Here is a 57,671-nt window from a genome sequence, read left to right on the forward strand (position 1 = left end):
AAGCAGGCCTGGTGGTATCGCACGACCTTCGATGCGCCCGCCGCCGTCGCCGGCAAGCGCCCGCGCCTGACCTTCAAGGGCGTGAACTACGCCGCCGAGGTTTGGCTGAACGGCGAGAAGCTGGGCGACATGAAAGGCGCCTTCGTGCGGGGCCGCTTCGAGGTGGCGGGCAAGCTGAAGCCGACCGGCAACGTGCTGGCCGTCAGGGTCTCGCCGCCGCCGCATCCAGGGCTGGCGCACGAGGAGTCGCTGACCGCCGGCGTTGGCGAGAACGGCGGCATGATGGCCCTGGACGGCCCGACCTTCATCGCCAGCGAGGGCTGGGACTGGATCCCCAGCGTCCGCGACCGCAACACCGGCCTCTGGCAGGACGTGGTGCTGGAGGCTTCGGGCGATGCGCGCCTGGGCGACCCGCAGGTGGTCACGACGCTTCCCCCAATGGCCGGCAAGCCCGACAACAGCCTGGCCGAGATCGAGATCTTGGCCCCGGTCGAGAACCTGTCGGACCGTCCGGTCCAGGCGACGGTGACGGCCGCGTTCGACGGCGTCCGGGTCAGCAAGACGGTCGCCGTCCAGCCCGGCGCCTCGACCGTGCGCCTGACGCCGGCCGAGTTTCCGCAACTGGCCGTTGCCAATCCCAGGCTCTGGTGGCCCAACGGCTATGGCGAGCAGGCCCTGCACGACCTGATCCTGACCGCCTCGGTCGACGGCCAGGCCTCGGACGAGAAGCGCCTGCGGTTCGGCATCCGCCAGGTGACCTACGAGCTTTCCGTGATGAACCCGGCCGGCCACCTGCGGCGGGTCGAGGTCGACTTCAGCAAGGCCCGACAACTGGGCCAGGACGTCACCGACGGCAGCCACGCGGGCATCCGAAAGGTGGTCGACGGCTGGGCGACTTCGCTGACGGCGCAGGGCGACAACTCGCCGGCCGTGCGCGACGTGCCCGAGACGGGCCTCGCGCCGCACCTGGTGCTGAAGGTCAACGGCGTGAAGATCGCCGCGCGCGGCGGCAACTGGGGCACGGACGACTGGCGCAAGCGCATCGAGCGCGAGCGCCTGGAACCCTATTTCCGCCTGCACAAGGAGGCCGGCCTCAACACCATCCGCAACTGGGTGGGCCAGAACACCGAGGAACCGTTCTACGACCTGGCCGACGAGTACGGCCTCTTGGTGCTCAACGACTTCTGGGCCTCGACCCAGGACTACCAGCTTGAGCCCCAGGACGTGCCGCTGTTCCTGGCCAACGCCGCCGACGTCATCAAGCGCTACCGCAACCACCCCTCGATCGTGCTGTGGTTCGGGCGCAACGAAGGGGTGCCGCACCCGATCCTCAACGTGGGCCTCGAAGCTCTGGTCCACGACCTTGACGGCACGCGCTGGTACACCGGCAGCTCCAACCGCGTGAACCTGCAAAACAGCGGGCCCTACAATTATCGTGAGCCCGAGACCTATTTCACCGAGCACGCCAAGGGCTTCTCGGTCGAGGTCGGCACGCCGTCGTTCCCCACGCTGGAGGCGTTCTCGGCCGCCGTGCCCGCGCCCGATCGCTGGCCGATCAGCGACACGTGGGCCTATCACGACTGGCATCCCACCGGTAACGGTGCGACCAAGAGCTTTACCGACGCCATGGCCGCCAAGCTGGGCGCGCCGACCAGCCTCGAGGACTTCGAGCGCAAGGCCCAGCTGATGAACTACGAGACGCACCGGGCGATCTTCGAGGGCATGAACCAGGAGCTCTGGACCAGGTCGTCGGGGCGTCTGCTGTGGATGACCCAGCCGGCCTGGCCCTCGACCATGTGGCAGATCCTCAGCCACGACTACGACACCCACGGCGCTTTCTACGGGACCAAGGCCGCCGCCGAGCCCGTCCACGCGCAGATGAGCCTCGCCGATCACACGCTGGCGGTGGTCAACAACACGACCACGCCGATCGCCGGCTCCCGGCTGCGGACGCGGGTGCTCGACCTTTCGGGCAAGGTGCTGTCCGACCAGACCGACGTGGTGGAGGCCGCCGCCAACGCCGTCGCGCCCGGCCGCACGCTGGATCTTGGCTTCAAGAGCGGGGAAGCGGCCGTGGTCCGTCTCGATCTTACCGCCGCGAGCGGCGCTGTGCTGTCGCGCAACCTCTACTGGGTCGGGGCCGACGATGCGGGCGAGCGGCGGCTGTCGCAGATGGCGGCCCAGCCCGTGACGCTGTCGGCCAAGTCCGGCAAGGCCGCGAAGGATGAGGCCGTGGTCGCCGTCACCCTGGTCAATACGGGCGCCGCGCCGGCCCTGAACGCCAAGCTGACGTTAGTCGACGCCAAGGGAGATCGGATCCTGCCGGCCTACTATTCGGACAACTACGTCTCGCTGCTGCCGGGCGAGACGCGGACGGTGGAGATCCGCTACCCGGCCGGGGCGGGGAAAGGCGCGAAGGTCGCCCTGCGCGGCTGGAACGTGACGCCGCGCACCGAGGCGGTGCGCTAGTCGCGCTCGCTCCGCAGCTGCTTGTTCAGCGCCACGCTGGCCTCCATCCGCGCAAGCTGCTCGGGGGAGGCCGGCGCCTGGTGACGGGCCTTCCACTCGGACTGGGGCATGCCGTAGATCGCCTCGCGGGCCGCGTTCTTGTCGAGCGCGCCGTCCGAGGCCTCCTCGACCCAGTCGGCCAGGCAGTTGCGACAGAAGCCGGCCAGGCCCATCAGGTCGACGTTCTGGGCGTCGGTGCGCATGCGCAGGTGCTCGACCAGGCGGCGGAAGGCGGCGGCGGCGAGGCGGTCGTCGATCTCGACAGTCATGGTCTTCAGGTCTTCTGCAGGGCCGCCCGCGAGGGCAGCAGGCGTTCGATGATCGGCAGGATGGCCGCGCCCATGGCGGGCGCGTCGGCGGCCAGGGCCGCGCGCTGCACCGGGGCCAGGGCGGGCACGCCCGAAACGCCGGCCAGCTTGGTTTCGAGGGCGGCGGCCAGACGGTCGACCAGGCTCTCGGGCAGGCGGCCGCCGATATAGACCGCCTGCGGATTGATCAGGCAGCTGACCGCCACCATCGGCCCGGCCAGCAGGTCGGCGGCCAGGTCGACCCAGGCCTCGACGGCGTCCAGGCCCTTTTGGGGCAAGGTCTCCAGGTCGCCGGGCGCGGCGATGGAGAAGCCGTTGTTCTCGAGGAACTGCGCGAGGGCCGACAGCGAGACGGCCTCCTGCAGGGTGGCCACGTCGATGCGCGGCGAGGTCACCGGCAGGAAGCCCAGCTCGCCGCTGCGGCCCTGGGCCCCTCGGAAATACTCGCCCTCGACCACCAGGCCGCCGCCCAGGCCCGAAGTGACCAGCACGTAGAAGAAGCTGGGCGCATTCATGCCGTGGCCGAAGTGCAGTTCGCCCAGCGCCGCTGCGGCGGCGTCGTTTTCGACGGTCACCGGCAGGTCGTGGCGGCGCGACAGCAGTTCGCGCACGTCGGTGGTGTTCCAGGCGCCGTACTCGGCCGGGCGATGGGGCAGGTCGACCCGGGCCATGTCGTCGGGCATGGCCACGCCCACGCCGATGATCCGCTCGGCCTCGACGCCCTTGGTCTTGAGGAAGGCCTTCCAGTTGGTCTCGAAGAACTCGGCCACCGCGTCGGGGCCGGCGAAGGCCACTTCCCAGGTCGAACGCGCCCGCACCTGGCCGGCGAAGTCCAGCAGCAGGATGGTGACGTGGTCGCGGTCGATGTTGAGGCCGATCGAGAAGCAGCCGTCGGGATTGACCGCCAGGGTCATGGCCGGCTGGCCGCGACCGCCGTGCAGCTTGCCGGCCTCGACGATCAGGCCGTCGTCCAGCAGGCGCTTGGTGATGTTGGTGATGGCCGGCACGGTCAGGCCGGTCAGGGCCGCGATCTCGGGCTTGGTCTTGGCGCCGCCGATGCGGATCGACTGCAGCGTGACCCGCTGGTTGTAGTCGCCGGCCCGCTCCAGATTCGTACCGGATAGGCTGGGACCGGATTGCGAGGTCTTGCGGGCGGGGCTTTTGGGAGGCTGGCTCATCTGCGCCCTGGCTTAGCACCTGCGGCGTGGCGCGCGATAGGTCGGCGACCGACGCGGCGCTGCGCGAAATAAAGAAAATTGCTTTCTTTTATGCCTTGCGCGCGGCGAACGCCATCGTCACGGTCCGGTCCCTGCGTTGGGAGGCGGTAATGGGGATGCACGCGGTGCGGACATGGGCCGGGAGCCTTGCGCTGGCGTCCGTATTGCTCGCCACGCCCGCCTTCGCCGGTTTCTCGGTGCAGGACGGCCGCCTGATCGACGCCTGCGGCGATGGTTTCGTCATGCGCGGGGTCAACCTGCCTCACGCCTGGAAGCCGCGCGCGACGGGCAGGGCTATCCGCGACTCGGCGGGGCTGGGATCCAACACCGCCCGCATCGTGCTGAGCGATGGGACGCGCTGGCGGCGCACCTCGCCGCGCGCCGTCCGCAAGATCATCGCCCAGGCCCGTCGCGCCGGGCAGGTGGTGATCCTGGAAGTGCACGACACCACCGGCTACGGCCTGGAGCCGAAGGCGGCGCACATCGGCGCGGCGCTGGCTTACTGGACGCGGCTCGCTCCGGTCCTGCGCGGCCAGGAGGACTACGTCCTCGTCAACATCGGCAACGAGCCCACGGCCGGGACGACCACGCCGGAGCAGTGGCTCGAGGCCCATCGTACCGCCATCGTCGCCCTGCGCGCCCTTGGGCTGCGCCACACCCTGGTGATCGACGCCCATGACTACGGCCAGGACAGCTCCGGAACCATGCGGGATCGGGCCGCAGAGCTGCTGGCCGCCGATCCGCAGCATAACCTCGTCTTCGACGTCCACATGTACGAGGCCTATGGCCAGGCGCAGGCGGTCGAGCGCTACCTGCGCGCCTTCCAGGTCGCGCGCCTGCCGCTGATCGTCGGCGAGTTCGGACCCGACCATCGCGGCCAGCCGGTCGACGAGGAGGCGATATTCCGGCTCTCCGGCGCAATGGGCGTGGGCTATCTGGGCTGGTCGTGGTCGGGCAACGCGCCCGAGGTCGCCGACCTCGATCTCGTCGAGCGCTTCGACGGCCGGCGGCTGACGCCGTGGGGCAGGCGCTTCTTCCATGGGGCGGGCGGGGTGCGCGAGACCAGCCGGCGCTCGCGCGTCTTCACCGGCTGCCGCTAGCTGCGCTTGGCGGCCGCGGACTCGGCCAGCACGCGCGACAGGATGGTCAGCAGTTCCCTGGCCGCGCCTTCGTCCAGATCGCCCAGGATGCCGCGCGCCTGCGCAGGCAGATGCTCGTTGGCGTCGCCGTCGGTGCGGAAGACGTAGTGGTCGAACATCGCCTTCCAGGCCTGGCGGTGGGCCGGGGGCAGGGCGCGCAGGGTCAGCATGGCGTGCATGAAGGCGTCGCGGGCCAGGCCGCGTCCCTGGTTGGGCGGGTTCCACCAATAGTTCACCAGCATGTTGACCGTCTCCAGCGAGCGGACGTGGTGCCACCACAGGTACGGGACGTAGATCGCATCGCCCGGTTCCAGCTCCGCGGTCTGGGCGACCTCCAGGGCCTGGGCGAAACGGGGGAAGGTCTCCAGGTCGGGATCCTCCAGCGAGACCAGGCTGATGGTCGCCCCGGCCGGCGTGCGCTCGAACGGGCCCATGTAGAGGTTCTCGACCTGGTCGGGCGGGAACAGGGTGAAGCGGCGGCGGCCGGCGACCACGCAGGCGATGTTCTCGAACGGGTCGTGGTGGGCGGCGACGATGACGCGATTGCCGATCCAGGCGCGCGGCTCGACCTCGGGGCCGAGCAGGGGCAGGGGGTTTTCCTCGGCGAAGCCGGGCAGGGCGTGCCAGGTCGGCACGGACTGGGCGGCCAGCGCCGTCTGCTCGGCGTCGCCGGCGTGCTCGGTCAGGAAATCGAAGGTCTTCCGCAGCCGGGCCCGTCCGCCACGGAAGTTCATGTTCGCCAGGTCGTCGGCGTAGAAGAACCGCCCCCCGGCCTGCGCCGGCGCGAAGACGGTGGCCACCGATTGGCCGGCGTCGAAACGCGACAGATAGTCGAACAGCGAAGCATGGCCGGCGCGGCCTGCCGCAACCACCGGCCAGTGGGATACCAGGCCCCGGATCACCACGGGTTCGGCGGCGGTCGTCAGGGCGCTCAGCGCCTCTGGCGAGGTCGCCGTGGATTCGAAGATTGCCTTCACCGGCTTGCCTCCCCTCGAAGGTCGTCACCCTTCGAACGGGGCGTACTGGAGGGTGATTGTGTCCGCCAGGCAACAGGGGTTGGCAAGGCTCAAAGATTAAACAAAATATTTTTATAAAATGCTGGCGTACCGACGTTTGCTACGGTTATGAAACATCAAGCGCCCGCGTCGAGACGGGTGCGACGGGAGGAAGCGCGACGCCAGGACGCCTGGCCAAGGCTTCCCGTACAATCGGCGGCACGACCGCTCATCTCCGGGCGAAAGCTCCGGACACTTGAAGGGGCCCGCGTGAGCGAGCGCGGCCTTGGGAGGGGACGACCTATGAGAACCACGCGAATCCGCATGGCCGGATGGATGGGCTGCGCTTCAGTCGCCGCCCTGCTGAGCGCGGCGCCGGCCCTGGCGCAGGAGACGGTGTCGACCGCTCCGGCCGCCTCGCAGGCTTCGCCGTCGGACGTGATCGCCGACAACCAGGTGGAGACGGTGATCGTCACCGGCCAGCGCGCGGCGCTGAAGTCGGCCCAGCAGATCAAGCGCGGCGCCGACACCATCGTCGACTCTATCACCGCCAGCGACATCGGCTCGTTCCCCGACAAGTCGGTGGCCGAGGCCCTGCAACGCGTGCCGGGCGTCACCGTCAACCGCTACGCCTCGACCAGCGACACCACCCACTTCTCGGCCGAACCTTCGGGCGTCATCGTCCGCGGCCTGTCGCAGGTGCGCTCTGAGTTCAACGGCCGCGACACCTTCAGCGCCAACTCCTCGCGCGGCCTGTCGTGGGGCGATGTCTCGCCCGAACTGATGGGCGGGGTCGACACCTACAAGAACCAGACCGCCGAACTGATCGAGGGCGGCATCGCCGGCACGGTCGACCTGAAGACTCGCCTGCCGTTCGACAGCGCTGGCAGGGTGATCGGCATCACCACCTCGCTGAACTACGGCACCCTGTCCGAACAGGTGACGCCCGAGGTCTCCGCGATCTACGCCAACCGCTGGGCGACCGAGATCGGCGAGTTCGGCCTGATGGTGAACGGCGCCCATTCGGAGCTGAACACCATCTCGGAAAGCTCGCAGTTCGGCCGCATGGGCATCTTCAAGGATGTCACCATGTTCGGCGGCGGCACCAAGTACATCCCGGCCTGGTACCGCCTGGCCCACACCGAGTTCGACCGCACCCGCAACGGCGTCGCCGCCGCCGGCCAATGGCGCGACAACGACCAGAAGTTCCTGGCCACGGTGCAGTTCAACAAGTCGAGCTACGAGAACATCTGGCACGAGCGCTCGGTGCAGGGCAGCGCCTTCAGCCTCTACAACCGCGGTCCGCACTTCGAGATCACCAACGCCGACGCCAACACCTATGTGCTGCCGGCGCCGGGCACGACCTTCAAGTTCGACGACGAAGGAAACTTCGAGAGCGGGATCATGACCTCGCCGCTCGGCTGGGTCGGCAACACCACCTCGGCCAGCAATGACTGGGCCGGCTACCTGATCGGCCAGACCTCGACGGGCGAGCCGGTCATCGAGCCCTGCTACGGCTGGACCGGCCGGACCGACTGCGCGCCCGAGCAGCGCGGCGGCGAGCTGTCGGCCACCACGCGCTACAACTACAACAAGCAGACCACCCAGGACCTGGGCTTCAATCTGAAGTGGGATCCGACCGACCGCCTGCGCTTCAACTTCGACGTCCAGAAGGTGAAGGCCAAGCTGTCGAACTACGACGCCGACGTCGGTCTGGTTTCCTACGCCAACCTCAACATCGATGCGACGGGCGACCATCCGGTCATGACGGTGCTTCCGGGCACCAACATCAACTATGCCCCGGGGGGGCTCGCCAACCCGAACGCCTGGCGCTTCAACAACGTCAACAACCACCTGGAACGCAGCGAGGGCGACCAGTTCGCCGCGCGGATCGACGTGCAGTACGACCTGGGCGATGGCTGGCTGGACTCGCTGAAGGTGGGCGCGCGCCATGCCGACCGCGAGCAGACGGTGCGCTGGAGCGTCTATAACTGGGGCGGCATCGCCAACGCCTGGGGCTGCGACCAGGGCGGCGGCGGCGTCAACAGCACCGACTATCTCTGGTACAATGTCGACCGCACCGCGCCGGCCGCCAACGTCAACGGCGACTGCGCCGCCGGCAATCCCACCACCACCTTCAGCGGCTGGGACCGCAACCTGCCGGACGTGCGCTCGTTCAACGACATCTTCGGCGGCGACGTGCTGAAGACCGGCATGCTGACCTTCGCCAGCATGGACTTCGTCAAGGACCTGGAGAAGTTCCAGAAGGCCTTCGGCTACTCCAACACCGGCGTCGGCTCCTCGCGCTGGGAGGCGGTCTGCTATCGCGCCGGCGAGACCAACTGCTTCCTGCCGCAGGAAATCACCGACGTCTCGGAGAAGACCAACGCCGCCTACTTCATGCTGAAGTTCGGCGGACGCGATCACACGATCGGCGGCTTCGGGATCAGCGGCAACATCGGCCTGCGCTATGTCGAGACGCAGAACGAAAGCAGCGGCTCGCTGGTCCATGCCGACTTCGGCAAGAACGACGTGCGGGTCTGCCAGCCGCGCGGCCGCCCGATGGGACCCGACGGCCTGCCGATCAGCGGCGCCTACGTGCCCCAGAGCCTGTGGTGCTACCTGTCGGCCGACGACAAGGCGTTCACCGACGGCCTGGCCTCGGCCAGCACGGTTCGCCAGAAGCACCACAACGTACTGCCGAGCTTCAACCTGAAGATCGACCTCAATGACGAGTGGCAACTGCGCCTGGCCGCGTCGCGCGCCATGTCGCGTCCCGACATCGGCTACCTGAAGAACTATGTTCAGGTGAACATGGCCGGGCCCGACATGAACAACGTCAATGACCCGCTGTGGGTCAAGGACAGCGCGGGCAACATCACCGGGGCCAACCTCCGCTACACGGCGGAGTCCTACAATCCGTACCTGAAGCCGATGACGGCCGACCAGATCGACATCAGCCTCGAGCACTACTTCGCCGAGGTCGGCTCGTTCTCGCTGGCGGTCTTCTACAAGAAGTTCAACGACTACATTCAGTACGGCGGCTTCAACCAAGATGTCACGGTCAACGGCGTCACCCGCACGGTGTTCACCCGCGGACCGGTGAACGGCGACGGCGCCAAGATCCGCGGCGCGGAAGCGGCCTATCAGCGCTACTTCGACTTCCTGCCCGCGCCGTTCGACGGCTTCGGGATCCAGGCCAACTTCACCTATGTCGAGAACAAGGGGATCACGAACTCCAACCTGAGCAACGCCTCGGGCGGCGGCGGCTCCAACACCAGCGGCGGCGGCCTCAGCCAGGCCGACGGGGCGGTGCAGGTCGACTCGCTCGAAGGTCTCTCGAAGTACGCCTACAACCTCGTGGGCATGTACGAGAAAGGCCGCTGGGCGGTTCGGGCGGCCTACAACTGGCGTTCGAAGTACCTGCTGACCGCCATGGACTGCTGCCTGGCCTTCCCGATCTGGCAGGACGACGCCGGCTATCTCGACGCATCGGTCCGCTATCGGGCCAGCGACAACCTCGAGATCAGCCTGCAAGGCAGCAACCTGCTGAACACCGAGTCCGTGCTCAAGCAGCAGGTCAACGACGCGTCGGCCGGCGGCCTCCTGAAGGACAACGCCTGGAACCGCACCGACAAGCGTTACCTGTTGACGTTCCGGTTCAAGTACTGATCGATCTGAGGAGGGGCGGGCCATCGGTCCGTCCCTTCGTCACAAGAATACGGGCCCGCTCGACCGGCGCCCGAAAATGGGTGGGAACGGCGGCATGGAAACAAGCGCGCCCCTGGATATCGTCATCGTCGGCGGGGGAACGGCCGGCTGGATGGTGGGAACCGCGCTGGTCAGCGGCCTGCGCCCGCATCAGGCGCGGGTGCGGCTGGTGGAGTCCGACGAGATCGCCACCGTCGGCGTCGGCGAGGCCACGATACCGGCCATGCGCGACTACAACCGCTTCGTCGGCATCGACGAGGTCGAGATGATGCGCGAGACGAACGGCACGTTCAAACTCGGCATCGAATTCCTCGACTGGGGCTTCAAGGGCTCGTCTTACCACCACCCGTTCGGGGTGCACGGTGCGGCCATCGGCGGCGCGGGCTTCCACCACCAGTGGAACCGGGCGCGCCTGGCGGGCCACGACCTCGACATCGAGCAGTTCTCCTACGCCATCGCCGCGGCGCGGGACGACCGCTTCGAGTTCCCCAATCCCGATCCCGACAAGATCGATTCCACCTACAGCTACGCCTACCATTTCGACGCCAGCCTCTATGCCAAGTACCTGCGCAAGGTGGCCGAGGGGCGGGGCCTCAAGCGCACCGAGGGCAAGGTCGTCGACGTTGCGCGCGATCCGCTGTCGGGCGACGTGGCCTCGATCACCCTGGCGTCCGGCGAGGTGGTCAGGGGCGATTTCTTCGTCGACTGCACGGGCTTTCGCGGCCTGCTGATCGGCCAGGCCCTCAACAGCCCGTTCGAGGAGTGGACCGACTGGCTGCCCTGCGACCGGGCCTGGGCGGTGCCGTGCGCCCGCGCCGGCCGCTTCACGCCCTTCACCCGCTCGACCGCCCGCGAGGCCGGCTGGCAGTGGCGCATCCCGCTGCAACACCGCACCGGCAACGGTTACGTCTATTCCAGCCGCTACATCAGCGATGACGAGGCGGCCGCCACCCTGATGGCCAATCTCGACGGCGAAGCCCTGGCCGAGCCGCGCCAGATCCGCTTCAAGGCCGGTCGGCGGACCGCCTCCTGGACGCGCAACGTCATGGCCGCGGGCCTGGCCAGCGGCTTCCTGGAGCCGCTGGAGTCGACCAGCATCTACCTGGTCCAGATCGCGGTCATGAACCTGCTCAAGCTGTTTCCGGGCAAGCGTGTCGAGCCGGCCCTGGTCGAAGAGTTCAACCGTCGGGTCGACATGGAATACGACCGCGTGCGCGACTTCCTGATCCTGCACTACCACGCCAATACCCGCACCGACGGCGAGCTCTGGAAGCATTGCCGGGAAATGGAAATTCCCGAGAGCCTCAAGCACAAGCTGGAGCTGTTCCGGCATCGCGGCGTGGCGCCCAACTACCATGACGGCCTGTTCGCCCTGCCGAGCTGGATCTCCGTGCTGCTTGGGCAGGGCGTCCTGCCGGGCGGCTATGACCGGATGGTCGACAATGTGCCGTTGCCGCAGGCCCTGGCCGAGATGGAGCGCCAGCGCTCGGCGATCGCCAGGCGGGTTCCGGCCATGCCAATGCACGCCGACTTCGTCGCCAGCCATTGCGCAATTCCTCGTCCGATCGCGGAGGCCGTGGCATGAGCCGGCCGGTGCGAACCGTCGTGGTGGTGGGCGCCGGCGCGCCGCTGTGGCTGACGGCCCTGGCCCTGCGGAAGGCCTTCGGGGCCGGGGGCCTTGCGGTGCGAGCCATCGAGACCGGGCCGCCAACGCCAGGTCTTTCTCATTCGGGTCTGCCGGCCGTCGGCAATCTGCATCAGCTGCTGGGCCTGTCGGATGTCGAGCTGGCGCGGCGTTGCGGCGCCGTTCCATCCCTGGGCCAGCGGTTCGCCGGCTTTGCGGGCGATGGCTCGGCCTTCCTGCACCCCTACGACACCCATGGGCATTCGGTGGACTATGTCGATTTCGTCCACCACTGGGTGCTGGCGCGTCGGCGCGGGCTGAAGACCGCGCTGGAGGATTTCTCGCTGGGCGCGGCGGCCGCCAAACAGGGGCGGATCGTCGAGGGCGATGATCCGGGCCGGCTGTCCTCGCCGGGCGTTGGCCTGCATGTCGACGCGGTCGCCTACGCCGCACTGCTGCGGCAGCGGGCCTTGGCGGACGGCGTCAGCGTCGAGCAGGGCGCGGTGGCTGATGTTCAGCGTTCGGGCGAACGGATCGAGGCCGTGGTCGTCGAGGGCGGAGCGGTGGCGGTCGGCGACCTGTTCGTCGATGTCGGCGACGGCGCGCTGATCGGCCAGATGCCGGGTGCGGGTTTCGAGCCCTGGAACGCCTGGCTGCCGTTCGACCGGGTGCTGCCGCTGTCCGGCCAACGCCTGAACACCTTGCCGGCCTACGCCCACATCGAGGCCGTCGACGGCGGCTGGGTGGGGCTCTATCCGTTGCAGGACCGTACGGCGGGTCTGGCGGTCTACGACTCCAAGGTCGCCGACGCGCAAGGCATGGTCCGCCGGGCGGAGGGCGTCTCGCCCCTGGGCTGGCGGCAGGGCGGGGCGCTTGTTCTGAAGCCGGGCATGCAGACGAGGCCCTGGATCGGCAACTGCGTGGCGCTGGGCGCCGCCGCGATCACGCTGGACCCCTCCGACGCCGCGCCGATGCACGCCTTGCAGGCGGGGCTGTCGCACCTGGTGACGCTGTTCCCGGCCGACATCGACGGCGGACCGGAGGCGCGGGCCTACGGCGCGGCGACGGCGGCGCATGGCCGGAGCCTGCGGGACTTCCAGGCCATGCACTATCACCTGAACCGCCGCAGCGGCGCGCCGTGGGAAGCCGCCCGAGGCGCCGAGCCGCCGGCCGACCTGGCCTACAAGCTGCAACTGTTCGGCGCGCGGGGCGTCGTGCCGACCCGCGAGGACGAGGCCTTCCAGCCCGCCAACTGGGCGGCCTGCCTGATCGGCCATGGGGTCATTCCGCAGGCCCATGACCCGCTGGCCGAGGGCGTCAGCGAGGGCGAGCAGATCCAGATCTTCCAAAAGATCCTGGGCGGCATCGCCGCCGATGTCGGGCGGATGCGTCCGCTGGAGGCCAGGCTGGCGGCGATGGCCCAGCGGCCCGCCGTGCAGGCTCCCGCGCCCCTACGCTTCACGTGAGCGAGGCGATCCGCAACATCGTTGTCGTCGGGGGCGGCACGGCCGGCTGGATGACCGCCGCGGCCCTGGCCCAGACGGTCGGGACGCAGCGCTATTCGATCACGCTGGTCGAGTCCGAGCAGATCGGAACCGTGGGGGTGGGCGAGGCCACCATCCCGATGATCCTGCTGTTCAACAAGGTGCTGGGGCTGGACGAAGACGTCTTCATCCGCGAGACCAACGCCACCTTCAAGCTGGGCATCGAGTTCGTCGACTGGCGGCGGCTTGGGCACAGCTACTTCCATCCCTTCGGCCTCTACGGCGCGGACATGGACGGCGTCGGCTTCCAGCACTTCTGGCTGCGTTGGGCGCGCGAGAGCGGCGACCGCAACCACGACGGCTTCAACGCCGAGACCCTGGCTGCAGCGACCGGGCGGTTCATGCGCACGCCGCCGGCCCCGAACCTGCCCAAGATCAACTACGCCTTCCAGTTCGACGCTGCGCTCTACGCGGCCTTCCTGCGCCGCTATGCCGAGGCCAGGGGCGTGGTTCGCGTCGAGGGCAAGATCGCCGGCGTCGAGCGGGACGGCGAAAGCGGCCATGTCTCGCGGCTGGTGCTGGACGACGGCCGGACGATCGACGGCGACTTCTTTGTCGACTGCTCGGGCTTTCGCGGCCTGCTCATCGAGGAGACGATGGGCGCCGGCTATGACGACTGGAGCCGCTGGCTGCCCTGCAACCGCGCCGCCGCCATGCCCTGCGAACGGGCCGGCCAGCTGACCCCCTATACGCGGGCCACGGCGCGCGAGGCCGGCTGGCAATGGCGGATCCCGCTGCAGCATCGCAGCGGCAACGGCTATGTGTTCTGCGACGCCTTCATCGGCGAGGAGGAGGCCGTGCGCCTGCTGGGCGAGCGGCTGGACGGCGCGGCCCTCGCTGAGGCCAAGGTCCTGAAGTTCACCGCCGGTCGCCGTCGCAAGAGCTGGATCGGCAACGTGCTGGCCATCGGCCTGTCGAGCGGCTTCCTGGAGCCGCTGGAGTCGACCAGCATCCACCTGATCCAGGCCGCGATCGCCAAGCTGCTGACGCTGTTTCCGAAAACGGGCTTCGATCCCTTCGTGGTCGACAAGTTCAATCGCGAGATGGCGCTGGAATACGAGAAGGTCCGCGACTTCATCATCGCCCACTACAAGGTCGGCGAGCGCGACGACACGGAGTTCTGGCGCTGGTGCCGCGACATGGTCCCGCCCGACAGCTTGGCCCAGCGGCTGGAGGTATTCCGCACGCGCGGCGAGGTGCTGATCGACCAGAAGGAACTGTTCAAGGAGACCAACTGGTTCGCCATCCTGGTGGGGCAGGGGCTTGTGCCCGACGACCATCACGCCGTCGCCGACGCCATCTCGTCCGAGGAGCTGCGTTCGCGCATGGGGCGCATCCGGGCGGCGATCAACGAGCGGGTGGCGGGCATGCCGCCGCACGACCTCTATCTCGAAAAGGCCGGCCTTCTGGGCGCCGCCGCTCGCGCGGGCAGGCGCGCACCGGCCTGATTGGTCCGACCATTTGTCGAATTGGTATGACTTCCAGTTTGACAAATCGCCCCCGGTTCCGCGAATGCTAGCGGTAACAAGCGCGCAGGCGCGGGGCTCGGGAGGTTATTCGATGAGAGGTTTCGGCGCCTGGCTCGGTGCGAGCGTCGCGGCGGTCGCCCTGCTCACCGCAAGCGTGGCTGTGGCGGAGATCCCGCGTCTCGAAAAGCACGGAACCTCGGCCCGGCTGGTCGTCGACGGCAAGCCGATGCTGATCCTGAGTGGTGAGCTGGGCAATTCCAGCGCCTCCAGCCGCGCCTACATGGCCAGGCACTGGCCGCGCCTGAAGGCGATGAACCTCAACACCGTGCTGGCGCCGGTTTCCTGGGAGCTGATCGAACCGAAGGAGGGCGTCTACGACTTCTCCAGCGTCGACGACCTCTTGGCCGACGCCCGCGCCCAGGACATGAAGCTGGTCCTGCTGTGGTTCGGGGCCTGGAAGAACAGCATGTCGACCTACGCCCCGGCGTGGGTGAAGCGCGACCAGATCCGCTTCCCGCGCGTGAGGGCGCAGGACGGCTCGACGGTCGAGATACTGTCGGCCTTCTCCGACAACACCCGCGCCGCCGACGCCAGGGCCTATGCCGCGCTGTTGGCCCACCTGAAGAAGGTCGATGGCGAGCGCAGCACCGTACTGATGGTCCAGGTCGAGAACGAGATCGGCATGCTGCCGTCGGCCCGCGAACATGGCGCCGCCGCCGATGCGGCCTATGCCGGCCAGGTTCCGCCGGCCCTGATCCAGGCGCTGAAGACCGGCGGCGAGGTCATCGAGCCGGAACTGCGCGATCTCTGGAAGCGCAACGGAAGCAAGGACAAGGGAACTTGGGCCGCCGTGTTCGGCGCCGACGAGGCGGGGCAGGAGGTGTTCACCGCCTGGTCCTACGCCCGCTATGCCGAGGCCGTGACCGCAGCCGGCAAGGCGGCCTATCCGTTGCCGATGTACGTCAACGCCGCACTGAACCGCACAGGCAAGAAGCCCGGCGAGTATCCCAGCGGCGGACCGCTGCCGCACCTGCTCGATGTCTGGAAAGCCGGCGCGCCCAGCCTCGACCTGCTGTCGCCCGACATCTACTTCCCGAACTTCAACGACCTGGCCGCGCGGTTCGTGCGGCCCGACAACGCGCTGTTCGTGCCCGAGGCCAACAACGCCAACGCGCCCGAGACCCCGGCCAACGCCTTCTACGCCTTCGGCAAGCTGGACGCCCTGGGCTTCTCGCCCTTCGCCATCGAGAGCGTCAACGCCGAGGAGCACAAGGCGATCGCCGACGCCTACGACGTCCTGCGCCAGCTGACGCCCGTGCTGCTGGACGCCCAGGGCAAGGGGAAGATGGCCGGTTTCAAGCCGCGGGTGCTGGAGGACGGGAGCGTGCAGGACGCTCCGGTCAGCCAGGTGATGGGCGACTATCGCTTCGAGGTCGGGTTCATCGATCTCTGGACGCCGAAGGCTGCGCAGAAGCCGGCCACCCATGGCGGGCTGATCATCCAGACCGGTCCCGAAGAGTACCTGATCGCCGGACGCGGGATCGTCGTCACCTTCGCCAGCGCCGGCAAGGGACCGCCGCTGGCCGGTATCGACAAGGCCGAGGAGGGGGTGTTTGACGCGCAGGAGCGCTGGGTTCCCGGCCGCCTGCTCAACGGAGACCAGACCCACCAGGGACGGCACATCCGCCTGTCGCCCGATCAGTTCCAGATCCAGCGGGTGAAGTTCTATCGCTATCGCTGATCAGGACGGGACCTCCGGATCGTTCCGGAGGTCCCGCACCGTCAGAAGCTGTATGTCACGCGGGCGTAGTAGTAGCCGCCGTTGATCCCGAACGGCGAGAAGCTGGGATAGAGGGCCACGCCCGGATTGCCGGCCGCGATCGAGGCGGCCGTGCCCGCCGGGTTCAGGTTTTCCGGATAGATGTCGAACAGGTTGTTGGCCCCGATCGAGGTCTTCACCGCGTCGGTCACCGCATAGGACAGTTCCAGGTCGGTGATCAGGTGCGACTTGATGCGGTCCTTGAAGTAGGTCCCGTTGACGTTGGTATAGGCCCAGGCGGGGCCATAGAGCGTGTTGGTCAGGCTCACCGTCCAGCGGTCCTTGGCGTAGACCCCGGTCAGGTTGGCCTTGTAGCGCGGCGAGGCGTGCTCGAGGAACGCGATCGCCGCCCGGTCGTAGAGCACCGCGCTGCCCAGGCCCGAGGGCGGTGTGGCGATGCGGGTGACCTTGGTCTGGTTGACGTTGACGCCCAGGGTCCAGTCGATCTTCCCGAGATCGCCAAGATCGGTCCAGGTCGTGGCCAGGATTTCGACGCCGCGCGTGCGGGTGTCCAGGCCGTTGGAGAACAGGTTGATGCCGGTGGTGCCCACGGTGGGGTCCAGCACGTTGCCGTTGGCGGTGATGGCGTTGGTGATCGCCGCATTGACCACCGCGCCGCCGATCTTGCCGTAGAGCGCGCCGCTGCCGACGATGCGGTCTTCGATCTTGATCTGGTAGGCGTCGATGGTCAGCGACACGCGCGGCAGGGGCGTAGCGACGATCCCGACGCTGAGATTGGTCGACTTCTCGGGGTCCAGCCCGTCCAGGCCCAGCAGCCTGGCGCCGGCCGAGCCCGGCGGCAGTTGCACGAAGGCGGTGGTCGGCGAGACGTTGGTGGCCGAATAGTAGAGCTCGGCCAGGGTCGGCGCGCGGAAGCCGCTGCTGACCGTGCCGCGCACCGCGAAGGCCGGCGTGAAGTCGTAGCGGCCGGTCAGCTTGGCGATGTCGGCCGAGCCGAAGTCGCTGAAGTCCTCGTGGCGGACGGCGAAGTCGAGCTTCAGGTTCTCGACCGGCGAGGCGGCGAGGTCGGCATAGACCGCCCAGCTGTCGCGCTTGTGCTTGCCGGCGTCGGTGAGCGCGAAGCCCGGATAGGACTGCGAGCCGGACTTGTAGCGGGCGGCCGCGTCACCGGCCTGAATCTCGTAGCTTTCGTTGCGCTGCTCGGCGCCCAGGGCGAGCGTGAGCGGCGAGGCCCAGCCGACCTCGAATTCGCGGCTGAGGTCGAGATTGTTGGTCCACTGGGTCGAGACGAAGTCGCCGGCGTGAAACTCGGTCGGGGTGGCGCCGGTGTCGGCATAGAGTTGCAGGTTGGCCGACTTGCGCACCCGCACCTCGTGGTCGTCGCGGCCGTAGGTGCTGGAGAGGTCGTAACGCCAGCCGCCGAGGGCCTGGCCCTTGATCCCGCCGGTCAGGGCGTAGTCGGTCTCCAGCGTCTCCAGCATCGGGCTGAAGCCCTTGGGGTAGATCGCCGGCAGGCGGTTGGGCAGGCGATAGTTCTCGTAGGCCGTGGCCTTCTTCACGCCGTAGGTGCCGAAGCCGTAGACCTCCAGCTGGTCGCTGGCCTTCCAGCCGGCCGAGACCGTGCCGGCGGTGATCTGGTAGCGGGCGTCGCCGGCGATGCGGTTCACGTACGGATAGCCGGGAAGGGCCGTCGGCCAGCTCGGATTGGCGGCGACGGCGGCGGGGGCGATGATCCGTGCGTCCGGCGCGCCGCGGAAGCTGAAGTCGTGGAAGCGGTTTTCCAGCGTGACGTTGACATAGGCGCCGGGGGCCGGCGCGAAGCCGGCGTTGGCCGACAGGCTGTAGGTCTCGCCGTCGCTTTCGTAATAGGCGCCGCCGGTCGCCGAGGCGCTGCCGCCGTGGTCGTCGTCCTTGAGGATGATGTTGATGACGCCGGCGATGGCGTCGGTGCCGTACTGGGCGGCCGCGCCGTCGGTCAGCACCTCGATGCGGGCGATCGATGCGGTCGGGATGAAGTTGAGATCAGCCGCCGCAGAGCCCTGATAGGCTCCCGCCAACACGGCGAGGTTGGCGGTGCCGTGGCGGCGCTTGCCGTTGATCAGCACCAGGGTCTGGTTGGCGCTGACCCCGCGCAGGCGGGCCGACAGGGTGAGGTTGGCCGCGTCGCCGCCGAAGGCCTGGGCGGTGAACGACGGCACGAGGTTGCTGATCGCCAGGCGCAGGTCGGACTGGCCGGTGCGGGCCAGGGCCTCGTCGCCGATCACCTGCACCGGCGCTGCGCTGTCGACGGCCCGGACGCCGCTCTGGCGGGTGCCGGTGACGATCACCGCCTCGACCGAGGCGACATCCGGCGCGGCCGGTTCCGGCGCCGGATCGGCGAGCGCGGCCCCGCCCCACAGGGCCGTCGTCAAGGCGAGCGCCGACGCGCCCAGAATTTGGGTTTTCATCCTATCCCCCGATGAAAGCTTCAGATTGTTGGGATGCGCGATCGGCCGGGGAAGCGGCCCCGTCGCGCGGCGGGTCTGGTGGTCGCGCGGCCCGTCAGCGGGTCTTGGCGGCGACGAATTCGATCTCGACCAGGGCGCCGGGCAGGACGAGGCCCGCCACCTTCACCGTGCTGCGCGCCGGCTTGTTGGGCTGGGCGGTCGTGCCGAAGGCTTCGGCCCAGGCCTTGTTCAGGCCCGCGAAGTCGATCTCGCCGCCCTTGGCCGGATCGCCGACCAGGAAGACGGTGGCCTTGACCACGTCGCCATGACCAAGACCCTCGGCCTTCAGCGCGGCCTCCAGCTTGGCCAGCACCGAGCGGGTCTGTTCCTCGGTCGTGCCGGGTTTGGCCCTGTCGGCGATGGTCGGCAGCGCGCCGCTGAGGAAGACGAGTTCGGTCCCGGCCGGGACCGCCACCGACGGAGTGATGGCGATCGCACCCGAGGACGGCGCGCGGCGGATCTCGGCCGCGCTTGCCGAGCCCGCCGCGAAGACGGCGGTCAGAACAAGGGCGAAGGCGAGTTTGCGGATCATGGACGGGTCTCCGTTCGGGAAAGGGTCAGGCGGTCGGCGCGGACGCGCTGGGCGATCAGGCCGACCGTGCGGCGGGCGGCGGCGACGCCGCCCTCCTGCCAGCTGGGCAGTTGCGAGAGATGGGCGCCGGACAGGAAGATCCGGCCCTGGGGCTGGTTCAGCAGGCGGTAGGCGGCGGGGTCGTTGCCGTCGCCCTCCCAGTGGATCCAGGGGCCGAGGTTGAAGGCCTGGCGGTTCCAGTCGATCACCAGCGGGGCCGAAAGTTCGCGGCCCTTGCCGGGGTGCAGCTTGTCGATCGCGGCGCGGGTGAGGGCGACCTGGTCGTCGAAGCTTCGCGCCTGGAAGGTCCGCGCCGCCGCCCCGACGGTGTAGGCGCCGACAAGCAGGCCGCGCGGCTGGTGGAAGCCGCCGCTCGGGTACCAGACCAGCGTCGTCTCGCCGCCGACGAACGACAGGCCGCCGTAGATCTGTTCGGCCTCCCAGAAGCGTGGCGCGTCGAACGCCACCTTGGTGGCGTTGTCATAGCGGGCGCCGGCGATGGCGGCCTGGACCTCGCCCGGCAGGTCGTTGGCGACCTTGGCCAGAATCGGCAGGGGAACGGTCACCACCAGATAGTCGGCGGTCAGCTTACGCGAGGCCCCGCTCTTGCGGTCGCGGATCGCCACCTCGGCGACTTGCGGCGTCTGGCGGAAGGCGCTGACCTCGGCGCCGAGCAGCACCGGTCCCTTCAGCGCCTTGGCCAGGGCCTTGGGGATGGCGTCCATGCCGCCGGTCGGCTCCAGCATGGTGGCCTGCATGAGGATGTTCTCCTCGAACAGGGCGTAGGGCAGGGTGTCGTCGGACAGCAGCTCGCGCAGGGCCAGCGGCGGTCGCGCGACGCCCTTCTGGTCGGCCGCGCCGGGCGCGGTCAAATAGCCGGACCGTTCCGAGCCCCTGTAGGCGCCGCCGGCGTCGAGGTCGCCGTAGGTCTTGAGGAAGGCCAGCAGCCGTTCCTTGTCGGCGGGGCTCAGTTCCTGGTCCAGGCCGCCGCCGCGCGTGGCCTTGGCCAGCAGCTCCGACAGCCCGCCGCGCAGGTCGTTGATCGCTTGGCGCTGCTGGATCGGCTTGCCGCCGAATGTCGTGTCGGACTGGAGGAGGCTGCTGCGGCTGGAATTGACCTCGACCTCCAGCGGTACGCCCAGCGCCTTGGCGTAGGACAGCACGCCCTGATGGTGGCTGGGCAGGCGGGCGGGACCGGCGTTGAAATAGAGACCGGGCGAGAAGGCGGCTGTCTGGCCGGGACGGTCCAGCGTCCCGACGCGGTCGCCGCCGCGGATGGTCCAGTTGCGGCCGCCGACCCGGTCGCGGGCCTCGACCACGGTGACGGAAAAGCCGGCGCGCTCAAGCTCGTAGGCGGCGACCAGGCCGGCGATCCCGGCGCCCAGGACGATCACCGAGCGACCCTTGCCGAAGTCGCGCGGCAGGTCAGGCGCTTCCTGGGCGAAGGCGGTGGATGCGAGGCCAAGGCCCTGAAGGGCGGCGTAGCCTGCGGCGAAGCCTCCGAGAGCGAAGGCGCGGGTGATGAAAGATCGACGGCTGACCAAGACTTGAGAACGCCCCCGTACCAGGACCTCCCCAAGAAGCGGCCGCCGCCGAAGCGGCGGCCCTAAGTGAACGCGGGGAAGTCGCCAAAGAAGGAGAGCGGCGTGTCACGTCGCCTCCGAGCGGTATTCGGCTGCCGCTCCGGCGGTTCTGGTATTCAGAAAAACTGCGTTCGCTTGCGGTTCGGCTTTCAGCGCTTCTGGCTGAATACCTTGTGCATTGAATTTGATGGGTATTCAGATCGTCTGCGGGTGCGGCGTCGCGGCTGCGCAAGCTTATGAGTAATTCTGCATGTTCTGATGAGGCTCATGTCGTTGAGCGGGCGTCATCATCACTGATCAGCGCGGCGACTACATCGCCCAGCGCAGGCCCAGCCGGAACTCTCGGCCGGTGTGGTGGCGATAGGTCGGGATCAGCGTACGGTCGCTGAACTGTCGCTGGTAGGCGTCGGTCAGGTTGGCGGCCTCGGCCGTCAGGGTCAGGCGCGGCGACAGGGTCAGCCTGGCGGCGGCGTCCAGAGTGGTCAGCGGATCCACGCCGTCGACGTCGCCGCCGTTGGGAGCGGGGATGGTGGCGAGATATCGGCTGCGGTGGCTGAGCGCGGCGCGCGCCTCCAGGCCGTGTCTTTGGTAGGCCAGACCGATGTTGGCCGCGACGCGAGGCGCGCCGAGAGCGTCCTGCATGTCGACCCAGGAGCCGTTCTGGTCGAGCAGCCGCACAACGGTGCGGGTATAGGCGGCCGCGCCCTGGACGCTCCAGCTTTCGCCGAGTGGCGTGCGGAACGAGACCTCTACGCCGGTGAGCCGGCCTGGGCCTGAATTGATCGGGCGCGAGAACTGCCAGATCGGCAGGCCGGCCGAGCAATCCGGCGCCCCGCCGCAGGCCTCGGCCGCGACGCTGTCGGGCAGGCCGAACGGATTGGCCGAGAACGGAGCTGGGCGGGTGCTCGTGCCCTGCACGGTGGTGGCGATGGTCTTGCGATAGACGGCGGCCGAGACTTGCACGCCCTGGCGGGGCCGCCAGTCCAGCGACAGGTCGAAGGCGTCGGCGCGCGTGGGGCGCAGGTCCGGATTGCCCGACGAGACCGATTTGGCGCCGGTGGTCGAGACGCTGACACCGGGCCGCAGGCTGATCAGGTCGGGCCGCACCATCACTCTCGCCGCGCCCAGCCGCATGACGATGTCGGGAGACAGGCTCCAGGCCAGGTTCAGCGACGGCAGGGTGGACCAGTAGTCATTGGCGGCGCTGGTCCACCGCGCGATGGCGTCGGCTCCGACATCAAGGCCGGCCGCGTCGACCCTTGTGTGGATCACGCGCACGCCCGCTTCGCCCCAGAAGCGGCGCGAGGGGGAGCGGGGCAGGGCCAGTTGCAGGAAGGCCGCGTCGGAACGTTCGGTCACGTCGTAGTTCAGGCCGGCGACGGCGCCGGGGCCCAGTTCGAAGCCCGGACATCGGCCTGTCGCACAGGCCGCCGACAGGGCGGCCTGGGTGTCGATCGCCAGCCATTGCGCGGGGGCGCCGACGACGCCGAAGTCGACGCCCTGGCCCACGAGGCGGACGTAGTCGACCAGGGAGAGCGCGCGCAGGCTCGCCGGAAGCTCGACGTTGATGTTGCCGATCCCGCCGTCCGAGCGCATCCGGGCCGAACCGACGTTGCGATAGGTCTTGGCCAGCAGGCCGACGCGCCAGTCCACCGGGCCCGAGCGGTTTTCTAGGTCCAGCGCCAGGGAACGATAGCTGTTGTCGACCCAGTTGGGATCGGAGCGGAACTCGCTGATCGTCCAGGCGTCGGGCGCGGCGAGGGCGGCGTCGCCGAAGCTCAGCGCCGGACGGCTCCTGTCGGAGAAGTCGTAGGCGAAACCGTCGACGTCGAACTGCTCCAGATAGAGCGTCTGCTGGACGGGATTGCTGAAGTCCGATCGGCTGAAGCCGGCCAGCAGCCGGCCTTCCAGGCCCTCGCGAAACCGGTGGGTCGCCGCCAGGGTTGTCTGGCGAAAGATGGTGTTCAGTTCGTCGCGGCGGGCCTCGGAGCGCACGTCGACATTGTCGAACCGGCCGGCGATCAGCACCGGCTTGCGGCCGCCGAACAGGGCGATGTCGGCCGCCGTGACCGCCACGGCGTTTATGCCGCAGCGCGGATCGGGCGATGCGGCGCAGGCGCCGGGCGTGCGGAAGGTGAAGCTTTCCAACAGGTTCTCGCGCCGGCTGGAGCGCAGTTCGGCATAGATCGTGTCCAGCGCGATGCGGGTGGCGTCGTCCGGCCGCCATTCCAGCGCGCCGGTCAGGCCCACGCGATCCTGGTCGATCTGCATCAGTTCCAGCCGGGGGATACGGGCGTGCAGGGCGGCGTTGACGGCGGCGAGGTCCAGCGGCGCGGCGGCCGACCCGAAGCCGGGCGCGATGGCGACGCCGGTCTCCCACTGGCCGGCGCTGGCCCCGGCCTCGACCGCCGAGCGGCCCGAATAGGCGGCCGAGACGAGGAAGCCCAGCCGGCCCGCGGCGTCGCGCCGGGACAGCACCGCAGAGACCCGTGGCTGGGCCTCGCCCGACAGGGTTTGGTAGCCGGCCTCGACGATGAACACCGCGTGGCGGCGCGGCAGCTCCAGCGGCGAGCGGGTGCGCATGTCGATCGTCGCGCCCAGCGAGCCCTCGTCGACGTCGGCCGAGGCGGTCTTTTGCAGCCGCACCTGCTTGAACAGGTCGGCGGCGAAGATGTTGTAGTCGAAGGCCCGGCCGCGATTGGTGCCGCCGACCGCGTTGCTGGCGCCGAAGGTGGCGAGGGTCTCCATGCCGTTGACCCGCACGCGGGTGAAGCGGCCGCCCACGCCACGGACGGCGATCTGGCGCGCCTCGCCGGCTTCGGGGCCGGCGGCCACTCCCGGCATCTGCCTCAGGGCGTCGCCCAGGCCCAGCGCGCCGGCGCCGCGAAGCTGCTCCTCCAGCAGGACGTCGACCTGGGCCGGCGCGTCCCTTGCCTGTTCGGTCGCGGGCTCGGCCAGGGGGCGGGCCAGTACGCTGATCGGCGTGACCAGGGTCGGTTCATCGCCTTGGGGCGTCGAGGGGCGCGCCGGCGAGGGCGGCGCGGTCGCGATGGCCTGGGTGTGGCGTTTCAGGGTCACGACGCCGGAGGGCGAGATCGAGAAATCCAGGTCCGAACCCGCCAGCAACATCCGCAAGGCCTGGTTCAACGACATCGATCCCGACAGGCCCGGCGCGCGACGGCCGGCGGTCAGGGCGGACGGGGCCGCGATCACCGCGCCGGTGCGCGCCGACACCGACAGCAGGGCCGTGGCCAGGGGCTGGGCCGGCTGGTCGAAGGCGAAGGATCGTTCGGGCGCCGCCGCCAGTGCGGGGGCCGCCATGAGCCAGGCCGCCGCCATCGCCCCGATCGCGGGAGCGGCCTTCATCACGGCGCCGAGGCGGTTCCGGGACGGACGTCGATGGTCCGCTGGGCGCCGGAGGCGCGAATGCTGACCGGCAGGATCTCGGGCAGGCTGGCGATGAACCGGTCGGCCTGGTCGAGCTGGAAGCTGGCGGTGATCCGAAGGGCGGCGGCGCGTGGCGTGACCCGCAGTCCGGCATGGCCCCTGGCCACGAGGTCGGCGACCACGTCGCCCAGGGGCGCGTCGGCATAGGCCAGGCGTCCGGCGCGCCAGGCGGCGGCTTCGGTCGGGGCCGGCAGCCGGCCGCCCTGAGCGCGGCCGTTCTCGACCAGCACATAATCGCCGGCGCCCAGACGCGCGACCTCCCTGCGCGCCGTGCCCTGATAGACGGCGACCCGGCCTTCCTCGACCGCCACGCGGACCTGGCCGCTGGCGCTGGTCCGGGCGTCGAAGCGCGTGCCCAGCACCTCGACTTGCGTCTCCCCGACCTCGACCTGGAAGCGGCGACCGTCGGCCTTGCGCACCGAGAAGAAAGCCTCACCGCGTTCCAGGACATAGCGGCGGTCGTTCCAGCGCGAAGCGGGCGCCAGGCGGCTGCCCGGCGCAAGGATGGCTGTGCTGCCGTCCTTGAGGGCGACTTGGCGCGATTGAGCGCCGGTCTCAAGCACGGCGGGCGGCAAGGCTATGAACACGGCGGTGACCAGACAGGCGGCCAGCGCTGTCACTCCGCCGATCCAGGCAGATGGACGGGCCAGGGGCTTGCGGTGCGATTGGGGAGCGGGGCGCGCCAGGGACGGCAGTTCGCTCAGCGCCAGCAGAACCGCTTCGGCCTCTTCATAGGCGCGCGCATGCGCCGGATCGGCGTCGAGCCAGTGGCGCAGGTCGGCCGACCGCTCCGGCGGGAACGGCTCGCCCGACACCGCCAGGGCCCAGGCCCGGGCTTCCCGCCCGATCGGCGAGTCAGGATCGACGGTTGCGTTCACGCGACAGGCCCCTGTAGTCGGCTTTGTAGTCGATGACGCCGCGCGCCAGGGCGCGCTGGCAGACGGCGGTGGTTTCGTCGATGGTCTTGCGGACCAGGGCTTCGGAGACGCCCTCGCGGCGGCCGATCTCGGCGAAGCTGAGACCCTCGATCCGGTTGGCCGCCAGATAGCGGCGGTGTCTATCCGGCAGGCCCGCCACCACCTTTTCCAGCAGCTTCAGGTCGTCGCGCGCGATCAGGGCCCTTTCCACGTCCGGCGCATCGTCCGGCTCCAGCGCCGGCGCGGAGGCGTCCAGCAGGCGGGCGGTCCGCTGGCGACGCCGCCGGCCGTCGAGCGTCAGGTTGATGGCGACGCGGAAGACGAAGGCGCGCGGGCTTTCCAGCGAACGATCCGAAGGCCGCTGCCCGAGCTTGAGGAAGGCCTGTTGGGCGACGTCCTCGGGATCGGGCGGGCCCGCCCCGAACCGCGCGCGCAGGAAGGCGCACAGGTCGCCCCAGTCCTGGGCATAGGCGCGCCGATAAGCCGATCGGTCTTTCCACAGCTCGTCGTTGCGAGCTTCTGGCCGCTCCGCCGTCGACACGAGGTCTCCCCAAACATCCGGTCTCGCCGGTTGGCGCGACGATGCTGGCGAAAGTCCGCCCGATCAATGGACGACGAAAAATTATGGGACAGCGGTCGTTTTCTTGTGCGGATCGGCGCCCGCCAGGCGTCGTTCAATGTCGGGAAGAAAGGCGGAGAAAATCTCCGCATTTATTTAAGTTACCGGTACCTTTTTCTCTTTTCGTGTCGATTGCGACATGCTTATTTCAATCATGACACCGGTGGCTAACCGGGCGAGACGGTCGACAAGACCGCAACATGGGAAGGGGAGGCGGTTCGATGAACAGCTCTGCGCGCGACTCGGGCGCTGCGCCGCGTGGCCTGTCCTCAGGCGACGAGCGGCCCGCCGAAGAGCCCGTCTTCGATATCGCCCGGGCCTTTCAAACCGACGTCGGCGACATGCTGACACGTTCTCTCTGCCGCCAGATCCGTGAAGCCCTGCTCGAAGGAAAGGTCGTCGACCTGCCGGGCGTCGGGCGTTTCGAAATTCGCGACAAGCGCCGCTACGGCCTGGTCAATCCCAAGAGCGGCGCTCGCGCCGACCTCGGCGGCGAGCGCGCCGTCGTCTACCGGCCCGACCGCAAGCTGCTGCGCGATCTGAATTCTTCCCGAGGCGATGTTTGATGAGCGTATCCGTCCGCAGCCGTCGCTTCGGCGTGGTTTCTCTTCTGGTGCTGGCCATGGCGACTGCGCCGGCCGTGGCGATGGCGCGGGTCGACGCCTTCCACGACGTGAGCCTCTCGCCCGAGGCCCGCGCCGCCGATCTCGTCTCGCGCATGACGCTGGAGGAGAAGGCCGGCCAGTTGAAGCATGCCGCACCGGGTGTTCCGCGCCTTGGCGTGCCCGCCTTCAACTGGTGGAGCGAGGGACTGCACGGCGTGGCCCGCGCCGGCGAGGCCACCGTGTTCCCGCAGGCCGTCGGCATGGCGGCGACCTGGGATGTCCCGCTGATCCAGGACGTCGCCGACACCATCGCCACCGAGTTCCGCGCCAAGTATGTCGAGAAGCGCGGCGCTGACGGAAGCTCCGGCCAGTATCGCGGCCTCACCGTCTGGTCGCCCAATATCAACATCTTCCGCGATCCGCGCTGGGGCCGGGGCCAGGAGACCTGGGGCGAGGATCCGCACTTGACCGCCGAGTTCGGCGTGGCCTTCGTTCACGGCCTGCAGGGCAGCGACCCCCGGCACTACAAGACCGCCGCCACCGCCAAGCACTTCGCCGTGCACAGCGGCCCGGAAGCCGATCGCCACCACGACGACATCCATCCCAGCAAGCACGACCTGGCCGATACCTACCTGCCGGCCTTCGAGGCGCTGGTTAAGCGCGGCAAGGTCGAGTCCGTGATGTGCGCCTACAACGCCGTCGACGGCGTGCCGGCCTGCGCCAGCGACTTCCTGCTCAAGGACACCCTGCGCGGCAAGTGGGGCTTCAAGGGCCACGTGGTATCGGATTGCGCGGCCATCGCCGACGTCTTCCTGCCGACCTCGCACAACTACGCCAAGACGCCGGCCGAGGGCGTGGCCGTCAGCCTGAAGGCCGGCACCGACCTGATCTGCGCCGAGTTCGGCGCCAACAAGAGCTCTGAGATCGGCCCGATCGTCGACGCGGTGAAGAGCGGCCTGATGAGCGAGGCCGAGCTCGACCAGGCCGTGCGACGGCTGTTCGTCGCCCGCATCAAGCTGGGTCTCTTCGATCCGCCCGCCAATGTCGCCTATTCGAAGATCACGCCGGCCGACAACGACACGCCCGCCAACCGGGCGCTGTCGCTGAAGACGGCCCAGGCCTCGATGGTGCTGCTGAAGAACGACGGCCTGCTGCCGCTGAAGGCCGCGCCGAAGCGCATCGCAGTGATCGGGCCGAACGCCGACAGCCTTGACGCCCTGGTCGGCAACTACAACGGCACGCCCTCCAAGCCGGTGACGGTGCTGGCCGGGGTCCGCGCACGCTATCCGAACGCGGAGGTGACCTTCGTCGAGGGAACAGGCCTGGTCGGCGCGCCGATGAACACCCTGCCCAATGCCGTGCTCTGCGCCGACGCGGCCTGCGCCGCGAAGGGTGTGAAGCTCGAGACCTTCCAGGGTCTGGAGCTGGCCGGCGAGGCCAAGGCCGAGACCGCGGCCAACGTGCAGGTCAGCTGGGGGAGGCCGACCCGCGAGAAGCGCCAGGCCTCCACGCGCTGGACGGGCTTCCTAAAGCCGACCGAGACCGGCGTCCATCGCTTCACGCTGCGCGGCGAGGGTGGTTATCGGGTGATCGTCGACGGCAGGGTCGTGGTCGACGCCTGGAAGCGTCCGGCCGACGCCACGCCGGAGGGCGCCGTCGCCCTCACTGCCGGTCAGGCGCACGCCATCACCGTGGAGGCCTGGCAGGACGGCGACCGGGGCGATCAGCGCCTGACCTGGAGCAAGCCCAGCCAGGGCGCCGAGGCTGCGATCGCAGCGGCCAAGGATGCGGATCTGGTGCTGTTCGTCGGCGGCCTGACCGCCAAGCTGGAGGGCGAGGAGATGTCGGTCCGCGCCCCGGGCTTCGCCGGCGGCGACCGCACCCGCATCGACCTGCCCGCGCCGCAGCAGAGCCTGCTGGAGGGCCTGCACGCCACGGGCAAACCCGTGGTGCTGGTGCTGATGAACGGCTCGGCCATGGCCGTGAACTGGGCTGACGAGAAGCTGCCGGCCATTGTCGAGGCCTGGTATCCGGGCGGAGAGGGCGGCCATGCCGTGGCCGGCCTGATCGCCGGCGACTACAGCCCCTCGGGCCGCCTGCCGCTGACCTTCTACCGCTCGGTCGACCAACTGCCGCCGTTCAAGGACTACGGTATCGCCGGGCGCACCTATCGCTACTTCGGCGGCGAGGCGCTCTATCCGTTCGGCCATGGCCTGAGCTTCACCAGCTTCAAGTACGGCCAGCCGAAGGTGGCAAAGTCGGTGAAGGCCGGCGAAGCCGTGAAGGTCAGCATCGACGTCTCCAACATCGGCGCTCGTGATGGGGACGAGGTCGCGCAGCTCTATGTCTCGCGCGGTGCGGCCGGCGCGCCGATCCGCTCGCTGAAGGGCTTCCAGCGCGTGGCCCTCAAGGCCGGCGAGACCAGGACCCTGACCTTCGAGCTCGATCCGTCGGCGCTCAGCGTTGTCGACGCGGCCGGCGTGCGCGCCGTCGAGGCGGGGCCGGTCGACCTCTGGGTCGGCGGCGGCCAGCCGGTGTCGCGTCCGGGCCTGGCCAAGCCCGCTGGTGTTTTCGCCCGTTTCGCCGTCACCGGCCGGAAGGTGCTGCCGTGAAGCTGGATCGCCGTTCCTTCCTGGCCGTCGGCGGCGCCGGCCTCGCCGCGACCGGGACGAGCGCGCCCGCGTCGGCCGCCGACCTGCTGGCCGTGCCCGACGAAGGCTGGAGCCTCTGGATCGACCAGGCCGCGGCCTGGAAGGACGATACGCTGCACTTGCCCAGCGCCGTCGACCTGAAGGCGCTGCCCGTCAATCCGCCGACTGGCGGCTGGGGCGCGCTTGGCTCTTCCGAGGCCATAACCGTCAGCCTGCCGACCACGGTCGAAGAGCACTTCTGGGGCAGGTTCGCCTCGCGGCCCTACGGCGCTGACGAGTACCGCTACGCCGAGGATGACGACGTGCCGCGCTACGGCGCCTACAAGGGCGTCTCCTGGTGGTCGCGGACGATCGATATTCCTGCGTCGGCCAAGGGCAAGCGGGTGCTGCTGAACCTGCGCGGCGCGCGGTTGCGGGCCGAGGTGTTCCTGAACGAGCAGCTGGTCGGCTACTCGATCATGTCGGAGCTGCCGTTCGCCTGCGACCTGACGGCGGCGATGAGGCCGGGGCAGGGCAATCGCCTGTCGATCCGCATCACCAATCCCGGCGGCCGGTTCGACTGGCGCGACAGCACCACCATGGCCTGGGGCAAGGTGAAGCTGTTCGCCTCGCACGGCTTCGGGGGGCTCGATCGTGGCATGACGCTGAGCGTCCATCCACAGGCCGCCCGCATCGACGACGCCTGGGTGCTGAACACGCCGCAGTCGCGCACCGTCACGGCCTTCATGGACGTGGTGCTGGAAAAGCCCGTCGCCGATCCGCAGGCGCTGCGCGGCAAGGCCTCCGCTACGCTGGTCGATGACAGGGGCGCGCCGGTCGCCGCCGACATCAAGCTCGAAACTCTCGAAGCCGTCGAAGGCGGTCGCCGCCTGCGGGCCCGGTTCTCGGTGACCGCGTCCAAGGCCGAGCTGTGGGACCTCGATACGCCGCGCCTGCATCGCCTGCGCCTGTCGTGGGCGGAGGCCAGGCGCGATGTCGATACGCGCGAGGTGCGCTTCGGCTTTCGCTGGTTCGGCGTCGAGGGCGTGGGAACCGACGCCGTGCTGCGCCTCAACGGCCGTCGCATCCGGCTCTATTCGGCGATCTCCTGGGGCTATTGGGGCTTCAACGGCCTGTGGCCGACCACGGAACTGGCGCGCCGCGAAGTCACCGCCGCCCACACGCTGGGTCTCAACGCGCTGCACTTCCACCGTAATGTCGGCAAGCCGGAGGTTTTCCAGGCCATGGACGAGATGGGGCTGCTGCGGGTGATGGAGCCCGGCGGCGGCCGTCACGCCATCGGCCGCGACCTCAAGCCGGGCGAGAGCCTGAACCCCGCCGACGCCTTCAGCCGCCAGTTCATGGTCGAGAAGTGCCAGGCCATGGTGCGGGCCTTCCGCTCGCATCCGTCTCTGGCCCACTACACGCTGCAGAACGAGATCGGCGCGAACCTCTCTAATCCCGACGTGCAGTTCGTGCTGAAGGCCATGCACGACCTGGATCCCAGCCGGGCGGTCATCCTCAATGACGGCTTCGTCAAGCGCGGCGCGGCCCAGGCGATGTACCTGCCGTACAACGACCACTACTTCCGCTCGGACGTGGAAGCGTGGGGCGGTTGGTGGGTCGAGCACCAGGGCGCCGGCGACCAGTGGTACGACAAGTTCTACGCGTCCAGGGACGACTACATCCACATGCAGAAGGGCAAGCCCTTCATCGTCGAGTTCGGCGAGATGCAGGGATGCGCCGTGGCCGACAACCACGTGGCCATGGTCGCCGAGATCCTGGCCAAGGGCGGCAAGAGCTACGACCTGGAAGACCACAAGGTCATCGTCGAGGCCACCAACGCCTATCTGGATCGCTGGGGTTTCCGAAAGGCGTTCCCGACCACCGAGGCGCTGTTCCTGTCGGTGGGGCGCAAGGCCTACGAGGCATGGCGCAACTACCTCGAGAACATCCGGCTGGGCGAGACTGTGGATGTCGCCGCCATCTCGGGCTGGGAAAGCACCTCGATCGAGAACCACTCGGGCATCGTCGACGCGTTGCGCGGCTTCAAGGCCGATCCGAGCCTCATGAGCCAGAGCCTGCGGCCGGCCTTGGCCGTGGCCAAGCCCCGCAAGCTGGCCTATGCCCCAGGCGAGGCGGCCGAGCTTGATCTCTGGCTGTTCAACGACACCGGCAAGCCGATGACCGGCGAACTGGCGCTGAGCGTCGTCGGGCCGGATGGCGTCGCGCGGGCGGCGGGGCGCTGGCCGGTGCCGCCGCACGAGGCCGACCGCATGTCGTGGCTGGTCGCCGAGAGCGTCCGCACGCCCGCCTTCGAGCTGGAAGGGCGGCATGTGATCCGCGTGGTCTTGTCGGGCTCGGGTCAGGTGGTCTCCGACCGCGAGGTCTGGGTCGCCGCGCCGCAGGGCGAGCCGCGGCGCAAGTTGAAGGTCGCCGTCTCGGGCGTCGCCAGGAGCTTGCGCAGCCAACTGGAGAAGCAGGCCGGGATGACGATCGAGGACTTCAAGGCCGGCGCTCGCTACGACGCCATCGTCGCCTCGGGCCTCAAGGCCGACGAGATCGTCCGCCGCCAGGTCGGCGAGCAGACCGGTCTCGAGGCCCAGCCGAAGAAGGGCGAGAAGGTCGAGCTGGTGCTCGGCGAGCTGCCGCCCGAGGTGCTGGCGGCCGTCTCGGCCGGAACGCCGCTGCTGGCCATGGTGCAGGAAGACGGCCTGGCCGAGGGCGTGGCCAAGCAACTGGCTGGTCTTGGCCTCTTCTCCTACGCCGGTCAGGTCGGCGGCCTGCGGGCGCCGTGGATGGGCAACTGGAACTATGTCCGGTCCCATCCGACCTTCGCCGGAATCCCGTCCGACATGGCCATGAGCGTGCTGCATCAGGTCGAGGGCCAGCCCTCGAACGGCCTGCTGGTCGACGGGCTGGGCGTCGAGGTGATCGCCGCCTACAGCCGCGACCACGACCGCCACAACGGCGCGGCCAGCTTCATCGCGCGCAAGGGCGCTGTGCGGGTGCTGGTCCACCGCCTTCCCGACATGGTCGCCCCGCTCCAGACGCGCTGGCTGAGCAACGCGCTGGACTGGATGGCGGCCGATCCGATCACGAGCCCAGGAGGGTGAGCGACGATGTCTAGCGCCTAGAGCCGAGACTAAGGCGGCGGCCTGCCGCCGTCCGTGAAGACCAAGAGATCAGTGCGGGCTTTCTCGCCGCCGCGCCCCTGGCGCGGCGAACGGGAGCGCTTGCGCCAAAGCCGACGCGTCCGAAGCGACGCGATCAACAATTGGGAGGGAAATAGGGATGACCAATCACAAGACGGGCAAGGCGCCGCCGCGCACGCGGCTGATGGCCGGGATTTCGAGCCTGACGGTGGCCGCGCTGCTGACGCCGGCCGTGGCCCTGGCGCAAGCGGCCTCGCCGCCGCCGGCCGACAAGCCGATCACCGACAACGCGGTCAGCGAGGTGGTCGTCACCGGCTATCGCGCCGCCCTGCGCAGCGCCATCGACACCAAGAAGAACTCGGACGTGATGCTCGACGCCATCAACGCCGAGGACATCGCCGACTTCCCCGACTCCAACCTGGCGGAGTCGCTGCAACGCCTGCCGGGCATCTCGATCGACCGCGACAATGGCGAGGGCCGCACCATCAGCGTGCGGGGCCTGTCGGGCGACTTCAGCCGGGTGCGGATCAACAACATGGAGGCCCTGTCGACCGGCGCTTCCAACGACTCCGGCTCCAGCCCCAACCGCTCGCGCGCCTTCGACTTCAACGCCTTCGCCTCGGAGCTGTTCAGCTCGGTGCGGGTGCGCAAGTCCTCGTCGGCCGAGGCCGATGAAGGCTCGCTGGGCGCCACGGTCGATCTGATCACCGGCCGGCCCTTCGACTACAAGAAGAGCGCCTTCGCCCTGTCGGCCGAGGACAGCTATTACGAGAACGGCAAGAAGCACAGCCCGCGCATCACCGGCCTCGTCTCCAACCGCTGGTTCGACGGCCGCCTTGGTGTGCTCATGTCGGCCGCCTACGCCAAGCGCACCTCCGAGGACGACACCTACGCCCGCGGCGGCGGCTCGTCGGACTATGTCTATCGCGGCTCGACCTGGACCGGCGACGAACTGCCCGGCCGCGCGGGCTTCGCGGCCCCGACCGGCACAGTGTTCACCGCCCTGATCCCGACCACGCTGACGGGCGCGGCGCTGGACGCCTACAAGGCCAATCCGGCCAACTATTACAACCCGATCGCCAATCCGCTGGCCTATGCCGAGATGACGGGCTCGGACCCGGCGGCCTACGCCAAACTCTATCCGAACTGCGCGGCGACCAGCGGCCAGCCGGTGGCGGGCCTGACCCCGACCTCGCCGGGCTGCAACGACAGCCAGATCCGCTTTCCGGCCCTACCGTCGATCGCCCAGCGCGACGTCGAGACCGAACGCCTGGGCCTGACCGGCTCGTTCCAGTTCGAGATCACCCCGCGCACCAAGCTGACAGTCGATGGCCTCTATTCGCGGTTCGAGAGCGTCAGCACCAACTACCAGCTCTCGCCCGTCGGCCTGAACCGCAACAACACCAACGCCAGCTACCAGTACGGGGCCAACGTGCCGACGGCCACGGCCCGCAACGGCAGCGCCATGACCGACGCTCAGCGCCGCGCGCTCTATCCGGGCGGCTGCACCTTCACCGCCGAGACCGACCTGAACCCCGGCCAGGACTGCGGCCAGCAACTCTATGGGCAGGCCCCGGTCAGCGGCTACACCTACAGCTTCAATCCCTACAACCTGGATCCGTACGAGTACTACAGCAACCCGTCCTCGCCCGGTTACGCCGGCCCGGCCTCCAGCCTGCCGTTCCGCGGCGACCTGATCGGGCGCCCGTCGGTGAAGCTGCTCGACGCCGAAGTGGTGGGGCAGAACGCCGAATACCTGAAGCTGGGCAATGTCGACTGGCGCTCGGGCGCCGACCGCGGGGCCTACACCACCGACTTCCGCCAGGTGTCGGCCGAACTGACCCACGAGTTCAGCGACAAGCTGAAGGCTACCGCCGCCTACGGCGCTTCGCGGTCGGAGAACAAGAACACCGGCACCCTGGTCGAGTTCAACTACATGGACGCCCAGGAGCCGTTCATCTTCGACGAGCGGGGCGCGTCGGGCATGCCGCGCTTCGACGCCGGCTTCGATGCGGCCGACGCCGGCAAGTGGGGCATCGTCAAGGGCTTCTCGGGCATGCGCCACTACAAGCGCAGCACCCTGAACACCTACAACGGCGCCAAGATCGACGTCGCCTACGAACTGGACGACAACTGGACGATCAAGTTCGGGATCACCGGCCGCAAGTACGAGTTCTCGACCGACCAGTACGAGCGCAACAACGACCTCCTGAATCCGACCGAGAAGGAAGCCGGCGTGACCAGCGCCTCGCTGGGCCAGATCATCGAGTTCGGCCAGGGGCTGGACGTGCCGCAGGGCTCGACCACGCGCTTTTATGCGCCCAACCTCGAGGCCTTCAGCAGCGTCTTCGGTTTCGACTGCGACTGCATCAACAAGTACGGCGACTTCCGCATCACCCGGAAGCGCAACCGCTCGGCCTCGTTCGAGGTGGCCGAGAAGAACCTCGCCTACTACGCCCAGTTCGGATTCAACTACGAGGTCTGGGGCGGTCGTCGCCTGTTCGGCAACTTCGGCGTCCGCCAGGCCGAGACCGAGGTCGAGTCGCTCGGCGAGACCACGGCCGGTCGTCCGATCCGCGGCGAGAACAAGTACAGCGACACCCTGCCGTCGGGTAACCTGACCTGGGAGGCGATGGACAACCTCTACATCCGCTTCGCCGCGGCCAAGGTCATGGCCCGTCCGCTGCTGGGCAACCTGTCGCCCGCCGTCACCGGCGTCAGCATCCCGGGCGACGGCTCGGTGACCGGCGGCACCCTGACCGTCGGCAACCCGAAGCTCTCGCCGTTCCGCGGCAAGGCCTTCGACGTGGCCGCCGAGTGGTACTTCGCCAAGGGCGGCCTGATCAGTCTGGGCTACTTCCGCAAGGACATCGACTCATACCCGCAGACGGTGTTCTACGAGGCCCCGCTGTCGGAGTTCCTCGACGCCGACGCCATCGCCCAACTGCGCCTGCAGTTCCCGGGCGAGACCGGCGGCGACATCTTCCGCCGCGCCTATATCGACGCCGACAACGTGATGCTGGCTCGCCAGGTCCGCGACGCGCCCGGCGGCGTGTTGCAAGGCTGGGAGTTCAGCTACCAGCAGGACTTCACCTTCCTGCCCTGGTACTTCAAGAACCTGGGCGTCCAGTTCAACATGACCAAGCTGGACACCGAGCTGAAGTACATCCTCGACCCTGGCGCGGTGAACGCCACCACGGGCGCGGTGACCAAGGCGCCGGTCTACGGCACGGGCCCCTGGCTGGGCGCCTCGCCCAAGGGGATCAACTTCACGGTCTATTACGAGACCAAGAAGTTCAACGCCCGCGTCTCGATGGCCCAGCGCGACGAGTACTACACCAAGTACCCCATCGCCTCGGGCAACTGCGACCCGGGCCTGCAGGCCAACGGCTCGGCCTGCGACGGCCCGCTGATCAACGAGTTCGAAGGGGCCAAGTCGACGATGAACGTCGACTTCTCGATGCGCTACCAGCCGATGAAGCAGGTCAGCATCACCTTCGAGGCCCTGAACATCACCGACGAGAAGTCCGAGCGGTTCGTCTACAACGACCCGGTCATCCTCTCGTACGGCGGCAGCGGCCCCAACTATCGGATCGGCGTCCGCTACAAGTACTAGCGGACGGTTCGAAGACTGGTCGTCGCGCCCCTCCGCGCGGCGGCCACCCCCTTCGGCTTTCCCCAGGGCTCGAAGGCGGCCTCGGCGGAGGATCGACGCGGTCCTCCGCCGCTTCTTTTTTCAGTTCGGCCAGGAGTTGGCGATGAAGACGGGTGACCTGGTGGTGGGACGTCGGACGGTGCTTGCGGGCGCCGGCGCGGCCATGCTGGCGCCGACGGCGACCTGGGCCAAGGCGCCCGACTTCGCAGCGCTTGGCTGGGCCAGCGCCAGAGGCGGGGAGGACGGCCGCACCCTGCGGGTCACGACCCTGGCGGCCGAAGGACCAGGTTCGTTCCGCGCCGCCGTCGAGGCCTCGGGGCCGCGCAAGGTGGTGTTCGACGTCGCCGGCGTCATCGACCTTGGCCGCAAGAGCATCAGGATCCGCGAGCCGTTCCTGACCGTGGCCGGCGAGACCGCGCCATCGCCGGGGATCACCTTCATCCGGGGCGGAATCCAGATCGAAAGCCACGACGTCGTACTGCGCCACCTGCGGGTGCGGGCCGGCCGCGACGGCGCCGCCGACCGCAGCGGCTGGGAGGTGGACGGCATCACCTGCTGGAAAGCCCAGGACGTCATCGTCGACCACTGCTCGATCGCCTGGGCCACCGACGAGAACCTGTCGGCCTCGGGGCCCCGTTTCGACGGCGGTGATACGGTCGAAGCCTGGCGCAAGGGGACCTCGCACCGGATCACCTTCAGCAACAACATCGTCTCCGAAGGGCTGTCGCACGCCAGCCACGTGAAGGGCGAGCACTCCAAGGGCACGCTGATCCACGACAATGCGACCCAGGTGCTGATCGCCGGCAACCTCTATGCCCACAACCTGGAGCGCAACCAGCTGTTCAAGGGCGCGGTGCATGCGGTGTCGGTCAACAACCTGGTCTACGACCCCGGCGCGCGGGCCATGCACTACGCGCTGAACGCGCCGGAGTGGGAGGGGCGGGCCTGGCAGGTCGGCCAGTTGGCGCTGGTGGGCAATGTCGTGCGCGGCGGCGCGTCCACCCGGCCGGACCTGCCGTTCCTGATCGTGGAGGGGCAGGGGGACCTGGATCTCTACGCCCATGACAACCGCGCGACCTATGCCGGCGGGGCTGCGATGCCGGAGCTTCGGGTGCTGCCGACCACGCCCCTGCCGCAGGTCCGGCGCCTGGCGGCCGCGCCGCTGTGGCCCAAGGAGCTGAGGGCCCTGCCAGCCTCGGGCGTGGAGGCCAGCGTGCTGACCAATGCCGGCGCGCGGCCCTGGGACCGCGACGCCGTCGACGGGCGAATCCTTCGCCAGGTGAAGGATGGAACAGGCCGGGTGATCGACGACGAAGCCGAGGTCGGCGGCTACGCGGCGGCCGGCCGAACGAAGGTCTGACGCCTCGAGTTGACGTTTTTCGGCCACGTTTAGAAAAACATCGGCCACTTGTAGGAGTTTTTAAGGCTGCCTCAGGTGGCCATACCGCTCGCCCGGGCCGACGCGCCTTGGCGAGCGTTGTTCGTTGTTTCGTCGAAGGTTTTGAGCTTTCAGGCCTAATTTGCACTGCAATATGTCAGCGTTGTCATTGCCCGATATGCAGCGGCAGGCTTATCGCATTGATCATAACAATAACTTGTCTGAGTATCTCGGTTATGCAACAGAGTGGTCAGGCCAAATATGGCGAGGCCTGACGGCGCCGACCGTCAGCGAGGGCGGGAGGAAACAATGATCAAGACAGCACCGGCCGGCGCATAGCGACGGCCCGGCCAGATCCCTGGGGGGATGGCCGGGCGACGTCGCCAATTGCAGCCATGAGCCTGGCGGGCGGCCAAAGATTCCGCCCGCGAGAAATAAGAAGACTTTGGGAGAGGAAGTAATGAAGCGCTTCAGCGCGCGCGGCCGCACGGCCGCGGCTGTGTCGATCATCGCCTTGAGCGCGGCCGTCTGGCCCGTTCAGCAAGCCGCCGCACAATCCGAAACCGTCAAGACCAACGGGTCCGTCGAGTCTCCGACCGAGGTCGAGGCCATCGTCGTCGGGGCCCGCGCCTCGCAGCAGTCGTCGATCGCGCGCAAGAAGCGCAGCGCGACGGCTCAGGACTCGATCGTCGCCGACGACGTCGGCTCGTTCCCCGACAGCAACGTCAACGAAGCCATGTCGCGCATCGCCGGCGTGGCCATCGAGCGCAACGGCTTCGGCGAAGGCGACGGCGTCTCGATCCGCGGCAACGGCGCGGACCTGACCCGCGTCGAGCTGGACGGCATGGGCGTGGCCGCCTCGGGCTTCAGCCTCGCCGTCGGCGACGGCGGCGGTCGCTCCGCCGACCTGCGTGAATTCCCCGCCGAAATGATCAAGAGCCTGGACGTCATCAAGGGCCAGACGGCCGACATGACGCCGGGCGGGCTGGGCGCCACCGTCCAGATCCAGACCCGCACGGGCCTGGACTTCAAGAAGCCGTACCTGTCGATGCGCGGCGCGGCGGCGGGCAACACCCTGTCGCGCAAGGCCTCGCCGGAACTGGGCGTGGTGGCGTCGCGCAAGTTCTTCGACGACCGCCTCGGGGTGATCGGCAACATCAGCTACAGCAAGCGCCTGAACGACAGCCACGCGCTGAACAACGGCGGCTCGAACAACGCCCAGGGCTACACCCGCTTCGCGGACTTCGACAATTCGCCGGACAAGACGTTCACCTACAACCCGGCCACCGCCAACGGTGTCGGCGCCACCGACCCGATCGCTTCCTGGGCTCTTGTCGGCGGCGGCATGTTCAATGCGCCCACGCCGCTGGACGTCTACACCAAGTCGGCCGCGGCCAAGACCAAGGCCGAGTGCCTGACCGCGTTCCCGACGCTGACCGACGCGCAGCTGGGCACGATCGTGGCCGGCAGCAACGGCGCCAACCGCCAGGCCGCCCAGGCCGCGCAGATCAACGCCCAGATCAGCTGCCTCAACCAGTGGAACGACTACGCGCCCAACCTGGTGCGCGACCAGAACCTGACCCAGTACGAAGACCGACTGTCCTGGGACCTGCGCTTCGACTATCGCGTCACCGACGACCTGACGATCTTCGCCAAGTACCAGGTCGCCAACCGCGAGCAGAACGAGAACAACCGCCAGCGCACCCGCGGCGGCATCACCTCGCTGTACGGCATCTCGCAGAACCAGACCGCCGTCTCGATGCTGACCAACACCTTCTATCCGGCCGGTACGCCCAACGTGCTGTCCGCGATCCCCGGCGGCGGCTTCTACATCTACAACCAGGGCATGCCGACGGCGCCCTACACGATCGACACCACGCCGGGCTCGACCGTGACCAACAACTCGTTCCCGCTGATGGGCGTGGCCGCCAACATCGTGCCGGGCTCCATCCAGATGGACGGCAACCACCACCTGACCCAGTTCGACATCACCAACGCCGCGCTGGGCATCGACCAGATTCAGAACGACCAGATCTGGAAGACGAACTACATCTCGGGCGGCGCCAACTACAATCGCGGTCCGCTGACCATGGACCTGATCTTCGGCCGCAACGAGAGCGACTATTCGCGCACCGACCTGCGCTTCTCGCGCAGCTACACCTACGGCAACGCCACCATGCGGGCGCTGGAGAACGGCATCTGGACGATCGACATGCCGTCGTCCTTCGATGACACTGACATGCGCAACTACGCCCAGCTGAACGCGCCGACCGCGGTGGGCCAGCCGGCTTATTCGAACGCCTATCGCCTGGTCTTCAACCCGCGGAAGGTCGAGAGCGCCGAAGACCAGCTGAAGTTCGACGTCACCTACCTGCCCGACATGCCGCTGTTCACGCGCTTCAAGGCGGGCGTCCTCTACCGCAAGGGCACGGCCAATTCGTGGGGCGGCGGCGGCTACTCGCCCGACCCCGGAATCTTCGTGCCGACCCTGACCCTGCGCGGCGACGTGCGGGCCTGCGCGAACGTGGCCTCGACCCTGCCGGCCAACGCCTGTTCCTACGGCTACACCGCCAACCCGACCACCGGCGTCAACTTCCTGTACGGCCTGGAGACCCTCACCCAGGCCCAGCTGATCGACATCTTCCAGAGCTCGATCGAGCACAACTCGGGCAAGTTCATGCCGGGCTACAAGGGCGTCTCGGGCCTGGAGCTGTGGGACAGCATCGACGTCAAGAAGGCCTTCTCGCAGATGGCCGGCGCGGTGAACTACAACTTCGACTGCCTCAAGGAGTGCACGGCCAGCGACGGCAAGGTCTACAAGCAGCCCTTCAACGAGACCGAGGAGAAGATGACCTCCTGGTACTGGATGGCCGACCTGGCTCACGACCTGCCGTTCGGCATGGAGTTCCAGGGCAACCTGGGTTCGCGGATGTTCAAGACCGAGGTCGAGGGCTCGGGCTACGTGACCCTGGCCACGACCTTCAAGACCGCGGCCTTCGATCCCAACAATCCCAACGCCGCCGCCGGCATCGCGACGAGCAACCGGGTCCGGCCGGTGTCGATCAACAAGAGCTATACCGGCTGGCTGCCGTCGTACAACGCCGCCGTCTGGGCGATCCCCGACAAGGTCGTGCTGCGATATTCGTGGGCCAAGACCATCGCCCCGCCGGCGATGAGGTACCTGTGGCCGGGCGGCACCTGCACCTATGACGAGCGTCGCGACGGCGTGAGCGACGCCGACGGTTCCGAGCAGGACATGACCTGCGGCACCTTCGGCAACGCCGAGCTGAAGCCGTACCAGGCGACCAAGAACAACACGAGCCTGGAGTGGTATCCCAACAAGGACACCTCGTTCAGCCTGGCCTACTACCGCCAGAAGGTGCGGGTCGGCGGGCCGCTGGCCGTGCCGGTCAAGAACGTCAATGTCTTCGAAGGCACCGACATCGAGATCCCGGGCACCGGCGGCAAGAAGTTCTCGGACTACGAGTTCGGCATGACCACCTACGAAAACGGCCCCGGCTACGTGCAGTCGGGCTGGGAGTTCGTGGCGCGGACCGCCTTCACCTACCTGCCGTGGAAGCTCAGCAAGACCGGCATGGACTTCAACATCTCGACCACCAAGTCGGGCACCGCGGTCACCTATATGGACCCGCTGACCGCCGAGGCGCTCGACCCGCAAGGGCAGTCGAAGTACTTCGCCAACCTGGTGTTCTGGTATGACGACGGCGTCACCAAGGCCCGTATCGCCTACCAGACCCGCGACCGGGTGCTGACCTGCATCTCGCCGTGCGGCAACACCAGCGCCTCGCCGGTGGCCAATGCGCCCAACACCAACATCGGCAACTACGTGCGCTTCCCGTACAATCCGAGCGAGCCCTACTACTCGGAGCAATACGAGTACCTGGACGCCAAGATCTCGCGGCGGATCAACAAGAACCTCGAGGTCTACCTGGAAGGTCGCAACCTGCTGCAGGCCGCCCGCCTGTCGGTCGGCTCGGACGACCGCGGCTTCGAGGGCCGCGCCAATCCCTGGTCGGTCCAGTACGGCGGCTCGCGCTTCGCCCTCGGCTTCACCTACCGGAACTAGACTCTCCGTTCCGGTCGGCTCCTGGCCCTTCCCTGGAAACAGGGGAGGGCCTTTTGCTGTTTTGGGTGTCTCCGGGAAGGAACCTCCCCCTGTGGGGGGAGGCGATCGCGCAGCGATCGGTGGGGGAGTTGGAGGGAGAACTGCCAGCGCGGCGGCAACTGAGGAGGTCCCCCCACCGGCCTGCGGCCGCCTCCCCCACGGGGGAGGTTCCTCATGATCGCGTTCCTCGCCCTTGTGGTGATGATCCATCGTTCAGCCCGCTTTTCAGAGGCGGGCGCTGCTATTGGCCTGACCATGTTGAGCCGTGGGAGCATCGATACGGAGCGACGCTGAAGGGGAGGATCGATTTCAATTACCGTAAGCTATTATAATTAATGAAATTTGATGCGTCGCGGATGACAGCGCTATTAGCGTGAAAGTTGCAAAAATTGGTCAGGCCGATATTGCGCCGACGAGTGCATTTCGGTAGAAGGAGAGGGTGTTCGGCGTCTGCGAGCCGATCACAACCTTCATAGTTCCCCTCCGGCCGACCACGACGACGGGTCGGCCTTTTTTTGTGCGGTCGCCGGGCAGGAGCCTCAGCGGCAGAGCGTCTTGGGATCCACGCGCTCGACGGTCGGCGCGGCGGCGGGCAGGGCGACGCCGCGGGCCTTGGCCGTGCGTTCCATGATCCCGCCGCCGCCGGGAATGGCCGCGGCCTGCGCATAGGCCGGGTCCTTCTGGGCCGCTTCCAGCGTGACGTAGCGGGCGCCGGCGGCGTCGAGGCGATCCATGACCTGGGGCAACATGTGCGCCGACCAGCCGCCGATATGGGTCAGCAGCACCTGTGGGATCATCCGGCCGTAGACCGCCTGCGAGACCGCCCGCATGTGCGCGAGCTCTTCGTCGACGCCGCGCAGGTACTGGCCTTCCATCGTGCCGATAGCGGCCTGGTCGCCCTTGGCCAGGCAGCGGGCGTAGGCGTCGCTGTAGCTCCAGTCGCTGAACGAGATGGTGACGTGGGCGACCTTGTAGCCGTGGCCGGCGAGGTACGCCGCCGCGCCCTGGTGACGCTCGGGGCGCGTGCCGGCCGTCAGGTTGGGAAACCTCAGATACCGCCAGTCCTGGCCCTTCATCCGCTGGGCCACCGCCGGCTCGCCAGCCTCGAGATCGGCGATCCAGGATTCCAGGGTCTCGGCCTCTTCTAGGTTGAGGTGGTTGGCGGTGTGGTTGCCGAGTGGATGGCCGGCCGCCCGCCAGGCGTCGAGCACGGCGTTGCTCTCGGCGTCGGTCGCCTTGGCCGAATTGACGAAGCCGAAGGCCTCCTTCACGCCGTGGGTCTTGAAGGTCTCGATGTGCGAGCGGGCGATCGACAGGCGGGTCATGCCCGGCGGCAGGGCGCCGTGGACGGGCAGGTCGTCGACCGTGACGGCGACGTCGAAGCCCTGGGTCTGGACCTGGGCCTGGGCCGCGCCGGGCGTTAGCAGGGCCAGGACGAGGAGGGCGGCGCCCTCACGAGGCCTTGCCCGCGTAGTAGCGGCGCAGGGTCTCGAAGGCGAGCTTGCGGTGCCCCTCGTTGCTGACCAGGCCCTTGCGGTTCCAGTAGTCCTGGTAGCGGGCGTGCCAGCGCCGCGGCGAGCGGAAATCCTTCAGCACCCAGGGGCTGACGCCGACGAAGCCGTCGCGCTCGAGCAGGGCCAGCGTCTCCTCGAACACCCATGCCTGGTATTCCTCGGTCCAGCGGTTCTCCTTGGGGCCGCGCTCGCCGTAGAGGGCGTCGGCGCCGAACTCGCTCATCATCATCGGCTTGTCGTGCGGGTTGGAGAAGCGGACGGTCTTGGCCTGGTCGGGCGTGCGCGGGCCGTACCAGCCCTCGTACTGGTTGATGGCGACGACATCGAGGTCGGGCGCCAGCGGATCGTCGACCACGAACTGGTTCTGGCCGGCCTTGGCGCCGCCGACGTCGATGTTCTTGTTGAGAGCCGCCGTCAGCAGGCGGGTGGGGTCCAGGCGACGGATATCGGCCACCACGTGGCGCAGGAAGGTCGTGCGGGCCTGGTGGGTGGGCGTCTCGTTGGCCACCGACCAGAAGGCGACGCTGGCGCGGTTGCGGTCGCGCACCACCATCTCGGCGGCCATGGCGCGGGCCAGGGCCAGGGTCCCGGGGCTCTCATAGGCCACGTCGTCCCAGTAGACCGGGATCTCCGACCAGACCAGCAGGCCCAGCTCGTCGCACAGGCGCACGGTGCTTTCCGTGTGCGGATAATGCGCCAGGCGGACCATGTCGCAGCCCAGGGCCTTGGCCTCTTCCAGCAGGGCGCGGGCCTCGGGCGGGGTCATGACGCGGCCGCCCTGGGCCCCCAGAGGCTCCTCGTGCAGCGCGATGCCGCGGATGAAGCGGGCCTTGCCGTTGACCAGGATCTGACGGCCGCGGGCCTCGAGCGTGCGGAAGCCGATGCGGTCGCGGCGGACGTCCTCGCCGGCCTTGAAGGTCACGTCGTGGAGCGTGGGGCTTTCGGGCGACCACAGCTTCAGGCCGCGCGGGGGCTTGGCGGAAAGGCGGGCGCGGCCGTCGGGGCCGGTCTTGCCGGTCAGAGTCAGGTTCAGGCCTGCGATAGCGACCGAGACCTCCAGGCCGGCCGCCGCGGGGCCGTCGGCGCGCAGGTCGGCGACGATCTGGCCGGCTTCGAGGCGCAGGAAGGCGTCGCGCAGGAAGGTCGTCGGCGTCTCGACCAGCCAGACCGAGCGGGTGATGCCGCCATAGTTCTTCCAGTCGAAGTCGAGCGAGGGCAGGGTCTCGGGACCGACGCGGTCGTCGACCCGCAGCACCACGACGTTCTCGCCGGGCTTCAGCTTGCCGGTGACCTCGAAGACGAAGGGCGTGAAACCGCCCTCGTGGCGGCCGATCTCCTGGCCGTTCAGCCAGATGACGGCGTCGTAGTTCACCGCCTCGAAGCTGAGGAAACGGCGACCGCCCGCATCGGCGGGGGCCTGGAAGCGGCGGTGGAAGTAGATCGGGCCGTCGTACCACTCCAGAGACGGATCGCGGGTATTCCAGTCGCCGGGGATCTCCATGCGCGGCGAGATGCTCCAGTCGTACTCGACGACCGGGCCGCCGGGCTTCTGCGGCTCGTCCAGCCAGAAGGCGCGGCGGGCGTTGGGCTTGCGGAAGGCGGAGTCGTTCTGGTCGAGGATATAGGCCCACAGGCCGTCGAGCGTGGTGCGCGGACGGTCGTGCTGGGCGAACAGCAGCAGCGGCTCGTCTTCGCCAGCCAGGGGTGGGGAGGCGGCCTTTTCTCGCGCCTGGGCCTGCATCGCCAGGGCGGCGCTGGCGGTCAGGGCGGCTCCGGCCAGGAGCTGGCGACGGCTGGGCGTCATGGCGGCGTTCTCCCTAAATCGTACTTGCGACCTTCCTAGAGCGTTTGGTCAAGTTTGGCCAGGGCGCATGGTCAGGCCGCTATTGCAATCGGTCTGACCAATCTCTATTTGCACTCCCATCGGGTCGAAGAACCCTTCAAAATGTGGGAGTCAGGTATGCGGCGGTTTTTCAACACGACGGCGCTCGGCGGGATCTCGGCGGGGGTCGCCCTGGCCGCCTTCGGCGGCTTCGCCCACGCCCAGGAAACGGTCGACGACGCGGTCGTCGGCGAGATCGTCGTCACCGCCCAGAAACGCTCGCAGAACGTCCAGGACGTGCCGATGGCCGTGCAGGTGATCGGCGGCGACCAGCTGGAAGCCGCCGCCGTGCGCGAGTTCACCGACCTGACCAAGGTGGCCCCGTCGCTGATCGTGCGCCCGGCCGACAACCCCGTGAACGCCTCGGTCTCGATCCGCGGCGTGGGCACCTTCGCCTTCGGCGTGGGGGTCGAGCCCAGCGTCGCCGTCGTGGTCGACGACGTGCCGATCGCCTTCCAGGCCCGGGCCTTCGCCGACCTGGCCGACGTCGAGCGCATCGAGGTGCTGCGCGGCCCGCAGAGCACGCTGTACGGCAAGTCGGCCTCGGCGGGCCTGATCAACATCGTCACGCCGGGCCCGACCCGCGAATTGACCGGCAAGGTCAGCGCCCTGGCCACCACCGACGACGAGGTCGGCCTGGGCGCCATGATCTCGGGCCCGATCTCCGACACCCTGCGGTTCCGCTCGTCGAACAGCTACACCAGCTTCGAGGGCAATATCGACAACCTCTACAACGGTGAGAAGGTCAACGGCCGCGAGACCTTCGCCACCCGCAACAAGCTGGTCTGGGATCCGACCGACAAGTTCAGCGCCACCCTGGCCGTCGACTACCTTAAGGGCGACACCACGGCGGGCCGGCCGTTCATCGCCCTGTCGCCCGACGCCCGCCTGCGCGGCAACGCCGCCTGGACGCCGGCGGTGTTCGCGCCCGGCGTGACCGTGGGCCCGAACAACAGCTCGGTGGTCAACAACGTCACCACCGGCTCGGACTACGAGGACTTCGCCCAGTCGCTGAAGCTGACCTACGACCTGGGCTTCGCGACCCTGATCTCGGTCACCTCCAACGACCGCTACAAGATGCTGGACGCCTTCGACCAGGACGAGACGGCGCTGAGCGTCAACAACTACGCCAAGGGCCTGTTCTCGGCCGACCAGTTCAGCCAGGAGATCCGGCTGGTCTCGGACGGTTCGAGCAGCCTGCGCTACACCTTGGGCGCCTTCCACGCCGACGTGAACTATCGCCGCTACTTCTTCCGCGGCCCGGCCTTCTCGCAGGCCAACTGGGACGCCACGTCGGGCTCGAACGAGAACTCGGTGTTCGGCCAGCTGGAATATGACGTGATCGAGGGCACGACCCTGATCGGCGGCCTGCGCCTGGGTCGCGAGAAGATCGGCTACACCTTCCGCGACCTGCGCGGCGGGCCGGCCGCGGCCTGGGCCGACGGCGCGAGCGACGACTACGCCACCTACCGGCTGGGCGTGCAGCACAAGCTGGCCGACGACGTGATGGTGTTCGCCACCTTCGCCACCGGCCACAAGGGCCAGAGCTACGACCTGACCACCGGCTTCAATCAGGCCCGCGCCGACCTCGGCCCCGTGCGCCCGGAGAGCTCGGAAGACATCCAGGTGGGCGTGCGCTCGCGGTTCCTGGATCGCCGCGTGACCCTGAACGCCACCCTGTTCAACACCGAGTACGAGGACTTCCAGGCCCAGGGCGCCGAACTTTTGCCGGACGGCACCCAGAACTTCCGCCTGACCAATGTCGGCGCGATCCGCACCCGCGGCGTCGAGCTGGAAAGCACCGCCCGGCTGGTCGACGGCCTGACCCTGTCGGGCTCGGTGGCCTATCTGGACGCCGAGATCACCCAGTTCGCCGGCGCCCAGTGCTGGCCCGGCCAGACGGCCGCCCAGGGCTGCACCGGCTCGCCCGCCCGCCAGAACCTGGCCGGCGAGCGTCCGCCCCAGGCCCCGAAGTGGAAGCTGAGCGCCGGCGCCGAATATGTGCGTCCGCTGGCCGGCGACCTGGAGGGCGTGGCCAATGTGGCCGCCAACTACCAGAGCAGCGTCAACTACTCGCTGAGCCAGGATCCGCTGACCGTCCAGAAGGGCTACGCCGTGGTCAACCTGTCGGTAGGCGTGCGCGACAAGGCGCGCGGCTACCAGGTGACGGCCTTCGTCAACAACCTGTTCGACGAAGGCTACTACACCAACCTGGTCAACAACTACGGCGCCTACGGCAACCAGCTGGCGGTGCAGGCTTTCCTGCCGCGCGACTTCAAGCGCTATGGCGGCGTGCGGGCGTCGATGACGTTCTGATCGGGCAGGGCGCGCGAGGGCTTTTGCCCTCGCGCGTCGCCTACTTCGTGACGGCGAAGGCCCCGACCGTCCAGGACTTGAGCATCCACTCGCGCAGGCCCGTATCCCAGATCCAGGTCTGGTCGCTGGGCGCGGAATCCCGCACCTGCGGCTCGGACAGCGAGGCCCTGTGGACGCGCCCGGTCACCTTGACCGTCCGGCCGTCCACGCCCTCGATGCGATCGGGATAGAGGGACAGCCGGGCCGTCGCGCTTTGGGCGGCGAGGAACTTGCCGACGTTATTGCGCCGGTAGATGTCGTCCTTGGCGACCTGTCCGTTCCAGTTCAGCTCGGCCTTGGCGTTGGTCCCGATCCAGTTGCTCCAGGCCATGGCCGGTTCGAGGTCGCGGCGCAGTTCCAGCCAGCCGCCGGTCTGGCTGGCGAAGCCGGCGGCGGCCAGCGTGTCGCCGTGCAGGAGCGTGCAGGCCGCCAGCCGCTCGATGTCGTTGCGATACTTGCTCTCCGACAGGGCCTCGCAGGCCGGGAACTGCTGGATGGCCAGCGTCGCCAGTTCGAAGGTGAACTGCGTCGTCAGGCCGGGGCCGCAGGCGTTCTCGGTGCGGGACCTGATCTTGTCGTCGCCGCCTTCGCGCGTCGGCGCATTGACGATCTCGACCGACGAGACCCAGGCGTGCAGGCAGATGTTCGGGAGGGCGTCGGCCGGCTTGGCGGGCGGAAGCGGCGCCAGGGCGCGATCGGCGAACTGCGCGTCGGTCTTGACCTTGTTCCAGGCCGTCAGGGAGGCTGGCGCTTCGAGCTTGCGGTCCTGGGCGTAGACCACGGCCTTGGGCGGCTGGCCCGGTCGCCGCTCGAAGGCGATGGTCGGGCGTTCGCGGCCATAGCCGTCGACGAAGAAGGCGCGATAGGCCTCGACGCCCGCCTTGGCCTCGGCGTCGGCCGAAGCCATGCCCCGCTTGGCGACGATGCGGGCCCGGTCTTCCGGCGCGCAGCGGTCTGCGTGGTTGTCGCCCCGGCAGTTCTCGGGCGGAAGGGCCAGGCTGGCCTGCAGGAGCGCGGCGGCGAAGAACACTGAGCTGAACATGGCGCCCCACTTACATCTGAGGTTGATATTTCAGCTTCCTGCGACCGCCGTAAATAGGCTTGCTTCGCTTCCTTAAGTGTAGCGGTCGCGAGCGGCGGCTATGCGGGCCTTGGCCTCTTCCATCTCCTGCACCTCGGTGGCGGCCAGCAGCGAGTTGAGCACGCGGGTGAGGTGGCGGCGCATGGCGTCGCGGGCGTCCTCGGGGGAGCGGGCGCGCAGGGCCGAGACGATGGCCGCGTGCTCGTCGATGCGCGGGATGACGCCGGCGGCGTGGGCCTTCTCGCCCATGAGCTTGGTCTGGGGCGAGCGCTCGCGGGCCTCCCACAGCATCTCAACGGCGGCGATCATGGCGCTGTTCTGGGTGGAGGCTGCGATCAGCATGTGGAAGCGCTTGTCGGCGTCTTCCGAGCGGTCGACGTCACGGGCGTTCTCGGTCTGCATCTCGATCACCAGGGTGTCGAGCTGGTCGAGCTCTTCGTTGGTGATGCGCTTGGCGGCCATGGCGCAGGCCTCGGCCTCGATGGCGCGGCGGGCTTCCAGAAGTTCGAACGGACCGATGTCGGTGGCGCCGGCCTGGCCCTCGTTGGGGGTCTGGGCCTTTACATAGACGCCCGAGCCCAGGCGCACCTCGACCATGCCGTCCAGCTCGAGGGCGATGATCGCCTCGCGGATCGTCGGGCGCGAGACCGAATAGGTCTGGGCGAGGTCGCGCTCGGACGGCAGGCGCTGGCCGACGGCGTAGCGGCCCTCGGCGATCTGGCCGGCCAGATCCTTGGCGACGCGTTCGTACAGACGGTTCTCGCCCTTCACGGACATGCGGGGACTTCCTAAAATTGGTCTGACCAATATGGACAAGCCAGTTGTCGATAGTTATGGGTCTTCCAACTGGAAGACCACGGGAATCTCGACGTGCATACTAGCCAAACCGAGGCGTTCAAAGCAGCCGGCCTGCCGCCGATGCGAATTACCGGCGCCCGCGTGATCGTCACCTCGCCCGGCCGCAACTTCGTCACCCTGAAGATCGAGACCGACCAGGGGGTCTACGGCATCGGCGACGCCACCCTGAACGGCCGCGAAAAATCGGTCGTCGCCTATCTGGAAGACCACGTCATTCCGGTGCTGATCGGCCGCGACGCGCGCCGCATCGAGGACATCTGGCAGTTCCTCTATCGCGGGGCCTACTGGCGCCGCGGCCCGGTGACGATGCGCGCCATCGCCGCCGTCGACGTGGCCCTGTGGGACATCAAGGCCAAGGCGTTGGGCGCGCCGCTCTACGACCTGCTGGGCGGTCGCAGCCGGGATGGCGTGCTGGTCTACGGCCACGCCAACGGCAGCGACCTGGAAGACACCGTCGAGGCCGTCGGCCGCTATATCGACGCGGGCTACAAGGCCGTCCGCGCCCAGTCGGGCGTGCCGGGCCTGGACCTGGCCTACGGCGTGGGCCGCGGCGACATGTACTACGAGCCGGCCGACGCGACCCTGCCGACCGAAACGACGTGGGACACCCGCAAGTACCTGCGTTACCTGCCGACCCTGTTCGAGGCGCTGCGCAAGGAGCACGGCTTCGACGTGGCGTTGCTGCACGACGGCCACCACCGGATGACGCCGCGCGAAGCCGCCCAGTTGGGCAAGAGCCTGGAGCCCTACGACCTCTTCTGGCTGGAGGATTCCACGCCAGCCGAGAACCAGGAGGCCTTCCGCCTGATCCGCCAGCACACCACCACGCCGCTGGCCGTGGGCGAGGTGTTCAACACGATCTGGGACGCCAAGGACCTGATCCAGGAACAGCTGATCGACTACATCCGCACGACCATCGTCGGGGCCGGCGGCCTGACCCACCTGCGCCGCATCGCCGACTTCGCCTCGCTGTGGTCGGTGCGCACCGGCTGCCATGGGGCCACCGACCTGTCGCCTGTGACCATGGGCGCGGCCCTGCACTTCGACACCTGGGTGCCCAACTTCGGCATCCAGGAATACATGCGCCATTCGGAAGAGACCGACGCGGTGTTCCCGCACGACTACCGCTTCGACAAGGGCATGCTGTACGTGGGCGACACGCCGGGCCACGGCGTCGACATCGATGAGGCCCTGGCCGCCAAGTACCCCTACGAGCCGCGCCAGCTGCCCGTCGCCCGCCTGGAAGACGGGACGATGTGGAACTGGTAGGCGAGCTTACATGACGAGGCCGCTCTCGCATCGACGAGGGCGGCCCCAAAACAGCAGAGGCGGAACGTCTGGGACGTTCCGCCTCTTTTTTCTTCGAGTCAGACCCGAAGGCCGTTCCTGTCAGGATCAGCCGTTGACGGCGTCCTTCAGTTGCTTGGCCGGCGTGAAGCCGACCTTCTTGCTGGCGGCGATCTCGATCGTGGCGCCGGTGGCCGGGTTGCGGCCGGTGCGGGCCGGCTTGTCCTGGACCTTGAACTTGCCGAAGCCCGGGATCGAGACTTCTTCGCCCTTCACGGCGGCGTCAGCGATGGCCTTGAAGACGCCGTCGACGATGGCCTTGGCCTGGGTCTTGGTCAGCTTGTCGTCGCTGGCGACCAGAGCTTCGGCGATATCGGCGGTGTTCATGGAGTAACTCCTTATAGAATCGGGAGAACCAGACTGACTGGTGAGATCGGCCTTGTCACGCGCCGCCGTGTGACGTCAAGCGTCCGCCGCAACCGGTGGAGGGCCGAAAAAGCACTGATCCGTCTGGTTGAACCGCCTGTGTGGCGAGGATGTGGCCGGTGTTCGGCCCGGCAGCGGGCCGTTCGGGCCTGTTTACTCAGACAATAATTGGGGTTGGCGATATTGCATGTGCACGCATATCCAGATCGTCCAGTGATTGACGACGATGGGTGTCATATATACTCCGACAAATAGTCGGCGGCTTCGCGAGGCTGCTCCAGACGCCGCTCGAGACGGCGACAAGGGAAGAAGCAGCATGACGCCGAGCAAGCCTCACCGCGTATTCCTGGCCGGCCTGGCGGCGTTTCTGCTGTCGGGCAGCGCCGCGCCGGGTCTGGCGGCCGAGCCCGGCCCGCGCACCTGGACCGCCGACAACGGCGATGGGACCTTCACCAATCCGCTGTTCTACGACGAGTTCTCCGACCCCGACATGATCCGGGTGGGCGAGGACTACTACCTGACCGGCACCACCATGCACACGATGCCGGGCCTGCCGATCCTGCGCTCGCGCGACCTGGTGAACTGGCGGTTCGTCGGCTACGCGGCCGACAGGCTGGACCTTGGCCCGAACTTCCGGCTGGAGGGCGGCGACGTCTACGGCCAAGGCTTCTGGGCGCCGAGCTTCCGCCATCACGACGGCGTCTTCCACATCTTCAGCAACGTCAATCGCGAGGCCACCTTCCACTTCACGGCCAAGGATCCGGCCGGGCCGTGGACGCGCACGCGGATGAAGCGCGGCTTCCACGATCTCTCCGTGTTGTTCGACGACGACGGCAAGGTCTACGTGGTCTGGGGCTATCGCGGCATCCGCATGGCGCAGTTGAACGCCGACCTCACCGACGTCGTCCCGGGCACCGAGCGCGAGATCATCGCGCCGGAGCAGGGCATGGGCGAGGGGCTGCACTTCACCAAGGTCGGCGGCAAGTACTGGATCACCAGCGCCTGGTTCGACGGCATGATGCGCCTGCCGGTGGCGCGCGCCGATCGCCCCGAGGGCCCCTACGAGGTCAATCGTGAGATCAGCGTCGGCGAGGATTTCGGCCTGGCCGAGGGCAACCGCCTGGAGGCGCCCAAGCCGCCGTTCAAGATCGTTCCGCCCGATCCCCGGCCGCGCGGCCGGACCGCCCTGCACCAGGGCGGCTACGTCCAGACGCCGAGCGGCGCGTGGTGGGGCTATTCGATGATGGACTACAACTCGGTGGGACGGCTGACGGCCCTGTCGCCGGTGACCTGGAAGGACGGCTGGCCCTATTTCGGCCTGCCGGGGAACTTGGGTCGCAACCCGCGCACCTGGGTCAAGCCCGATACCGGGGCGACCGAAGTCCCGCATGCGCCGTACGCGCGCGGCGACGATTTCTCGGGCGGCAGGCTGAAGCCGATCTGGCAGTGGAACCACGTCCCGGTCGACGGCAGGTGGTCGCTGGCCGAGCGACCAGGCTTCCTGCGGCTGAAGACCCTGCCGGCGACCGACTTCTGGACGGCGCGCAACACCCTGACCCAGCGCGCGATCGGCCCGGCCTCGCGACCGCGAACGCTGCTGGACGCCTCGGGACTGGCCGAGGGCGACGTGGCGGGCCTGGCGCTGCTGAACCTGCCCCATGCCTGGATCGGCGTACGCAAGGTCGCTGGCGGGCTGGAGGTCGAGCAGCGCGACCAGCGTACGGGTCAAGTCGCCAAGGCGAAGGTTTCGGGGACGCGGATCTGGCTGCAGGCCGACGCCGACTTCATGGCCGAGACGGCGCGGTTCTCCTATTCGACCGACGGCAAGGTATTCAAGGCCCTGGGCGAGCCGATGGCCATGGTGTTCCAGCTGCGTACCTTCCAGGGCGTGCGCTATGGCCTGTTCGCCTACAACGAGGCCGGCCGCGAGGGCGGTCACGCCGACTTCGACGCCTTCGAGGTGTTCGAACCGCATCCGCGCGGCCTGCGCCGGCCGATCCCCGACGGCCACAAGGTGACGCTGGCGGCGCTCGGACAGCAGAAGGTCGTGACCGTCGAGAAGCGACCGCTGGGCCGGGCCTTGCTGCGCGGGCCGGAAGGCTACCTGACCGTCGCCGCCGACGGGACGGTCAGCGTCTCGAAAACCCGCGACGACAAGGCCCAGGCCTTCCAGTGGATCGAGACCCCGACGGGCGAACTCGCTTTGATGTCGCTGGTCACCAACCGCTTCCTGAGGGTGTCGCCGGCGGGCGTCTGGACGGCCGACAGTCCAGGGCCTCAGTCCGACGGGCTGGACGGGGCAAGGTTCGTTTGGCGGTAATCGGCCTGGCCTCGGCGGCGAAAACCTCGTCCTTCGACAAGCTCAGGATGAGGTTTTTCTATCGCTTTGACCTGCCAATGGTCCTCATCCTGAGCTTGTCGAAGGACGAGGACCACGCCGGGCGACTGGCGATCTAAGCCGCGTCCAGCGCCGCCCGCTCCAGCACGTCGATCCGATCCGCCAGTCCCGGCGCGGGCCAGTCCAGCGCCGCCAGGGCCAGGTCGATGACGGGCGGGGGCGGCGGCGGGGCCGCCTCGATCACGGCTTCCAAAAGCTCCGCCATGGCTATTCCGCCGCCAGCTGGCCCGGCGAGCGGGTCCAGCGGTTCTCGGGAACCGGCAGGCCCAGGTGGCCGCGCAGGGTGTCGTGCTCGTATTCGGTGCGGAACAGGCCGCGGGCCTGCAGTAGGGGCACGACCTCCTCGCGGAACAGGGCGAAGTCGCGCGGGCGGGTCACCCGCAGGATGAAGCCGTCGGCGGCGCGGCCCTCGAACCAGCGCTGGATCTCGTTGGCGATGGTCTGGGGCGAGCCGACGAAGTCGCTGCGCCAGGTTCCGAACCGCTCGGCCGCCTGGCGCAGGGTCAGGTTCTGCTCGCGCGAGATCCGCACGATGCGCTCGGCGTGGCCCTTGTAGGCGTTGAGGCTGAGGCCCGAGACGTCGGGGAACGGCCCGTCCAGAGGGTACTGCTTGAAGTCATGATAGCCGAAGGCGCGGCCCAGTTGCGTCAACAGCTTGTCGATGCTGACCGATCCGCGCTGGGCCTCGGCCAGGGCGCGGGCCTCCTCGTCGGTGTCGGCGATGACGGGCGAGAGGCCCGGCAGCACGCTGATGTGGTCCGGGTCGCGCCCTTGCGCGGCGGCGCGGGCCTTGAGGTCGGCGTAGTATTCCTGGGCGTCCTCGAAGCCGTCGACGCCGGCGAACACGCCCTCGGCGATGCGGGCGCCCAGATCGCGGCCCGCGCCGCTGACCCCGGCCTGGAAGATCACCGGCTGGCCCTGGTTGGAGCGGCTCAGGGCCAGAGGGCCCGCCACCTGGAAGTGCGGGCCCTTGTGGTTGAGGGCGTGCTGCTTGTCCTTGTCGAGGAAGACGCCGGCGGCCTTGTCGCGCGGGAAGGCGTCGTCCTCGTAGCTGTCCCACAGGCCCTGGACGACGTCGACGAACTCGCCGGCCCGCTCGTAGCGCACGGCGTGGTCGAAGTGGGCGTTGCGGCCGTAGTTGCGGGACGCGCCCTCGAGGCCGGTGGTCACCACGTTCCAGCCCGCGCGGCCCTTGCTGATGTGGTCCAGCGAGCCGAATTGGCGGGCGACGTTGTAGGGCTCCCAGTACGAGGTGGTCAGGGTGCCGACGAGGCCGATCTTCGAGGTCGAGACCGCCAGGGCCGAGAGCAGGGTCAGCGGCTCCAGCCGGTTGAGGAAGTGCGGCGCGGTGTCGGGGGTGATGAACGGGCTGTCGACGATGAAGACGAGGTCGAACTTGGCGGCCTCGGCCAGGCGGGCGTTGTCGATGTACCAGCCGATATCGATGCTGGCGTCGCCGGCAAGGGCGGGATCGCGCCAGCTGGTGTGATCGGCGCCGACGCCTTCGAGGATGGCGCCGAGTTTCAGTTGGCGTTTCGCGGCCGTGGTCATGTTCGCCTCCGTGTCTTGGCCGCAGGCTTGCGACCACGCGGGGCGGGCGACAAATCAGGTGTTCTCAAGAGGCCTATTGGCGGCGTTCAACATCCTGCTTTCGCTGGGGTTTTCGAACGCCGCCGTCTGCTCGGCTGCAAGGCCGATCAGAATTACTGGGCCGGGAAGTCGGTCGAGACGCTCAAGTCCCGCCAGCGTTCCAGCTCGGCCAGCCGCCGGGTGTCGGTGTCGCGGATGATGGCGACGGCGTCGCTGCCGAGCGCGATGCGCAGCGGCGGCTCGTCCATGGCGGCCACGGCGAGGATGGCCTGGGCGGCGCGGGCCGGATCGCCGGGCTGATTGCCGTCATAGGCCGCCTGGCGACGGGCGGTGGCCCCGACCACGGCGTCGTACTCCGAGCGGCCCGCGCTCAGCGTCGTCGAAGCGCCGGCGAAGTCGGTGCGGAAGCCGCCCGGCTCGACGATGGTCACCTTGACGCCAACGAGGGCCATTTCCAGCGCCAGGGACTCCGAGAAGCCCTCCACGCCCCACTTGGCGGCCGAGTAGGGCGCACGGCCCGGCGCGCCGATCCGTCCGCCGACGGACGACAGCTGGATCACGTGGCCCGAGCGCTGCTCGCGCATCAGCGGGATCGCCGCCTTGGTGACGATGATCGTGCCGAACAGGTTGGTCTCGATCTGGCGGCGGAAGTCGTCGAGCGAGGTGTCCTCCACCGGGCCGACATCGCCGTAGCCGGCGTTGTTGACCACCACGTCGAGCCGCCCGAAGGACGTGACCGCCAGGGCCACGGCGCGTTCGGCCGCGACCGGGTCGGAGACGTCAAGGGCGGCCAGCCGCACGGCGTCGCCATGACGCCGGGCGAGGTCTTGAAGGGCGCCGGGATCGCGGGCGGTGGCCACCAGATGGTCGCCGGCGGCCAGCACCGCTTCGGCCAGGGCCCGTCCGAGGCCGCGCGAGGCCCCGGTGATCAGCCATGTCTTGGTCATGGGCGTGTTCCTGTCTCTGGAGTTACTGGGCCTTGGCCGCGGTCTCGATCAGCGCCGAGACCGCGTGCGGGTGCGAGATCATCACCACGTGCGAGGCGCCGGGCACGCTCACCACCTGCTTGGCAAGCGCGCGATCGGCCATGAAGGCCATGGCGGCCGGCGGGATGTTGCGGTCGCCGCCGCCCCAGACCCACCACGACGGGATGGTCTTCCAGGCCGCCGAGACCGCCTTCTCGCCGCCGGCGGCGTCGGTCAGCGGGCGCTGGGCGATCGCCATCAGGCGAGCCTTGGCCAGCGGCACGTCAGCGGCGAACTGGGCGGGAAACTTGTCCTCCTGGATGTAGAGGTCGTGGGCGCCGCCGGGCAGGTCGACCGGCTTGTCGAGGGCGGCGGGCAGGGTGGAGCCGGGGAACTTGCCGGCCAATTCGAAGGTGCTTTCGCCGACCTCGGGGGCGAAGGCGGCGACATAGACCAGCGCCTTGACGTTGGCCGCGCCGTCGGCGGCGGCCGAGATCACCGTGCCGCCGTAGGAGTGACCGACCAGCACGACCGGGCCGGGGATCGAGTTGATCACCGTGCGCACGGCGGCGGCGTCGCTGGCCGCGCCGCGCAGCGGGTTGGCGGCCGACACGACCGGATAGCCGTCGCGGCGCAGGTCGGCGACCACGCCGTCCCAGCTGCTGGAGTCGGCGAAGGCGCCGTGCACCAGAACCACCGTCGGCTTGGCGGAGGGCGGCGTGGCGGCCTGGGCGGAGGCCAGGCCGGTCAGGGCGAAGGCGAACGAAAGGGCGAGGGCTTTCTTGGACATGGGAGGTTTCCTTGAAGACGTGCGGAAGGGTTCGGCCGCGAGGGCCGTTCGGGTTGGCGTTTGGGGGAAGGGGCTCGGGCTAGCCGAAGGTGAAGGCGTAGGCGCGGACGCCGGGATCGAGGAACTCGATCGCAAAGCCGCGATCGACGACGGGCCGCGACTGGCGGACGAGTTGGTACATGCGGGGCCGGTCGATCACGCCGGTTCCGTCGGCCGCCACGTCCCAGCCGTGGTCGGGGCCCGGAGCCTGGCCGTCGAGGCGGACGCGATAGCGCACAGGCCGGCCCGGCTGGTCGGGCGAGAGCACCATGTGCAGGTCGCGGGCGTGGAAGCGGCTGGCGATCACCGCGCCCGTTGCGAGGCTGGTGGTGAACTCCTCGCCGGCCCGCCATTCGCCGGAGAGGCCCCAGCGGTTGAGATCGAGGGCGCCGGGCAGGCGGTAGGCTTTGGCGGCGTCCTGGCGCAGGCCGCCGGGCGAGGCGAAGGCGTCGGCCTTTCCCCAGCCGATATAGCTTTCGGGCGAGCCCAGCTCGGCGAAATCGGGCGCGGCTTCGGGGCCGACGGCCTTGATCGGCGACAGGCCCTCGGCGATCGGCGGACCGGGGATCTCGGCCAGCAGGGCCTGGATGCGTCGCTCGTGGCGGTCGTAGTCGCCTTCGCCCGCCGCATGGCCGTGAACCTTGCCGTCGGCGCCGACGAAGTAGAAGGCCGGCCAGGCGTTGTTGCCGTAGGCCCGCCAGATCCGCCAGTCGCTGTCGAGCACCACCGGGAACGGAACGTCCAGGTCGCCGAGGGCCTGGCGCACGTTGGCGAGGTCTTTCTCGAAGGCGAATTCGGGCGTGTGCACGCCGATCACCACCAGGCCCCGGTCGCGATAGCGGGCGTGCCAAGCGCGCAGATAGGGCAGGACCCGCAGGCTGTTGATGCAGGAATAGGTCCAGAAGGCGACCAGCACGACCTTGCCGGCCAGGGTCTTGGGTGTTTGCGCCGGGCCGTTCAGCCATTGCGGCGACAGGGAAAGGGCGTCCAGCGCCGCCGACGAGCCGCTGGCCCAGGCC

35 protein-coding genes (2 of these 35 running past the window's edge) are annotated in these 57,671 nt (G+C 68.7%); 16 read left to right on the forward strand and 19 right to left on the reverse strand.

Annotated elements, in window-relative coordinates; translation table 11 throughout:
- On the forward strand, window positions 1–2,469 hold the 3' portion of the coding sequence (locus SGCZBJ_RS07960; protein WP_101717487.1) for a glycosyl hydrolase 2 galactose-binding domain-containing protein. Its footprint begins 960 nt before the window's first position; the window shows 2,469 of its 3,429 coding nt (coding positions 961–3,429); its start codon lies beyond the left edge, outside the window; it ends in the stop codon at window positions 2,467–2,469.
- On the opposite strand, the gene SGCZBJ_RS07965 is transcribed toward SGCZBJ_RS07960, so the two are convergent.
- Together SGCZBJ_RS07965 and SGCZBJ_RS07970 are read right to left on the reverse strand one after the other, a co-directional pair.
- A complete protein-coding gene (locus SGCZBJ_RS07965) occupies window positions 2,466–2,777 on the reverse strand; it encodes a DUF1244 domain-containing protein (RefSeq protein ID WP_101717488.1) in 312 nt (103 codons plus the stop codon). The two genes, SGCZBJ_RS07960 and SGCZBJ_RS07965, sit on opposite strands and share 4 nt — an antisense overlap.
- A gap of 5 nt (window positions 2,778–2,782) precedes the next feature.
- Window positions 2,783–3,994 (reverse strand): ROK family transcriptional regulator, encoded by a 1,212-nt coding sequence (locus SGCZBJ_RS07970; RefSeq protein WP_101717489.1) that lies wholly within the window; start codon window positions 3,992–3,994, stop codon window positions 2,783–2,785.
- A 203-nt stretch (window positions 3,995–4,197) separates the two neighbouring features.
- Between SGCZBJ_RS07970 and SGCZBJ_RS07975 the strand changes: the two genes are divergently transcribed.
- Window positions 4,198–5,133, forward strand: a complete 936-nt coding sequence (locus tag SGCZBJ_RS07975) for a cellulase family glycosylhydrolase (protein WP_205685344.1) — start codon at window positions 4,198–4,200, stop codon at window positions 5,131–5,133.
- Here the strand turns inward: SGCZBJ_RS07975 and SGCZBJ_RS07980 are convergent.
- A complete protein-coding gene (locus SGCZBJ_RS07980; RefSeq protein WP_101717490.1) occupies window positions 5,130–6,149 on the reverse strand; it encodes a cupin-like domain-containing protein in 1,020 nt (339 codons plus the stop codon). The two genes, SGCZBJ_RS07975 and SGCZBJ_RS07980, sit on opposite strands and share 4 nt — an antisense overlap.
- Before the next feature lie 321 nt (window positions 6,150–6,470).
- Here SGCZBJ_RS07980 and SGCZBJ_RS07985 point away from each other — a divergent pair, with 321 nt between their 5' ends.
- The 5 genes from SGCZBJ_RS07985 to SGCZBJ_RS08005 all read left to right on the forward strand — a co-directional run bounded on the left by SGCZBJ_RS07985 (window position 6,471) and on the right by SGCZBJ_RS08005 (window position 16,256).
- The gene (locus SGCZBJ_RS07985; RefSeq protein WP_165799272.1) at window positions 6,471–9,839 is read left to right on the forward strand and encodes a TonB-dependent receptor; all 3,369 of its coding nucleotides are present in this window, start codon (window positions 6,471–6,473) and stop codon (window positions 9,837–9,839) included.
- A gap of 94 nt (window positions 9,840–9,933) precedes the next feature.
- Entirely contained in the window at window positions 9,934–11,463 is a 1,530-nt protein-coding gene (locus SGCZBJ_RS07990) for a tryptophan halogenase family protein (RefSeq protein ID WP_101717492.1), read from the forward strand.
- Entirely contained in the window at window positions 11,460–12,968 is a 1,509-nt protein-coding gene (locus SGCZBJ_RS07995) for a tryptophan 7-halogenase (protein WP_101717493.1), read from the forward strand. Before SGCZBJ_RS07990 ends, SGCZBJ_RS07995 begins: the two co-directional genes overlap by 4 nt.
- Entirely contained in the window at window positions 12,965–14,494 is a 1,530-nt protein-coding gene (locus tag SGCZBJ_RS08000) for a tryptophan halogenase family protein (RefSeq protein ID WP_101717494.1), read from the forward strand. Before SGCZBJ_RS07995 ends, SGCZBJ_RS08000 begins: the two co-directional genes overlap by 4 nt.
- A gap of 112 nt (window positions 14,495–14,606) precedes the next feature.
- A complete protein-coding gene (locus SGCZBJ_RS08005) occupies window positions 14,607–16,256 on the forward strand; it encodes a GH35 family beta-galactosidase (RefSeq protein WP_101717495.1) in 1,650 nt (549 codons plus the stop codon).
- A gap of 41 nt (window positions 16,257–16,297) precedes the next feature.
- On the opposite strand, the gene SGCZBJ_RS08010 is transcribed toward SGCZBJ_RS08005, so the two are convergent.
- The 6 genes from SGCZBJ_RS08010 to SGCZBJ_RS08035 form a co-directional block, all read right to left on the reverse strand.
- Window positions 16,298–18,742 carry a TonB-dependent receptor plug domain-containing protein gene (locus SGCZBJ_RS08010; protein ID WP_101717496.1) on the reverse strand — a complete coding sequence of 815 codons (2,445 nt, stop codon included), beginning with the start codon at window positions 18,740–18,742 and terminating at the stop codon, window positions 16,298–16,300.
- A gap of 94 nt (window positions 18,743–18,836) precedes the next feature.
- Window positions 18,837–19,313 (reverse strand): Rid family hydrolase, encoded by a 477-nt coding sequence (locus SGCZBJ_RS08015; protein ID WP_101717497.1) that lies wholly within the window; start codon window positions 19,311–19,313, stop codon window positions 18,837–18,839.
- Entirely contained in the window at window positions 19,310–20,896 is a 1,587-nt protein-coding gene (locus SGCZBJ_RS08020; RefSeq protein WP_276308939.1) for a flavin monoamine oxidase family protein, read from the reverse strand. Before SGCZBJ_RS08020 ends, SGCZBJ_RS08015 begins: the two co-directional genes overlap by 4 nt.
- 348 nt (window positions 20,897–21,244) lie before the next feature.
- The gene (locus SGCZBJ_RS08025; protein ID WP_101717498.1) at window positions 21,245–24,301 is read right to left on the reverse strand and encodes a TonB-dependent receptor; all 3,057 of its coding nucleotides are present in this window, start codon (window positions 24,299–24,301) and stop codon (window positions 21,245–21,247) included.
- On the reverse strand, window positions 24,301–25,260 hold the full coding sequence (locus SGCZBJ_RS08030; protein ID WP_101717499.1) for a FecR family protein: 960 nt from the start codon (window positions 25,258–25,260) through the stop codon (window positions 24,301–24,303). The genes SGCZBJ_RS08025 and SGCZBJ_RS08030 overlap by 1 nt, the downstream gene beginning before the upstream one ends.
- A complete protein-coding gene (locus SGCZBJ_RS08035) occupies window positions 25,238–25,840 on the reverse strand; it encodes an RNA polymerase sigma factor (protein ID WP_101717500.1) in 603 nt (200 codons plus the stop codon). Before SGCZBJ_RS08035 ends, SGCZBJ_RS08030 begins: the two co-directional genes overlap by 23 nt.
- Before the next feature lie 299 nt (window positions 25,841–26,139).
- Here SGCZBJ_RS08035 and SGCZBJ_RS08040 point away from each other — a divergent pair, with 299 nt between their 5' ends.
- The 6 genes from SGCZBJ_RS08040 to SGCZBJ_RS08065 all read left to right on the forward strand — a co-directional run bounded on the left by SGCZBJ_RS08040 (window position 26,140) and on the right by SGCZBJ_RS08065 (window position 41,428).
- Window positions 26,140–26,484 (forward strand): HU family DNA-binding protein, encoded by a 345-nt coding sequence (locus tag SGCZBJ_RS08040; protein ID WP_165799273.1) that lies wholly within the window; start codon window positions 26,140–26,142, stop codon window positions 26,482–26,484.
- Window positions 26,484–29,135 carry a glycoside hydrolase family 3 C-terminal domain-containing protein gene (locus SGCZBJ_RS08045; protein WP_101717502.1) on the forward strand — a complete coding sequence of 884 codons (2,652 nt, stop codon included), beginning with the start codon at window positions 26,484–26,486 and terminating at the stop codon, window positions 29,133–29,135. The genes SGCZBJ_RS08040 and SGCZBJ_RS08045 overlap by 1 nt, the downstream gene beginning before the upstream one ends.
- Complete coding sequence (locus SGCZBJ_RS08050; RefSeq protein ID WP_101717503.1) at window positions 29,132–32,269, forward strand: sugar-binding domain-containing protein; 3,138 nt, start codon at window positions 29,132–29,134, stop codon at window positions 32,267–32,269. The genes SGCZBJ_RS08045 and SGCZBJ_RS08050 overlap by 4 nt, the downstream gene beginning before the upstream one ends.
- Before the next feature lie 178 nt (window positions 32,270–32,447).
- Window positions 32,448–35,924: a TonB-dependent receptor domain-containing protein gene (locus SGCZBJ_RS08055; protein WP_101717504.1), complete on the forward strand. Its 3,477-nt coding sequence runs from the start codon at window positions 32,448–32,450 to the stop codon at window positions 35,922–35,924.
- Between the two features lie 142 nt (window positions 35,925–36,066).
- The gene (locus SGCZBJ_RS08060) at window positions 36,067–37,323 is read left to right on the forward strand and encodes a pectate lyase family protein (RefSeq protein ID WP_101717505.1); all 1,257 of its coding nucleotides are present in this window, start codon (window positions 36,067–36,069) and stop codon (window positions 37,321–37,323) included.
- A 478-nt stretch (window positions 37,324–37,801) separates the two neighbouring features.
- On the forward strand, window positions 37,802–41,428 hold the full coding sequence (locus SGCZBJ_RS08065) for a TonB-dependent receptor (RefSeq protein WP_101717506.1): 3,627 nt from the start codon (window positions 37,802–37,804) through the stop codon (window positions 41,426–41,428).
- A gap of 578 nt (window positions 41,429–42,006) precedes the next feature.
- Here SGCZBJ_RS08065 and SGCZBJ_RS08070 read toward each other — a convergent pair.
- A complete protein-coding gene (locus SGCZBJ_RS08070) occupies window positions 42,007–42,900 on the reverse strand; it encodes a polysaccharide deacetylase family protein (protein WP_338065445.1) in 894 nt (297 codons plus the stop codon).
- 19 nt (window positions 42,901–42,919) lie between these two features.
- On the reverse strand, window positions 42,920–44,785 hold the full coding sequence (locus tag SGCZBJ_RS08075; RefSeq protein WP_101717508.1) for a glycoside hydrolase family 2 protein: 1,866 nt from the start codon (window positions 44,783–44,785) through the stop codon (window positions 42,920–42,922).
- A 156-nt stretch (window positions 44,786–44,941) separates the two neighbouring features.
- Here SGCZBJ_RS08075 and SGCZBJ_RS08080 point away from each other — a divergent pair, with 156 nt between their 5' ends.
- Window positions 44,942–47,179: a TonB-dependent receptor gene (locus SGCZBJ_RS08080; protein ID WP_165799275.1), complete on the forward strand. Its 2,238-nt coding sequence runs from the start codon at window positions 44,942–44,944 to the stop codon at window positions 47,177–47,179.
- 40 nt (window positions 47,180–47,219) lie between these two features.
- Here the strand turns inward: SGCZBJ_RS08080 and SGCZBJ_RS08085 are convergent, their stop codons facing one another.
- Window positions 47,220–48,260: a hypothetical protein gene (locus SGCZBJ_RS08085; RefSeq protein ID WP_101717510.1), complete on the reverse strand. Its 1,041-nt coding sequence runs from the start codon at window positions 48,258–48,260 to the stop codon at window positions 47,220–47,222.
- A 72-nt stretch (window positions 48,261–48,332) separates the two neighbouring features.
- Window positions 48,333–49,076: a FadR/GntR family transcriptional regulator gene (locus SGCZBJ_RS08090; RefSeq protein ID WP_101717511.1), complete on the reverse strand. Its 744-nt coding sequence runs from the start codon at window positions 49,074–49,076 to the stop codon at window positions 48,333–48,335.
- 141 nt (window positions 49,077–49,217) lie between these two features.
- On the opposite strand from SGCZBJ_RS08090, the gene manD reads away from it, so the two are divergent.
- Window positions 49,218–50,426, forward strand: a complete 1,209-nt coding sequence (gene manD, locus SGCZBJ_RS08095) for a D-mannonate dehydratase ManD (protein WP_058346316.1) — start codon at window positions 49,218–49,220, stop codon at window positions 50,424–50,426.
- Window positions 50,427–50,552: 126 nt separating this feature from the next.
- On the opposite strand, the gene SGCZBJ_RS08100 is transcribed toward manD, so the two are convergent.
- Window positions 50,553–50,831, reverse strand: a complete 279-nt coding sequence (locus SGCZBJ_RS08100; RefSeq protein WP_101715906.1) for an HU family DNA-binding protein — start codon at window positions 50,829–50,831, stop codon at window positions 50,553–50,555.
- Window positions 50,832–51,186: 355 nt separating this feature from the next.
- Here SGCZBJ_RS08100 and SGCZBJ_RS08105 point away from each other — a divergent pair, with 355 nt between their 5' ends.
- Complete coding sequence (locus tag SGCZBJ_RS08105; protein ID WP_101717512.1) at window positions 51,187–53,190, forward strand: glycoside hydrolase family 43 protein; 2,004 nt, start codon at window positions 51,187–51,189, stop codon at window positions 53,188–53,190.
- Between the two features lie 133 nt (window positions 53,191–53,323).
- On the opposite strand, the gene SGCZBJ_RS25605 is transcribed toward SGCZBJ_RS08105, so the two are convergent.
- From SGCZBJ_RS25605 to SGCZBJ_RS08125, 5 genes are all read right to left on the reverse strand, one after another.
- Window positions 53,324–53,473, reverse strand: coding sequence for a hypothetical protein (locus SGCZBJ_RS25605; RefSeq protein WP_165799276.1), 150 nt, complete (start codon window positions 53,471–53,473; stop codon window positions 53,324–53,326).
- A gap of 2 nt (window positions 53,474–53,475) precedes the next feature.
- Entirely contained in the window at window positions 53,476–54,819 is a 1,344-nt protein-coding gene (locus SGCZBJ_RS08110; RefSeq protein ID WP_101717513.1) for an LLM class flavin-dependent oxidoreductase, read from the reverse strand.
- Window positions 54,820–54,971: 152 nt separating this feature from the next.
- Window positions 54,972–55,805, reverse strand: a complete 834-nt coding sequence (locus SGCZBJ_RS08115) for an oxidoreductase (RefSeq protein WP_101717514.1) — start codon at window positions 55,803–55,805, stop codon at window positions 54,972–54,974.
- 22 nt (window positions 55,806–55,827) lie between these two features.
- Window positions 55,828–56,613 carry an alpha/beta fold hydrolase gene (locus SGCZBJ_RS08120; protein ID WP_101717515.1) on the reverse strand — a complete coding sequence of 262 codons (786 nt, stop codon included), beginning with the start codon at window positions 56,611–56,613 and terminating at the stop codon, window positions 55,828–55,830.
- Window positions 56,614–56,692: 79 nt separating this feature from the next.
- Window positions 56,693–57,671, reverse strand: partial view of a redoxin domain-containing protein gene (locus SGCZBJ_RS08125; protein WP_165799277.1) — the 3' portion only. Its footprint extends 113 nt past the window's final position; only the last 979 of its 1,092 coding nucleotides appear in the window; its start codon lies beyond the right edge, outside the window — the gene reads right to left on this strand; its stop codon occupies window positions 56,693–56,695.

Source organism: Caulobacter zeae, assembly GCF_002858925.1.
GTDB classification, from domain to species: Bacteria; Pseudomonadota; Alphaproteobacteria; order Caulobacterales; family Caulobacteraceae; genus Caulobacter; species Caulobacter zeae.

What these genes read in the sequence shown, in the direction of transcription:
- SGCZBJ_RS07965 (WP_101717488.1), bottom strand. Translation starts at nt 2,777, where the DNA reads ATGACTGTCGAGATCGACGACCGCCTCGCCGCCGCCGCCTTCCGCCGC.
- SGCZBJ_RS07970 (WP_101717489.1), bottom strand. Translation starts at nt 3,994, where the DNA reads ATGAGCCAGCCTCCCAAAAGCCCCGCCCGCAAGACCTCGCAATCCGGT.
- SGCZBJ_RS07985 (WP_165799272.1), top strand. Translation starts at nt 6,471, where the DNA reads ATGAGAACCACGCGAATCCGCATGGCCGGATGGATGGGCTGCGCTTCA.
- SGCZBJ_RS07990 (WP_101717492.1), top strand. Translation starts at nt 9,934, where the DNA reads ATGGAAACAAGCGCGCCCCTGGATATCGTCATCGTCGGCGGGGGAACG.
- SGCZBJ_RS07995 (WP_101717493.1), top strand. Translation starts at nt 11,460, where the DNA reads ATGAGCCGGCCGGTGCGAACCGTCGTGGTGGTGGGCGCCGGCGCGCCG.
- SGCZBJ_RS08005 (WP_101717495.1), top strand. Translation starts at nt 14,607, where the DNA reads ATGAGAGGTTTCGGCGCCTGGCTCGGTGCGAGCGTCGCGGCGGTCGCC.
- SGCZBJ_RS08010 (WP_101717496.1), bottom strand. Translation starts at nt 18,742, where the DNA reads ATGAAAACCCAAATTCTGGGCGCGTCGGCGCTCGCCTTGACGACGGCC.
- SGCZBJ_RS08015 (WP_101717497.1), bottom strand. Translation starts at nt 19,313, where the DNA reads ATGATCCGCAAACTCGCCTTCGCCCTTGTTCTGACCGCCGTCTTCGCG.
- SGCZBJ_RS08025 (WP_101717498.1), bottom strand. Translation starts at nt 24,301, where the DNA reads ATGAAGGCCGCTCCCGCGATCGGGGCGATGGCGGCGGCCTGGCTCATG.
- SGCZBJ_RS08040 (WP_165799273.1), top strand. Translation starts at nt 26,140, where the DNA reads ATGAACAGCTCTGCGCGCGACTCGGGCGCTGCGCCGCGTGGCCTGTCC.
- SGCZBJ_RS08045 (WP_101717502.1), top strand. Translation starts at nt 26,484, where the DNA reads ATGAGCGTATCCGTCCGCAGCCGTCGCTTCGGCGTGGTTTCTCTTCTG.
- SGCZBJ_RS08055 (WP_101717504.1), top strand. Translation starts at nt 32,448, where the DNA reads ATGACCAATCACAAGACGGGCAAGGCGCCGCCGCGCACGCGGCTGATG.
- SGCZBJ_RS08060 (WP_101717505.1), top strand. Translation starts at nt 36,067, where the DNA reads ATGAAGACGGGTGACCTGGTGGTGGGACGTCGGACGGTGCTTGCGGGC.
- SGCZBJ_RS08065 (WP_101717506.1), top strand. Translation starts at nt 37,802, where the DNA reads ATGAAGCGCTTCAGCGCGCGCGGCCGCACGGCCGCGGCTGTGTCGATC.
- SGCZBJ_RS08075 (WP_101717508.1), bottom strand. Translation starts at nt 44,785, where the DNA reads ATGACGCCCAGCCGTCGCCAGCTCCTGGCCGGAGCCGCCCTGACCGCC.
- SGCZBJ_RS08080 (WP_165799275.1), top strand. Translation starts at nt 44,942, where the DNA reads ATGCGGCGGTTTTTCAACACGACGGCGCTCGGCGGGATCTCGGCGGGG.
- SGCZBJ_RS08085 (WP_101717510.1), bottom strand. Translation starts at nt 48,260, where the DNA reads ATGTTCAGCTCAGTGTTCTTCGCCGCCGCGCTCCTGCAGGCCAGCCTG.
- SGCZBJ_RS08090 (WP_101717511.1), bottom strand. Translation starts at nt 49,076, where the DNA reads ATGTCCGTGAAGGGCGAGAACCGTCTGTACGAACGCGTCGCCAAGGAT.
- manD (WP_058346316.1), top strand. Translation starts at nt 49,218, where the DNA reads ATGCGAATTACCGGCGCCCGCGTGATCGTCACCTCGCCCGGCCGCAAC.
- SGCZBJ_RS08100 (WP_101715906.1), bottom strand. Translation starts at nt 50,831, where the DNA reads ATGAACACCGCCGATATCGCCGAAGCTCTGGTCGCCAGCGACGACAAG.
- SGCZBJ_RS08105 (WP_101717512.1), top strand. Translation starts at nt 51,187, where the DNA reads ATGACGCCGAGCAAGCCTCACCGCGTATTCCTGGCCGGCCTGGCGGCG.
- SGCZBJ_RS25605 (WP_165799276.1), bottom strand. Translation starts at nt 53,473, where the DNA reads ATGGCGGAGCTTTTGGAAGCCGTGATCGAGGCGGCCCCGCCGCCGCCC.
- SGCZBJ_RS08110 (WP_101717513.1), bottom strand. Translation starts at nt 54,819, where the DNA reads ATGACCACGGCCGCGAAACGCCAACTGAAACTCGGCGCCATCCTCGAA.
- SGCZBJ_RS08115 (WP_101717514.1), bottom strand. Translation starts at nt 55,805, where the DNA reads ATGACCAAGACATGGCTGATCACCGGGGCCTCGCGCGGCCTCGGACGG.
- SGCZBJ_RS08120 (WP_101717515.1), bottom strand. Translation starts at nt 56,613, where the DNA reads ATGTCCAAGAAAGCCCTCGCCCTTTCGTTCGCCTTCGCCCTGACCGGC.